The 56,508-nt window shown below is 60.6% G+C and carries 55 protein-coding genes, 1 tRNA gene and 1 pseudogene (2 of these 57 only partly in view); 28 read left to right on the top strand and 29 right to left on the bottom strand.

Going from position 1 to position 56,508, the window contains the following annotated elements; genetic code table 11:
• From EA462_RS12350 to polC, 5 genes are all read left to right on the top strand, one after another.
• A protein-coding gene (locus EA462_RS12350) for an adenosylhomocysteinase (RefSeq protein WP_124178872.1) crosses the window boundary here: on the top strand, nt 1-763 show its 3' portion. It extends 527 nt beyond the left edge of the window; 763 of the gene's 1,290 nt are visible here — the last part of the coding sequence; its start codon lies off the left edge, out of view; it ends in the stop codon at nt 761-763.
• Between the two features lie 88 nt (nt 764-851).
• Complete coding sequence (locus EA462_RS12345; protein ID WP_124178871.1) at nt 852-1,574, top strand: hypothetical protein; 723 nt, start codon at nt 852-854, stop codon at nt 1,572-1,574.
• A 98-nt stretch (nt 1,575-1,672) separates the two neighbouring features.
• On the top strand, nt 1,673-1,972 hold the full coding sequence (locus EA462_RS12340; RefSeq protein ID WP_124178870.1) for a hypothetical protein: 300 nt from the start codon (nt 1,673-1,675) through the stop codon (nt 1,970-1,972).
• Nucleotides 1,973-2,129: 157 nt separating this feature from the next.
• The gene (locus tag EA462_RS12335) at nt 2,130-2,549 is read left to right on the top strand and encodes a PPC domain-containing DNA-binding protein (protein ID WP_124178869.1); all 420 of its coding nucleotides are present in this window, start codon (nt 2,130-2,132) and stop codon (nt 2,547-2,549) included.
• A 1-nt stretch (nt 2,550) separates the two neighbouring features.
• Nucleotides 2,551-8,316, top strand: coding sequence for a DNA polymerase II large subunit (gene polC, locus EA462_RS12330; protein WP_124178868.1), 5,766 nt, complete (start codon nt 2,551-2,553; stop codon nt 8,314-8,316).
• 108 nt (nt 8,317-8,424) lie between these two features.
• On the opposite strand, the gene EA462_RS12325 is transcribed toward polC, so the two are convergent.
• The 9 genes from EA462_RS12325 to EA462_RS12285 all read right to left on the bottom strand — a co-directional run bounded on the left by EA462_RS12325 (nt 8,425) and on the right by EA462_RS12285 (nt 17,431).
• Nucleotides 8,425-9,606, bottom strand: a complete 1,182-nt coding sequence (locus tag EA462_RS12325) for a tyrosine-type recombinase/integrase (RefSeq protein WP_124178867.1) — start codon at nt 9,604-9,606, stop codon at nt 8,425-8,427.
• Nucleotides 9,607-9,903: 297 nt separating this feature from the next.
• A complete protein-coding gene (locus tag EA462_RS12320) occupies nt 9,904-11,430 on the bottom strand; it encodes a hypothetical protein (protein WP_124178866.1) in 1,527 nt (508 codons plus the stop codon).
• A 7-nt stretch (nt 11,431-11,437) separates the two neighbouring features.
• A complete protein-coding gene (locus EA462_RS17340) occupies nt 11,438-12,418 on the bottom strand; it encodes a hypothetical protein (protein WP_165872058.1) in 981 nt (326 codons plus the stop codon).
• Between the two features lie 21 nt (nt 12,419-12,439).
• The gene (locus EA462_RS12310) at nt 12,440-12,946 is read right to left on the bottom strand and encodes a hypothetical protein (protein WP_124178865.1); all 507 of its coding nucleotides are present in this window, start codon (nt 12,944-12,946) and stop codon (nt 12,440-12,442) included.
• Complete coding sequence (locus EA462_RS12305; RefSeq protein ID WP_124178864.1) at nt 12,943-13,506, bottom strand: hypothetical protein; 564 nt, start codon at nt 13,504-13,506, stop codon at nt 12,943-12,945. The genes EA462_RS12310 and EA462_RS12305 overlap by 4 nt, the downstream gene beginning before the upstream one ends.
• A gap of 328 nt (nt 13,507-13,834) precedes the next feature.
• On the bottom strand, nt 13,835-14,326 hold the full coding sequence (locus EA462_RS12300) for a hypothetical protein (protein WP_124178863.1): 492 nt from the start codon (nt 14,324-14,326) through the stop codon (nt 13,835-13,837).
• 67 nt (nt 14,327-14,393) lie between these two features.
• On the bottom strand, nt 14,394-14,945 hold the full coding sequence (locus EA462_RS12295; protein WP_124178862.1) for a DUF7344 domain-containing protein: 552 nt from the start codon (nt 14,943-14,945) through the stop codon (nt 14,394-14,396).
• 128 nt (nt 14,946-15,073) lie between these two features.
• Nucleotides 15,074-16,213 (bottom strand): S26 family signal peptidase, encoded by a 1,140-nt coding sequence (locus tag EA462_RS12290; protein WP_124178861.1) that lies wholly within the window; start codon nt 16,211-16,213, stop codon nt 15,074-15,076.
• Between the two features lie 81 nt (nt 16,214-16,294).
• Nucleotides 16,295-17,431 (bottom strand): DUF5305 domain-containing protein, encoded by a 1,137-nt coding sequence (locus EA462_RS12285; RefSeq protein ID WP_124178860.1) that lies wholly within the window; start codon nt 17,429-17,431, stop codon nt 16,295-16,297.
• Between the two features lie 336 nt (nt 17,432-17,767).
• On the opposite strand from EA462_RS12285, the gene EA462_RS12280 reads away from it, so the two are divergent.
• Complete coding sequence (locus EA462_RS12280) at nt 17,768-19,774, top strand: DUF7504 family protein (protein WP_124178859.1); 2,007 nt, start codon at nt 17,768-17,770, stop codon at nt 19,772-19,774.
• Between the two features lie 28 nt (nt 19,775-19,802).
• On the opposite strand, the gene EA462_RS12275 is transcribed toward EA462_RS12280, so the two are convergent.
• Nucleotides 19,803-20,339, bottom strand: a complete 537-nt coding sequence (locus tag EA462_RS12275; RefSeq protein WP_124178858.1) for a hypothetical protein — start codon at nt 20,337-20,339, stop codon at nt 19,803-19,805.
• Between the two features lie 239 nt (nt 20,340-20,578).
• Between EA462_RS12275 and EA462_RS12270 the strand changes: the two genes are divergently transcribed.
• Together EA462_RS12270 and EA462_RS12265 are read left to right on the top strand one after the other, a co-directional pair.
• Nucleotides 20,579-20,872, top strand: a complete 294-nt coding sequence (locus EA462_RS12270) for a DUF7130 family rubredoxin-like protein (protein ID WP_394341823.1) — start codon at nt 20,579-20,581, stop codon at nt 20,870-20,872.
• A 47-nt stretch (nt 20,873-20,919) separates the two neighbouring features.
• Complete coding sequence (locus EA462_RS12265) at nt 20,920-21,819, top strand: ketopantoate reductase family protein (protein ID WP_124178856.1); 900 nt, start codon at nt 20,920-20,922, stop codon at nt 21,817-21,819.
• Between the two features lie 105 nt (nt 21,820-21,924).
• Here the strand turns inward: EA462_RS12265 and EA462_RS12260 are convergent, their stop codons facing one another.
• Entirely contained in the window at nt 21,925-22,281 is a 357-nt protein-coding gene (locus tag EA462_RS12260) for a NifU family protein (protein ID WP_124178855.1), read from the bottom strand.
• 69 nt (nt 22,282-22,350) lie between these two features.
• Nucleotides 22,351-22,719, bottom strand: a complete 369-nt coding sequence (locus EA462_RS12255; RefSeq protein ID WP_124178854.1) for a DUF5783 family protein — start codon at nt 22,717-22,719, stop codon at nt 22,351-22,353.
• A gap of 249 nt (nt 22,720-22,968) precedes the next feature.
• Between EA462_RS12255 and EA462_RS12250 the strand changes: the two genes are divergently transcribed.
• Together EA462_RS12250 and EA462_RS12245 are read left to right on the top strand one after the other, a co-directional pair.
• Nucleotides 22,969-23,355, top strand: coding sequence for a hypothetical protein (locus EA462_RS12250; protein ID WP_124178853.1), 387 nt, complete (start codon nt 22,969-22,971; stop codon nt 23,353-23,355).
• A 156-nt stretch (nt 23,356-23,511) separates the two neighbouring features.
• Nucleotides 23,512-23,769, top strand: a complete 258-nt coding sequence (locus EA462_RS12245; RefSeq protein ID WP_124178852.1) for a hypothetical protein — start codon at nt 23,512-23,514, stop codon at nt 23,767-23,769.
• 484 nt (nt 23,770-24,253) lie between these two features.
• On the opposite strand, the gene EA462_RS12240 is transcribed toward EA462_RS12245, so the two are convergent.
• Nucleotides 24,254-26,158, bottom strand: coding sequence for a transposase (locus EA462_RS12240; RefSeq protein WP_243641409.1), 1,905 nt, complete (start codon nt 26,156-26,158; stop codon nt 24,254-24,256).
• A gap of 602 nt (nt 26,159-26,760) precedes the next feature.
• On the opposite strand from EA462_RS12240, the gene EA462_RS12235 reads away from it, so the two are divergent.
• The 4 genes from EA462_RS12235 (at nt 26,761) to EA462_RS17460 (ending at nt 29,731) form a co-directional block, all read left to right on the top strand.
• The gene (locus tag EA462_RS12235; RefSeq protein WP_124178851.1) at nt 26,761-27,744 is read left to right on the top strand and encodes a hypothetical protein; all 984 of its coding nucleotides are present in this window, start codon (nt 26,761-26,763) and stop codon (nt 27,742-27,744) included.
• Nucleotides 27,745-27,924: 180 nt separating this feature from the next.
• A complete protein-coding gene (locus EA462_RS12230; RefSeq protein WP_124178850.1) occupies nt 27,925-28,839 on the top strand; it encodes a hypothetical protein in 915 nt (304 codons plus the stop codon).
• A gap of 261 nt (nt 28,840-29,100) precedes the next feature.
• The gene (locus EA462_RS17335; protein WP_165872057.1) at nt 29,101-29,268 is read left to right on the top strand and encodes a hypothetical protein; all 168 of its coding nucleotides are present in this window, start codon (nt 29,101-29,103) and stop codon (nt 29,266-29,268) included.
• Between the two features lie 205 nt (nt 29,269-29,473).
• Nucleotides 29,474-29,731 carry a hypothetical protein gene (locus EA462_RS17460; RefSeq protein WP_207891656.1) on the top strand — a complete coding sequence of 86 codons (258 nt, stop codon included), beginning with the start codon at nt 29,474-29,476 and terminating at the stop codon, nt 29,729-29,731.
• Between the two features lie 283 nt (nt 29,732-30,014).
• On the opposite strand, the gene EA462_RS12220 is transcribed toward EA462_RS17460, so the two are convergent.
• The 4 genes from EA462_RS12220 to hemC are packed head-to-tail and all read right to left on the bottom strand — an operon-like array spanning nt 30,015 to nt 34,441.
• The gene (locus EA462_RS12220; RefSeq protein ID WP_124178849.1) at nt 30,015-31,532 is read right to left on the bottom strand and encodes a DHH family phosphoesterase; all 1,518 of its coding nucleotides are present in this window, start codon (nt 31,530-31,532) and stop codon (nt 30,015-30,017) included.
• Between the two features lie 56 nt (nt 31,533-31,588).
• On the bottom strand, nt 31,589-32,392 hold the full coding sequence (locus EA462_RS12215) for a uroporphyrinogen-III synthase (RefSeq protein ID WP_124178848.1): 804 nt from the start codon (nt 32,390-32,392) through the stop codon (nt 31,589-31,591).
• Nucleotides 32,389-33,297 carry a uroporphyrinogen-III C-methyltransferase gene (gene cobA, locus EA462_RS12210; RefSeq protein ID WP_124178847.1) on the bottom strand — a complete coding sequence of 303 codons (909 nt, stop codon included), beginning with the start codon at nt 33,295-33,297 and terminating at the stop codon, nt 32,389-32,391. Before cobA ends, EA462_RS12215 begins: the two co-directional genes overlap by 4 nt.
• Nucleotides 33,298-33,313: 16 nt before the next feature.
• Nucleotides 33,314-34,441, bottom strand: a complete 1,128-nt coding sequence (gene hemC / locus EA462_RS12205; protein ID WP_124178846.1) for a hydroxymethylbilane synthase — start codon at nt 34,439-34,441, stop codon at nt 33,314-33,316.
• 138 nt (nt 34,442-34,579) lie between these two features.
• On the opposite strand from hemC, the pseudogene EA462_RS12200 reads away from it, so the two are divergent.
• Nucleotides 34,580-34,879, top strand: a pseudogene (locus EA462_RS12200) (group I truncated hemoglobin); the annotation flags it as partial.
• An 89-nt stretch (nt 34,880-34,968) separates the two neighbouring features.
• Nucleotides 34,969-37,035: a DEAD/DEAH box helicase gene (locus EA462_RS12195; RefSeq protein WP_124178845.1), complete on the top strand. Its 2,067-nt coding sequence runs from the start codon at nt 34,969-34,971 to the stop codon at nt 37,033-37,035.
• A gap of 63 nt (nt 37,036-37,098) precedes the next feature.
• On the opposite strand, the gene EA462_RS12190 is transcribed toward EA462_RS12195, so the two are convergent.
• Complete coding sequence (locus tag EA462_RS12190) at nt 37,099-37,356, bottom strand: pro-sigmaK processing inhibitor BofA family protein (protein ID WP_124178844.1); 258 nt, start codon at nt 37,354-37,356, stop codon at nt 37,099-37,101.
• 82 nt (nt 37,357-37,438) lie between these two features.
• On the opposite strand from EA462_RS12190, the gene EA462_RS12185 reads away from it, so the two are divergent.
• The 5 genes from EA462_RS12185 (at nt 37,439) to EA462_RS12165 (ending at nt 42,761) form a co-directional block, all read left to right on the top strand.
• A tRNA-Pro gene (locus EA462_RS12185) sits at nt 37,439-37,511 on the top strand.
• Between the two features lie 257 nt (nt 37,512-37,768).
• Nucleotides 37,769-38,551, top strand: coding sequence for a PHP domain-containing protein (locus EA462_RS12180; protein ID WP_124178843.1), 783 nt, complete (start codon nt 37,769-37,771; stop codon nt 38,549-38,551).
• A 186-nt stretch (nt 38,552-38,737) separates the two neighbouring features.
• Nucleotides 38,738-39,370 carry a DUF502 domain-containing protein gene (locus EA462_RS12175; protein WP_124178842.1) on the top strand — a complete coding sequence of 211 codons (633 nt, stop codon included), beginning with the start codon at nt 38,738-38,740 and terminating at the stop codon, nt 39,368-39,370.
• Between the two features lie 107 nt (nt 39,371-39,477).
• Nucleotides 39,478-39,696, top strand: coding sequence for a helix-turn-helix domain-containing protein (locus tag EA462_RS12170; RefSeq protein ID WP_124178841.1), 219 nt, complete (start codon nt 39,478-39,480; stop codon nt 39,694-39,696).
• Between the two features lie 416 nt (nt 39,697-40,112).
• Nucleotides 40,113-42,761 carry an ATP-binding protein gene (locus EA462_RS12165; RefSeq protein WP_124178840.1) on the top strand — a complete coding sequence of 883 codons (2,649 nt, stop codon included), beginning with the start codon at nt 40,113-40,115 and terminating at the stop codon, nt 42,759-42,761.
• Between the two features lie 19 nt (nt 42,762-42,780).
• Here EA462_RS12165 and EA462_RS12160 read toward each other — a convergent pair whose 3' ends face one another.
• The 5 genes from EA462_RS12160 to EA462_RS17330 all read right to left on the bottom strand — a co-directional run bounded on the left by EA462_RS12160 (nt 42,781) and on the right by EA462_RS17330 (nt 47,173).
• A complete protein-coding gene (locus EA462_RS12160) occupies nt 42,781-43,689 on the bottom strand; it encodes a transcription initiation factor IIB (RefSeq protein WP_124178839.1) in 909 nt (302 codons plus the stop codon).
• Between the two features lie 168 nt (nt 43,690-43,857).
• Entirely contained in the window at nt 43,858-45,519 is a 1,662-nt protein-coding gene (thsA, locus tag EA462_RS12155) for a thermosome subunit alpha (protein ID WP_124178969.1), read from the bottom strand.
• 285 nt (nt 45,520-45,804) lie between these two features.
• Complete coding sequence (locus EA462_RS12150; protein WP_124178838.1) at nt 45,805-46,362, bottom strand: KH domain-containing protein; 558 nt, start codon at nt 46,360-46,362, stop codon at nt 45,805-45,807.
• Between the two features lie 61 nt (nt 46,363-46,423).
• Entirely contained in the window at nt 46,424-46,930 is a 507-nt protein-coding gene (locus EA462_RS12145; protein WP_124178837.1) for a metallophosphoesterase, read from the bottom strand.
• Nucleotides 46,931-46,999: 69 nt separating this feature from the next.
• On the bottom strand, nt 47,000-47,173 hold the full coding sequence (locus tag EA462_RS17330; protein ID WP_243641408.1) for a DUF5786 family protein: 174 nt from the start codon (nt 47,171-47,173) through the stop codon (nt 47,000-47,002).
• Nucleotides 47,174-47,274: 101 nt separating this feature from the next.
• On the opposite strand from EA462_RS17330, the gene EA462_RS12140 reads away from it, so the two are divergent.
• Complete coding sequence (locus tag EA462_RS12140) at nt 47,275-48,282, top strand: DUF5784 family protein (RefSeq protein WP_124178836.1); 1,008 nt, start codon at nt 47,275-47,277, stop codon at nt 48,280-48,282.
• A gap of 37 nt (nt 48,283-48,319) precedes the next feature.
• Here EA462_RS12140 and EA462_RS12135 read toward each other — a convergent pair whose 3' ends face one another.
• On the bottom strand, nt 48,320-48,607 hold the full coding sequence (locus EA462_RS12135) for a DUF5789 family protein (protein WP_124178835.1): 288 nt from the start codon (nt 48,605-48,607) through the stop codon (nt 48,320-48,322).
• 210 nt (nt 48,608-48,817) lie between these two features.
• Here EA462_RS12135 and EA462_RS12130 point away from each other — a divergent pair, with 210 nt between their 5' ends.
• Entirely contained in the window at nt 48,818-49,597 is a 780-nt protein-coding gene (locus tag EA462_RS12130) for a PHP domain-containing protein (protein WP_124178834.1), read from the top strand.
• Between the two features lie 56 nt (nt 49,598-49,653).
• Nucleotides 49,654-49,818, top strand: coding sequence for a DUF6757 family protein (locus EA462_RS17325; protein WP_165872056.1), 165 nt, complete (start codon nt 49,654-49,656; stop codon nt 49,816-49,818).
• Nucleotides 49,819-49,852: 34 nt separating this feature from the next.
• Here EA462_RS17325 and EA462_RS12125 read toward each other — a convergent pair whose 3' ends face one another.
• Both EA462_RS12125 and EA462_RS12120 read right to left on the bottom strand, forming a co-directional pair.
• Complete coding sequence (locus EA462_RS12125; protein ID WP_124178833.1) at nt 49,853-50,176, bottom strand: 4Fe-4S dicluster domain-containing protein; 324 nt, start codon at nt 50,174-50,176, stop codon at nt 49,853-49,855.
• A 146-nt stretch (nt 50,177-50,322) separates the two neighbouring features.
• A complete protein-coding gene (locus tag EA462_RS12120) occupies nt 50,323-51,495 on the bottom strand; it encodes an MFS transporter (protein WP_124178832.1) in 1,173 nt (390 codons plus the stop codon).
• Nucleotides 51,496-51,741: 246 nt separating this feature from the next.
• On the opposite strand from EA462_RS12120, the gene EA462_RS12115 reads away from it, so the two are divergent.
• The 4 genes from EA462_RS12115 to EA462_RS12100 all read left to right on the top strand — a co-directional run bounded on the left by EA462_RS12115 (nt 51,742) and on the right by EA462_RS12100 (nt 54,468).
• Nucleotides 51,742-52,635: a hypothetical protein gene (locus EA462_RS12115; protein ID WP_124178831.1), complete on the top strand. Its 894-nt coding sequence runs from the start codon at nt 51,742-51,744 to the stop codon at nt 52,633-52,635.
• A gap of 102 nt (nt 52,636-52,737) precedes the next feature.
• Nucleotides 52,738-53,625: a zinc metalloprotease HtpX gene (gene htpX, locus EA462_RS12110; RefSeq protein ID WP_124178830.1), complete on the top strand. Its 888-nt coding sequence runs from the start codon at nt 52,738-52,740 to the stop codon at nt 53,623-53,625.
• A 103-nt stretch (nt 53,626-53,728) separates the two neighbouring features.
• On the top strand, nt 53,729-53,989 hold the full coding sequence (locus tag EA462_RS12105) for a DUF7472 family protein (protein WP_124178829.1): 261 nt from the start codon (nt 53,729-53,731) through the stop codon (nt 53,987-53,989).
• A gap of 53 nt (nt 53,990-54,042) precedes the next feature.
• On the top strand, nt 54,043-54,468 hold the full coding sequence (locus EA462_RS12100; protein ID WP_124178828.1) for a hypothetical protein: 426 nt from the start codon (nt 54,043-54,045) through the stop codon (nt 54,466-54,468).
• 10 nt (nt 54,469-54,478) lie between these two features.
• On the opposite strand, the gene priL is transcribed toward EA462_RS12100, so the two are convergent.
• The 3 genes from priL to EA462_RS12085 all read right to left on the bottom strand — a co-directional run.
• A complete protein-coding gene (gene priL / locus EA462_RS12095; RefSeq protein WP_124178827.1) occupies nt 54,479-55,567 on the bottom strand; it encodes a DNA primase regulatory subunit PriL in 1,089 nt (362 codons plus the stop codon).
• Between the two features lie 186 nt (nt 55,568-55,753).
• Nucleotides 55,754-56,344, bottom strand: a complete 591-nt coding sequence (locus tag EA462_RS12090) for a DUF7411 family protein (protein ID WP_124178826.1) — start codon at nt 56,342-56,344, stop codon at nt 55,754-55,756.
• A protein-coding gene (locus tag EA462_RS12085; protein WP_124178825.1) for a DNA-binding protein crosses the window boundary here: on the bottom strand, nt 56,344-56,508 show its end. It continues 186 nt past the right edge of the window; the window shows 165 of its 351 coding nt (coding positions 187-351); its start codon lies beyond the right edge, outside the window; its stop codon occupies nt 56,344-56,346. The genes EA462_RS12090 and EA462_RS12085 overlap by 1 nt, the downstream gene beginning before the upstream one ends.

Genomic DNA, 56,508 nt, shown 5'->3' with positions numbered 1-56,508 from the left:
CGAGTATCCCGTCTTCGCGGTCAACGACACACCGATGAAACGACTGTTCGACAACGTTCACGGCACCGGCGAATCCTCGCTGGCGTCGATCGCCATGACTACGAACCTCTCGTGGGCCGGCAAGAACGTCGTCGTCGCCGGCTTTGGCTACTGCGGCAAGGGTGTCGCCCGGAAGGCGTCGGGTCAGAACGCGAACGTCGTCGTCACCGAGGTCGAGCCGCGACGAGCGCTCGAGGCACACATGGAGGGCTACGACGTGATGCCGATGGCCGAGGCCGCCGAGATCGGCGACGTCTTCCTCACGACGACGGGCAACCGCGACGTCGTCGTCCGCGAGCACTTCGAGGAGATGCAAGACGGCGTCCTGCTCGCGAACGCGGGCCACTTCGACATCGAGATCGATCTGGAGGCCCTCGACGACCTCGCGGTCGACCGCTACGAGGCCCGCGACGGTGTCGAAGCCTACGAGATGGCCGACGGCCGACGGCTCAACGTCGTTGCCGAGGGTCGACTGGTCAATCTCGCCGCCCCCGTCTCGCTCGGCCATCCCGTCGAGGTGATGGACCAGTCCTTCGGCGTTCAGGCCGTCTGCGTGCGCGAGATGCTCGAGAACAGCGACGCGTACGACGCGGGCGTCCACGACGTCCCGGACGAACTCGACGAGGAGATCGCCGAGATCAAACTCGCAGCCGAGGGCGTCGAGTTCGATTCGTTGACCGAGACCCAGCGCGAGTACATGGGTAGCTGGGATCACGGAACGTAGGACGAAAACGAACGGCCGTCGTCAGTACCGATTGACGGCGAATCGGCCGTTACGCTCAACTCGAGCGGCCGTAATAGTCGGGTATTCAATGTGTTTCTCGCCAGACGACGCGAGTCACGACGGCGACCATCCGATCGCGCCGCTTCTCGAGCGATCCCGGATCGATTCCGACGCCGAACTCGAGATCGCCGTCTCCGTCTCCGGAACCGCCGACATCGAGGAGAACGAACTCGACGTCTTTCTCGGAACGGATCGCGTCGATCCCGGCGGGCGGATCGAACTGGGGGTGTTCGTCTCCGGCACCGGTCGCGTCACCGAGAACGACCTGAGCGTGTTCTACGACGGTGACGAACTGATCGATCTCGAGGACCCGGGCGTCGTTCGCCGAAATTCGGGACCCGGATCGGCCGAGTCAACGGAGGCAACGGCCGACGCGGGCATCGAGGCCGTTCGAGCGGGGCAGACTGGAAGACGGATCGACGGCCGCCGGTCGACCCTGTTTCGACGCGACTCGAGCGACGCCGGCGGGGCACTACGGTGGAAACCCCTCGACGGAAACCGGACCGGTGAACCGGCATACCTCCTCGAGATCAACACGCGGAAGGCGACCCCGCCGGGCGAGTACGTGATTCCGGTGGTGTTCACCTACCGCTCCGACAGCGGGATCAGGCAGGTCGAGCGCGTGCCACGGGTCCGCGTGACAACTCGGCGCGAGCGCCTCGAGCCGTGGCTCGCTCGCGGACTGATGGCTGCCGTCGTTCTCGGTGCGTTCGTTGCGTTCGCCGCGTGGGGACCGCTTCTCTGGTTTTGACGAGCGAGAGCGCGTTCGGAGCCTACCGAGCGCCGTCGTTTCGGCTCGAGAGTGAAGTATATTCGTTTGTAATATGCGCCCACAACCGGCTTGAAATTATGATTCGACGAACGCTCTGTTCCGAGATGGTCGCCGCGTGTCTCGGCCTCGCGGGATGTACACTCCCGACGCGGTCGGAACAGTCGACGGAGGTGAACGGATCGGCTGATGCGTCGGGCGAACTGACCGCAGCGTCGACCGACGACGCACGAATCGTCGACTCGAGGGGACCGACGTTCGCCGCGACGCCGCTCGAGGACCTCCCGTCCTACGACGACCGCGATAGCGAGCAGCCGACGGACTGGTACTTCGAGCACCGAGATCGGCCGTTCGTGATAGCGTACTACCAGCCCTGGTGAACGGCGAAATCGTACCAATCGATCTCGTTCGAGCGCTTTCGACTCCCCTCGCGTTCCTCCCGGGGAGCACCGTCCGCTTCGTGCTCGAACTGTCGACTTCCATTGCGGCGTCCGCTCGACGGTGACTTTTTCTTCTCGCGCACACAGTAGCAACAGTATGAACTATCGAGCCGTCGAAACCACGGGCGAGTACGTCGCTCGTCTCGAGACGGGTGCTGACTGGCGCGCGGAGATCGAGTCGCTTGCCGCGGCGGTCGAGGCCGACGCCGCGTGGTTCAGCGCGCTGGGGGCCGTCCAGGACGCGGAGTGTTGGTTCTACGATCAGGACGACTGCGAGTACGACGCCATCGAGTTCGACGAACCGCTCGAGGTCGCAAGCTGCGTCGGGAACGTCTCCTGGCTCGACGGCGACCGGTTCGCACACACCCACGCCGTGCTCTCCGATCCCGAGGGCAACGCGGTCGCAGGCCACCTGAACGAGGCGACGGTCTGGGCCGGCGAAGTCTACATGCGCGTCTTCGAAGAGGCTCTCGAGCGCGAGTACGACGAGACGACCGAACTCGACCTCTGGCTCTGAGATGCGCGAAGAAGACGAACGGTACTTCGATCGGCTCGAATCCGGACTCGAGGAGGCGTTCGACGTCGCAGAGCGGGCCAAAGAACGCGGCGGCGATCCCGAACCCGACGTCGAGATTCCGGTCGCAAAGGACATGGCCGACCGCGTCGAGAACATTCTCGGCATCGACGGCGTCGCAGAGCGCGTTCGCGAACTCGAGGGTGAGATGTCACGCGAGGAGGCCGCCCTCGAGTTGGCGGAGGATTTCGCGGAGGGTCGCGTCGGGGACTACGAGTCGAAAGCCGGCAAGGTCGAAGGGGCCGTCCGAACCGCGGTCGCGCTGCTGACCGAGGGGGTCGTCGCCGCGCCGATCGAGGGGATCGATCGGGTCGAAATTCTGACGAACGACGACGGGACGGAGTTCGTCAACGTCTACTACGCGGGTCCGATTCGCTCTGCGGGCGGGACCGCACAGGCGCTCTCGGTGCTGGTCGCGGATTACACGCGTGCGCTCGTGGGAATCGAGCAATACAGCGTCCGCCAGGAGGAAGTCGAACGCTACGCGGAGGAGATCGCCCTGTACGACAACGAGACCGGTCTCCAGTATACGCCCAAGGCGAAAGAGGCGAAGTTCATCGCCAAACACCTCCCGATCATGCTCGACGGGGAGGCGACCGGTGACGAGGAAGTTTCGGGCTTTCGGGACCTAGATCGGGTGGATACGAACAGCGCCCGCGGCGGCATGTGTCTCGTCCTCGGTGAGGGTATCGCGCTGAAAGCGCCCAAAATTCAGCGCTACACCCGAAATCTCGACGAGATCGACTGGCCCTGGCTACAGGATCTCATCGACGGCAACTACGCCGACGGTGCCGACGCGGAGGACGCGGCCGACGAGGGCGAAACCGAAGTCGGCGAGGAAGACGCAGCCGGCGAGGAGACCGTAGACGAGGACGAATCGTCCGCACCGGTCGACGTCGACTCCGAACCGGTCGACGACTCCGCTGGCCCGCCACGAGCCGAGTCCTCGACGAAGTTCCTTCGAGACCTGATCGCCGGCCGTCCGGTTTTCTCACATCCCAGCGCGAAGGGCGGCTTTCGTCTCCGCTACGGCCGCGCTCGAAACCACGGCTTTGCGACCGGTGGCGTCCATCCCGCCACGATGCATCTGGTCGATGACTTCCTCGCGACCGGGACCCAGATCAAGACCGAGCGGCCGGGAAAGGCCCACGGAATCGTCCCCGTCGACAGCATCGACGGTCCCACGGTCAAGCTGGCGAACGGCGACGTTCGTCGGATCGACGACCCGGAGGAGGCACTCGAGATCAGAAACGGCGTCGAGAAGATCCTCGACGCGGGGGAGTACCTGGTCAACTACGGCGAGTTCGTCGAGAACAACCGTCCGCTCTCGCCGGCGTCGTACGTCTACGAGTGGTGGATCCAGGACGTCGCGGCCGCCGGAGCGGACGTCCAGGCCCTCGAGGACGACCCTCGCATCGACCTCGAGTTCCCCGACGTCGAGGACGCTCTCGAGTGGGCGACGAGCTACGACGCGCCGCTTCATCCCCAGTACACCTACCTCTGGCACGACCTTTCGGTCGAGGCGTTCTGTGACCTCGCGGATGCGACCGCTGCCGGCCGGATCGAAGACGACGACGAGACGCTCGTCCTCGAGTACGAAGAACGGACGCGCGACTCTCTCGAGGCGATCGCGATCGAACACCGCCAGCGACCGGACGAAAACCGGATCGAGATCGACGACTGGCAGGCGTTCGTTCGAGCGCTCGGCTGTGAGCCACGGGAGGCGGTGACCGACGGCGCAGCCGCCGGCTCCGACGATCGAACTCGAGGATCGATCATCGAACTCGAACGAACCTGGTGTCGTGACGATCTCTCCGAGCGCGCGCGAAACTGGGGCCACGAAACGGCCGGCGACAACGCCACCGAGGCGGTCAACGAGATCGCTCCCTTCGCGGTCCGCGAGCGAGCCCCAACTCGCGTTGGAAATCGGATGGGGCGCCCGGAGAAATCCGAGCGACGGGACCTGAGCCCGCCGGTTCACACCCTGTTTCCGATCGGTGAAGCCGGCGGCCAACAGCGAAACGTTGCCGATGCGGCTACGCACGCCGAGACGATGTCCGATACGCCCGGCGTCGTCGAGGTCCAGATCGGCCGAAAGCGCTGTGAGAGCTGTGGAACGGAGACGTTCAAGAACCGCTGTCCAGATTGCGACGAACGGACGACGCCCGACTACCGCTGTCCCGACTGCGACCAGCGCATCGAGCCGGACGAGGCCGGACGCGTCGAGTGTGGCCACTGCGAACGCGAGGCCACCTGCGTCGAGAACCGCGAAATCGACATCCACGAGGAGTACCGCGACGCACTCGAGTCCGTCGGGGAACGCGAGAACGCCTTCGAGATCCTCAAAGGCGTCAAGGGACTGACCTCGGAAACGAAGATCCCCGAGCCGATCGAAAAGGGGATCCTGCGTGCGAAACACGACGTCTCCTCGTTCAAGGACGGCACCGTTCGCTACGACATGACCGATCTCCCGGTGACGTCCGTCCGGGCGAGCGAACTCGACGTCGACGTCGGCCAGCTTCAGGCTCTCGGCTACGAGGCGGATATCCACGACGATCCGCTGACCCACGACGACCAGCTGGTCGAACTCAAGGTTCAGGATATCGTCCTCTCCGACGGCGCAGCCGAGCACATGATGCAGACGGCCGACTTCATCGACGACCTCCTCGAGCAGTACTACGGTCTCGATCCCTTCTATGAAATCGACGACCGGCAGGAACTCGTTGGCGAGTTAGTGTTCGGGATGGCTCCGCACACGAGCGCGGCAACTGTCGGAAGGGTGATTGGTTTCACGAGCGCCGCAGTCGGATACGCTCATCCGTACTTTCACGCCGCGAAACGGCGGAATTGTTTCCACCCGGAGACGACAATCCGCTACAACGATGAATCGGGTAACCGTCGCGAGGAGCCGATCGAGGAATTCGTCGAATCTCGGCTCACGAATCCACGTGAAGACGACTTCGGGACGCTGATTCAGGATCTCGAAGGGACGATCACTGTTCCGTCGATCGAGGACTCCGGACGAGCGATCGAACGGCCGGTCGAGTCGATTTCGAAGCATCCTGCGCCCAACCACCTCGTTCGGATCGAGACTTGCAATGGTCGATCGCTGACCGTAACGCCGGACCACACGATGGTCGCCTGGGACGACGGCCTCGAACGGATCGCCGCGAGTGAACTCGAAACTGGGGATCGGATACCGTTACCGACCGACACCGCTCGAGACGGATCGATCGACGCTGTATCCGGAGTTGTCGATGGTGGCAGTCCGGAGGTTGATATAGTAGAACGAGTCCAGTTCGTCCCGTCAGATGTCGACTACACGTACTGTCTCACGGTTGCGGAGACACACACGCTCATTGCGAACGGCCTGCATACGGCCCAGTGTGACGGAGACGAGGATTGCGTGATGTTGCTCATGGACGGACTGTTGAACTTCTCGCGGTCGTATCTCCCGGACAAGCGCGGCGGCAGCGTCGCGGAGGACTCGCGACTGATCGCCTTCGATCCTCAGGGTAACCTCCGGTTCATGACCTTCGACGAGTTCTGGGACGAACTCGAGGTGCCGATCGAGATCGACGGCAAGTTCCAAAAGAAGACCGCTGCGCTCGAGGGCTGGACGACCTACGCGTTCGACGAGAACCACGAAGCCGAGCCGAAACCCATCGAGAAGGCGATTCGGTACGAGGCCGACGACAGCGAGGAACTGCTGCGAGTCTCGACCCAGTTCGGACGCGAACTTGAGATCACGACCGATCACAGTCTCTTCCGGTACGACGACGGTATCGAGGAGATCGCCGGTTCTGATCTGGAAGAGGGCGACCTGATCGTCGCACCGCAAACGCTCGAGGTCGAACCGATCGAGACGACGATCGACGTGCTCGAGTGCGTCGAAGATCCCTACGTGCTGCTCGACGACGAACACGAAGCGTGGCTGACCGACGTCTGGGACGAGTCGAAACGAGGAAGCGAGACGCGAGTCGCGTTCGACGGTGGGATCTCTTACCGGCTCTCGAAGAAGAAAGTCTGCCGATCGACGCTCGAGGATATCGAGACAGAGCACGGTGAACAACCGCTCCCCGACGACTGTTCGGTCGGGTGGACGGGTTCGTCCGATTGTATCCACCGACATCTCGACGTTGACGAAGACTTCGCGTGGCTCCTTGGGATGTTCGTCGCCGAAGGATCGCTCTCCGGTACTCGACCCGTGATTCACAACGGGGACGAAAAACTCGTCGACCGAGTCGTCGAAACGGGTGAAGCTTCGTTCGGGTGTGAACCGAGCGTTCGCTGGTCGAACAAGGCCTACGAGGTCGCGTTCCCGGCCGTATTCTTCGACGTGCTGTACGAACTCGGGTTCGAAGACTGCGACTCGTACAACTCGAGCGAAAAGATCGTTCCCGACTGCATCCTTCGTGCGGAGAACGACGTCGTACTCGCGTTTCTCCGCGGGTTCATCGCGGGGGACGGTTCAGAGCCGAGCGACGACAACTACACCGGAATCAACTTCCACACGACGAGCGAGGACGTCAAAGACGGGATCGTTTACCTCTGTCATCGCCTCGGACTCGTCGCGAACGTCTCGCGGCGCGAACGCGGCGCTTCACGACAGCCGATCTATACGGTTTCCGTTTCCGGCGGCGCAACTCGGAATCCGCTCGAACAAATCCTTCAGGACAAAGAGCCGTACCAACCCAAGAGTCTCGTGGTTTCTATCCCCGACGAACTGATGGAGATTCGTGAGATGGACATCACGGGGATCACCCGACTCGTTCCAAAATATCTGAAACGACGCGACAACATCTCGCTCGAGAAACTCGAGGAAATAGTCACGGAATTCGACGAGCGAGACCTTCCAGAAGAAGCCGAAGAGAAACTCGAGGCAATCCGTCCGCTGGTCGACGGTGATCTCTCGTACCTCCGGATCACGTCCATCGAACGCGTCGAGTACGACGGTTACCTATACGATCTGCAGGTCGGCGGCGAGCCGATCTTCACCGCTAACTGGCTCTACGCCCATAACTCGATGGACGCGCCGCTGGTCATGTCCTCTCGCATCGATCCGTCCGAAATCGACGACGAGGCGCACAACATGGATATCGTCTCGCAGTACTCCCGGGAGTTCTACGAAGCGACCCTGGAACAGGCCGACCCCGAATCGATCGACATTCAGACCGGGGAGGACACCCTCGGGACCGACGGCGAGTACACCGGCTTTCGGCACACCCACGACACCACCGACATCGCGATGGGACCCGACCTCTCGGCGTACAAGACGCTCGGATCCATGATGGACAAGATGGACGCTCAACTCGAGCTCTCGCGGAAACTCGCGGCGGTCGACGAGACCGACGTCGCCGAGCGGGTTATCGAGTACCACTTCCTGCCGGACCTGATCGGCAATCTGCGGGCCTTCTCGCGCCAGGAAACCCGGTGTCTCGACTGCGGCGAGAAGTTCAGGCGGATGCCCCTGACCGGCGACTGTCGAGAGTGTGGCGGTCGGGTCAATCTCACGGTCCACAAGGGCTCGGTGAACAAGTACATGCAGACGGCGATTCAGGTCGCAGACGAGTACGACTGTCGCGACTACACGAAACAGCGTCTAGAGGTCCTGGAACAGGCCCTCGAGAGTATATTCGAAAACGACAAGAATAAACCCACAAGTCTTGCGGATTTCATGGGTGGTAGCCCCGATAGCAACGACAAATGATGAATATAGATTAGTATTAGTGGATATTATTTATTTCTACTATGGGTTTGAGAGAGTCTGTCGCTTGCTAAGGGACACAATACGATATAGGTCCACAGTCTAAGATTACTATTCATACATATCTTCCTGTATTTGCTCTTGAGTAGCTTGTGCATCGGGTGTATAGACTGTTCCACAATTGGAGCAAGCCTTAGCATTCGGCTCGAGTGGTTGATTACAAACGTGACACACTTCAGGTGTGAATGCTGATTCTTCCTCTGGTTCTCTGATTCCAAAAGCTTCCTCCGCACGTTGAACGTGGTCGTCACCCGATAGATGTGCATAGGTTGATTCCATCACTGTTGAATCAGCCGAGTGTCCGATTAGATATTTGATCGTATCGTCAGGGATATTATAATCACGCTTGGCAATTGTAACGTGATTATGACGCATGGCGTGGGGATGCATCGGTTTTGTAATATTTGTTTTTTCCTTGACCTTTAGCATGACTTGTCTGATAGTCTCCCCGCTAACTGGTTTTGTAGGGTCCGGTCGAGAATATCCCGGTCTAGCTGTAATCAGGTAGTTTTCAGGATTGGAAGGGTCCGGGTGATAATTATTGATCCAATCTTGGACTGTTGCTTTTGCTCCAAGCAGTGGACGATTCCCATTTCGTTCCGTTGCGCCCTTCAGACCGTCTACTTCAGGATTAAGCCGATATGTTCCCTCTTGAGGTTTCACATCCTTGATTCGGATTGTACGCAAAGCTTCGCGCCTTTGGCCGGTGTATAGAAGTAGATCATAAACCAGTAAGTCTCGAGGATTATCAATCACTTCCCGTGCTTCATGAATCTCGTCTTTTGTGAGCATATCGTTTGGCTCAACCGACGTTTCTTCCTTGTCGAATAGCGGGATATCGTTTGGATCAACCCCAAAATCATAAAAACCATAGAATTTCCGAACAGCCGCTTGATATGCTCTTAATGTCCCTTTCTTCAGTCCTTTATCTTGGACATGGGGATGATCCCCTGAATGCATCTTTTGCACATCACGGTTGATATCGTCTGCTTCAGATTCAGTGAGATTCCGATACTGGGCAAAAACCATCAATCGATACAACCACGCCATTAAGGTCTGTGGTGTTCGATGACTCTCACCCTTTGGCTTAGTTACCATCACCTTGTTTTCGTCGTATGCATCAAGCAATTCTCGGATTGCATTACCCGTATCAGGATCGATTTCACCTTTCTCAATATGCCCTTCTAATTTTTCTCGCCTTACTTTTAATTTCGCCCTTGGACTGTTCGCCATAATTGACCTTCATTCTCTCTATTTATATCTCTGTCGGGAATTTAGCAAAGGTCATAATTCGTTCGACAAGAATAAACAATCGGGAATCGAGGACTTCATGTGACTTCTCTCGAGGGTACGCGTGAGGTATCCGAGACGTCACTCGGTACTTCGAAAATCGAAGTATAGGCAGAAACACTTTTTAACGCCAGTATACGGCGTCTTCGGGTTTCCTCACACGGACAACATAGCTTCAACCGGTGCGTTCGAGTTCCGTCGACGTATTCCGATCCGTTCTCTCGCCCCTGCCGGCGACGACTAGTCCTCGTACGTGATCGTTCCCTGAATGGATCCCCGATCTTTGTTCAACGAACCGCCGATCACCACGTCGGCTTCGATCTCCGGGTAGCCCTGCCCGTGACCCATGTTGAGGTCTCCAGCGACCGTCACCGTATCGCCCGACGCGGTCATTTCACCGGTATCGATATCGAGCGATTCGCCCACCGTCACGTCACCGACGGTAACCGCCCATCCGTCGGTCATCCCGAACGCTCCACTCACGTCGATCAGTCCCGTCTCACCGACCGCGAGCGTTCCGCCGTTTGCGGCTACGTCGTCTTCGACGACGATGTCCCCGCTCGTCGACTCGAGTCGGTTTCCGTTCATCTCGAGTGCGCCGTCGACGAGGACGTCACCGTCGATCTCGGTTCGTCCGTTCGACACCTCGAGGTCGTCGCCGACAGAAAGGTCTCCCGCCGTCGTCTCGAGTCGGTTGCCGTTCATGGCGACCGATTCGTCGACGAGAATGTCACCGTCGATCTCGAGCTTTGCGCCCTCGGAGACGGAGAGATCGCCGCCGACGGAGAGATCGCCTCCCGTCGTCGTCAGTTGATTTGCGTTCCAGTGGACCGATCCGTTGACGACGATGTCGCCTTCTGCATCGATCCGGTAGCCGCCCGATACGTCGAGATCGTCGCCGACGGTGAGGGTATCGATTCCGAGATTCGAACCGCCGCCACCACTGAACGACGCATCACCACAGACCTCGATCGCTGCGGCTCCGTCGCCCACTTGCGCGCCACCGGACATCTCGAGTGAGCCGCCGACGACGACGTCCCCGTCGACCGTGGCGCTCCCCTCCAGCGTCACGGAGCCACCGGCGATCAGATCGCCGGCGATCTGAGAATTGCCATCGAGGTCCACGTCCCCGGTGACGTCGACGTTGCCGGCGACGCTTGTACTCCCCGACATCGTGACGTCAAGTTCACCCGAAAGCTCGTCTTCGGAGTCGTTCCCCCGCAGCGAGACCGCCGTTTCGCCGCCGGTGGGACCCAGATCGCAGGCCGGAATCGGATCCGACTCGGCTCGCTGGCACGTCACATCGATGGAACGCGTCGCCGCGACCCGTTCGGTTTCGCCTTCGACCACGATCTCGAGATCGACCGACTCCGTTCGCTCTTCGCCACACGAGATCGTCGCGTACACCGGAATCCGCTGGTTCGGTTCGAACGCGCCCGAGACGAGCGGATCGTCGATATCGAGCGTGATCCCGCCCGTCGAAAGGGTCGATACCGAGACCGTCGTCAAGGTCTCCGAAAAGCCGTTGTATAGCTGGAGTATCCGAACTTCCGATCCGCTCGATGCGGTCGGATCGTAGAGATCGATACCGAGGAGCGCCTCGTCGTCGCTTCGAACCGGCAGGCCGAACGGACGGTTGACGCTCGCAGCATCGAACGCACCGGAGGCACCGACGCCGATCAGCCCGCCGCCGCCGATCAGCGCGAGCGCAGAGCGACGGCTCAGTCCGCTCGATCCCGTTCGATTTCGTCGGTTCTTTCTGGCCATCGTGCTCTTATTCCGCCGCCGGGAAGTCGACGTACGCAACTCGCTCGAGTGCGTCCGTTCCCTGGCGTGAATCGATCTCGATGACTGTCTCGACGACGTGGGCCACCGGGAGATCGACCGTCGCTTCGCGCAGATCGGTTCCCCGTGCGGTGACGCCACCGCCGGGAGTGACGACGCGGTATGGGAACCTGATCTGTCCGGCCGGATCGACCGCAGATCCGTCCTCGTCGTACAGCTCGAGCTCGAGTTCGACGGGGAAGCCGCCGTTGCCCGGCGTGTCCGGATTCCCAACGTTCGAGACGAGAAAGGCGATTCGATCCGTCGGATAGCCGTTCTCGTCGACGAACCCGACGCGCGATACCGCCCCCTTGTTCGCGTTCGCGACCGAAAACCGCTCGAGGAATCCGTCCTCGTTCCCCACGACGGAATCGGATTCGGTCATTCGACCGCTCCAGTCGATCTGACCGACGAGATTGTTCTCGTTGCTCGGGTCGGTAACGACCTGAATCCGGGTTTCGACCGGATCCGGATCGTCGCTCGGTCCGCCGCCCGATCCGCCGCCGCTCGATCCGTCGTCGTCTTCGTCGTCCTCTTCCTCTAGCGCTTCCTCTTCCTTTGTTTCTTCCTCGAGTTCTTCTTCCTCGAGTTCTTCTTCCTCGAGTTCTTCTTCGAGTTCTTCTTCCTCTTCGTCGTCCGACCCACCGTCTTCGTCCGTTTCGTCGTCATCGGATCCCCCGCTTCCTACCGAGTCGTCGTCGTCTTCTTCGTCTTCCTCGTCGTCTTCGCCGTCCGACTCGCTCGTATCACCGCCGTCGATTTCGGTTTCCTCTGCCTCGACCGGGTTGTCGATGCTGGCGACGCGAACCCAGTCGCTCCCGGTACTCTCCTGAGAGCCGAGTTCGAACGCACCACTGGCGATGAAGCCGCTGGCTCCGAATACGATCGTTCCCATCCCGATGAGCGTACTCCGACGCCGTATTGGTGCCATATCGTGTTACCTCCTCTGGTGTTACTCCTCCGAGAGCGTCGACGCGTGAATCCGTATTTCTCCCATGACATCCGGACTTCCCGCGTGACCGTTCTCCTCGCGCGTATCGATCGTGAGTCCGAGGCCGACGACCGTTTCCCCGACGCCGATCGATGGAATCCCAGATAGATCGTCGTGGACGACGACTGCGGCGTTTTCGCTCCGGTCGTCGATCGTCGCCGTAATCGTCTCGATCGGTCGACTTCCGTTGTTGGTAAACGCGATCAGGTTGCTCACGGCCGTGCGTGCGTTCTGGTTCAGCCGTTCGATCGTCATTCCGACGACGCCGTCGTCGTCGGCCTCGACCGTAACGAACTCCCGATCGGCGTCTGCCGAGCTCATCCCAAGGACGGCGTCCCCGTCGCCGCTGAACTCGACGGAGACGTCACGGTCCGCCTCGACGCTGTCGAACGCGCCGGAGCCGCCGATGAGTCCCGCTCCCGCCGCGAGTGCACCCAGCCCGAGAACCACCTGTCGCCGTTGGATCATTCCGTCGATTCAGCGGTAATGGTCATCTGGTAGGGGTCTTCGTCCTCCGATTCGGTGTACCCACCGTCGGTCGTGTCGATCGAAATATCGACGCTGACCGTCTCTCCGGGCTCGAGCTCGACCGTGTCACCTTCCAGATCGACGTCTTCGCCGACGACGCTCCCGTTGTCAGCTCGCTCCTCTACGACGACGAACGAGACGCCGTTCGCCTCGCCGGTGTCCACACTGACCTCGACGGTCTGCGAGCCGTTGTTCGTCATATCGAACACCGAGTAGAAATCCGTGACGGCGTTCTCGTTGAGCGCCCGGTCGGATCCGTCGTCGGCGTCCTCCAGGTCAAACGCGATGACGTCGTTCTCGCCTGCACCGGCGCTTTCGGTCGTCGCGATGATCGAGTCGGTGACCGCGAGGCCAAGCAGTCCGCCCGCGTCCCCTTCGACGCTGACGTCGAAGCTCCGGTTTGCCTCGACGCTGTCGAACGCGCCGGAGCCGCCGATGAGTCCCGCTCCGCCAGCCAGTACTCCAAGTCCAATAATCGTGTTTCGACGTGTAATTCCCATATATCACCATTCGTGTCTGTCCCCTTTGTATTGTGCTGCCAGAAGGGTTCAAGGCGAACCCGATAATTCGGGATCCGACCCCCAGAACCGGTTCAGGCTGAGCCAGACGATCGTTTATACCGTTCAATCGCCCCGGAGGACTACTGTTGTCGTTCAGGCTGTGCCAGATCCCTCTATCTATCGTTTTCGTCCACATTCGATCTCCGAGGAGTCGAGCCTCACCGTAACCCACCGAGTTACACCCACTCGTACGGTCTGTTGTGATTCGGTATCAGTGACCTCTCGAGCGGAGCAGCGGATCACCAGTAAAACAGTACGACGACCCGTATCAGTTGTTCGTTCGCGTCTCCTCGATCCGCTCTAGGTACTCCTCGTCACTCATCCGGTCAGTTGCGACCCGGACGGCCCAGTCCCGTTCGATCGTGAACGTTTCCTGGTGCAAACCTCGATCCTCGGTCCGAACGGTGAGATCGCGCTCTATCTGTTGTGCCTCCGTTGCGTAGGCACCCCCCGCGATCCTGATGTCCTCATCGAGGTTCCCGCTCGTCTGTATCGTCATCACGATTCGGTCGGAGCCGTCGACCTCGCTCTCGAGGACGTCGAGCCCTCGCGAGTCGAACCCCGCTTCCAGCGCCTGCGCCGATTCGCGTCCGTCGTCCGCTGGTGACCCCTCGTCGGAACTCGACGCGGCGTCGTCGTCCGTCTGAGCGGAATCCGGATCCGACGTGGAGCCCCCGTCGGCTCCTCCGCCGAGACATCCCCCCGCGATCACGGATCCGATACCGACTGCAACCGTGCGACCGAACACGCGTCGGTTCATCGGTTCTCCGAGCGCGAATCGACCCGTGGATCGATCCCGTCGGTTACGCTTTCGTCTTCTCCGTGTCTCATCGGCTGACCTCCGGCGGAACGTCCGCCGCGCTGAACGTCATCTGTCGGGATTCGATGCTGTGGATCGCCGCCGAGACGGCGAGGACCGACGCGAACAGTGCGGCGACCACGGATACGGAGACTGCGTCCGGAAGCCAGCCGACGTGGGCGATCCCGACCGAGAACGCACCGATGGCGGCGAGCCCCAGGTAGTACGTCGCCCACGGAATGTTCTTTTCCGGCACGATCTCGAGGTAGACGTCGAGATTTTCGGCCTTATCCGTGATGCGGATGTTTCCGTTCGCGACTTCCAGCAATCCCGCGTCCTCGAGTTTCGAGAGGTGGTGTTGCTGAATCGACGTGTAGACGCGCTTTCGTTCGGTCGACGTGATCTCGTCGATGGGCTTTCCGTACTCCCAGGCGGCGACCTGTTCGGCCACGTCCGATAGCTTCGTTCGCCCGTTCGCCTGATTGCAGGCGTACAGCACGTACCTGCGTCGATGATTCCCCAGTGCGGTAAAAAGCGCGTTTTTCTCCTCTCTAGATTCAGATCTGACGATTGTACTCATGCTGTCTCCCCCCGGAGTTCCGGTCGTCTGTTACGGAATATTAACCCTCGAGACTTAACACTTTCTCGATGTCTCTTCGGACAGGAACGAGGGGACGCAGTGTCCACTCGAGTGACTCCCACGATCGACTACCGGCGTCGAAGTTGTTCCCAGATCGTCAACTCGCGTCCCTTCGAGCGCGTTCGAATCCGGTTCGTGCCGATCGTCGCGACCGACACGGTAACGACGACGGCCGCGACCGTGACGTTGATCGCGGCGAGTGCGACGACCGGATGTATCGCGTGCAGGGTCGCGATCAACGACGGCGGTAACACCACCAGGTACCGATACTCGCGGACGAATCGGAAGTGAACTCCGGTTTCCTCGGGTGCATGCATCGTCACTGACACGTTCTCTGCCGAGACCCTCGGTACGTACGTGTAGCCCTCGGGCACGTCGACGCCGTCGCTGGCCGGTTCTAAAATCGTGACGACGGGCAGGTGACCGCTGTTTTGCATGAAGTACGTGACCTCGCTCGACTCTCCGACGCCGATCACCTGCTCGTCCGACGTCGGATCCGTCGAGCTAACGATTTCGTACTGGTAGGTTCCAGAGGGGAGCAACATCGAGAAGTTGACCGGGATGATCACCACCAGCGTCAAGATGACGATGATGAGTACCGCGTTCTGGAGCAGACTCCCCTCGGAGCGATCGCGTGCGCGCTTGTCGCCGGTTGCTCGGATCGTACTGACGATGTACAGGACGAGGCCCAGCACGAGGACGCCGGTCGAAAACGTGCCGATGTCGGGCGGATCGATCCCGAACGGCGAGAAAACCCGGTCCTGTACCGACTCGACCGTGGTCGTTATCGATGTAACCGAGGCACCCAGACCCGGAATCACGACCATGTTTCCGTTCATCTGAACGGCGACCGATCGGACCTGTCCCTCCGCCACCGGTGGCTCGTCGCCGTCCTGATCGATGAACGGATTGGCGTCTCCTTTCGTCAGATACCCTTCGTCCGTCACCTCCTCGACCCGGTGCGTGGTCAGCTCCCCGCCGCCGAGTTCCTGTGCGTCGAACAGAACCACGTCGCCTTCTTCGATCTCGCCCGCGAACAACGCCGGAATAGCGATGAAGCCGTCGTTCGGCTCGAGCGTCGGCTCCATGCTTCCCGTCTCGACGAACACGATAAACGGCTGTCCCAGCAGCTGTCCGAACAACAAGAGGACGATCATCAGGACGATCAGCAACGCGAGTGTGTACTGGCCGAGATCGCTCACTTTCATGGCTGGACAGGTGTCGCGGGTGGGACGGTTCGCCACGCTTTCCCGACGTGAACGCGTGGTTCAGAACGCAGTGGTCGCGTTTCAGAACGCATTGGCTTCGAACTCTTCGAGGGTCGTGTCGGCGTAGTTCACCAGCCAGTCCCGGGCCGGCGAGTTCGGATGGACGTAGAGGTAGATGTACTCGTCGTCCAACACGGTGCTGACGCCGAGCTGGGTGTCCTCGATGACCCGCTTGTTCGTATCGATCGCGACGTCCGTCAGACCCTCGAGATCGTCGACGAGGACCGTCTGTTCGTACTCGCGCTCCGATGGGAACTTCCCGGTCGTGATCCAGTCGTCGTACTGCGCCCGGTCGCGCTCGAGGCGTAACAGCTCCTGTTCGTTCTCCGAGAGATCGGTGTATCCGCCGATCCGCGCGAACGACAGCGCGACGAGCAAGACGAACGCTGCGGTAAACAGGAGGATCGAACCGTACACCTCGTGTGGCGACGGCTCTGCGATGAGTTGAACCGTCTCGAACGAGGGGTGATCTTCGGTGATCGTATCCGTCTCGATCACCCTGAACGTCGCGGGATCGACCACCATGATCATCTCGCTCTCGTACGTGTCAGCGTGTGACTCGCCCTCGACGGTTCCGTCCACATCTGTGACCGAGACGACGCGGACATCGACCAGCCCTTCCGTCGCACCGACTTGCCGTTCGACCGTCTCGATCGTCTCGAGTACGTCGGTTACGTTGACGCTGAACTCGACCGCGTGTTCGTCGCTCGGCCCGACCGAGTCGGCACTGGTCGATTCGAGGGGCTCCGCGACCTCCCAGTACGTTTCGACGACGCGCTGATCCTCGAGTTCGCCCGCACGGATCAGCAAGAGCGTCTCGGTCGTGACGGAGACGTCCCCGTCCTCGGCGCTATACCCGTAGGTGTACGTCCCGTTGAGCCCGCTCGAGAGGTTCGTGTAGTAGATCGGTCGGTTCGACACGACTTCACCCTCCTCGAACGGAACCGAATCCTGTTCGATACTGGCGCTGTGGTCGTAGGCGGTGGATTCGTCCCACTGTTCGACCAGCCGCTCTTCTTCCGCGACGTCTGGGACGACGTTGACCTGATACGCCCACCATCCGCCAACCAGCGTCGCGAGCAAGAGCACGACGACGCCGACGGCGAACCACGTCTGTACGAACGCTCGTATCCGCACTCCCCGATCGATCGCCGCCATCAGTCACTCGGCTCCCGGAGTGACCGACTCACGTGTGCCGACCACGACGGGTTCGTTCCCCCTTTTCCGTTCCCCCTCGACTCGTCGGAATCGGACTCTCCGAGCCGACCGTCGGGCCGTCGACGGATCCGATCACCGGTCGAGTATCGATACAGTTCCCCAACTCGCTCATTAGGAGAATGCAGTGACGCGGGAACCTTAACTCTGAGCGAAAAGACTTAATAACTGCTAGAAACCTATACAACTCATTGATTGAATTCGTGAGCGGGGAACGGGAGAGCACCGCTCGAGTTGATCGATACAGGTCCGCGACGTTCGAACAGTGACTGGGGGAACATGGCAGACTACGAAAATATCGACCTGACGATACTCTCTCTCGACGACGCTGCTTCCCTCGACCGTCACGCGTACGTCCTCGAGACCGTTCACGGGTTTGACGTTCTTACGGCGAGCGATCTCGAGACCGGAAAGGAACTGATAGAGACCTCTCGGATCGACTGTGTTCTGGGCGAGTGCACGCTGCTCGCACGGCGCGACTTCGAACTCGTCCGCTGGATTCGCGAGGAGCAGCCCGAGCTCCCGGTCGTTCTTTTCGCGAACCCCGATTCCGACCCACCCGTCGACGCGGCCGTCGAAGCCGGCGTAACTCGATGCGTGACCACTGCCGCGTTCGAAAACGCCTACTGGCCGCTGGCTCGCCACGTCGAGCAGCTCGTCTCCCAGTCCCGGACCGAGGACATCACCGATCCAGACGAAGGCATCGTAATCGAACCGATCGGGAGTGACGCGTCGTCTCGAGGAACGAACGAACTCGTGGTCCGGGATCGAGCCGAGACGAACGGGATACTTCGTTCGGTCGCGACGAAGCTGTCCCCGACCGTTTCCGGACGGCTAACTCGGCTGCTCGATCGGATCCTCGGCCCAGTCTATCACAGTCGGCTCCGAACGGGGTCGTCGTCCGCCGACGGATCGTCCACCCCCTCGGAACCCAGCGACGAACGGTCCGGAGGGTCCACGGAGACGAACGATGGCCCCCCGACGTCGGACGACGATACCGCTGAATCGGACGCGGCGTTCCAGCTCGCACGGTCTGCGATCGAAGCCGCAGAGTCCGGGGAAATCGACGTCGAGAAATCAGCGCCGACCGACGCTGGCGAACCCGAACCGATCGAGTCCGAGGGGACCGGATCGACTGCGGACACGGAGTCCGGCGGCGAACTCGAGGGTCGTCCCGACGACTCTCTGCCGCTTTCCTCCGCCGTCCCCACCCACACCGAGTCGACAGAAGGGGACACGGCTGACTCTACCCGGACAGCCGCGGACTCGATCGGTTCTACCGTTGCGCTCTCGAGTGCGGACCGCGGCGAAATCGAACAGCTACTCGCTCACGAACGCGACGAGACGGATCGAGATAACGACGACCCGGACCGTCTGGAACAGCTGTCGAAGGACGAGTTACTCGTCCTGCTCAGAGATCATCTCGAGGAGGATGCCGCCGACGAGTCCGAAGACCAAGCCACGGACGATCCCGAGAGCGATACCGACGAACTCGAGAGCGATATCGACGATCTTCGCGACGATATCGGTGGTTTCGAGGATGTGACTGCGGACGAGACAGCTTCGAGGGAACCGGATCCGGATCCGGATGCCGCGGATTCGGCTGACGCTGTCGGACAGTCGGCCGACTCGTCCGACCCTGCGACATCGCCGGACGAGCCGAACGCTGACTCTGCGGACGCGCTGTTCGGCACTCCGGATGCATACCACAGACCCGATAGCCTCGATCTCGAGCACGGGACGAGCGTCCTGGTCCAGTGTGGCTCTCACGACGACCGCAAGACCGCCTGTTGTACGGACCTCCTCGGACTGGACGACGTGACGGACAGCCACGTCTTGCTCATCAGATACACCCAGATAGACGGGAAACGACTCGAGCGGATCGCCTCGGACGCAGCTCGCGTCAAGATCATCTCGATCGGCTACAGTCAGCCGATCCCCGACCCGATTCAGGGGACCGTCGAAAACGTCAGGATCAACAATCCAAACGACGTCACCCGGCTGGGGATCGTCGTTACGGGGACGGTCGACGAGTGGGCTACTTCCGGCGTGGCTGACATCGTCGTCTGTTACGATCCGCTCGACGTCTTGTTGCAGTACAAAAGCGTCCAGGGAACGTTCCGATTTTTGCACCTCTTTCTCAGCAAGCTCCAGACCGTCGACGCGGTCTCACACTTCCACGTCGATCCCTCCGCCGGCGATCCACACGAGATCAACACGCTCAAGCCGCTGTTCGACCGCGTCATCACGATCGACTCGGTCGGGACCTCCCTCGAGAGCGAGTGATCGGTCCGAGACCGTGTCGGTGGTTCTCTCACTTCCCTCGCATCCACCGCCACCACCGAACGAAAAACGGCGCGTCCCTCGCGGTGCGCTCCTCTCGAACGACCATCGAGAGCTCGCTCACCTTGTCTTCGATCTGGGACCGTCGCGCGAGTTGCGTCTCGAGCTGGGTTATCCGCTCTTCTCGACTCTCGAGTCGCTCCCGGAGCGACGAGACGTCCTCTTCCAGTCCCTCGATGTACTCGCGCTTGTCGACGAGTTCGTCGTTCGCCTCGCTCAGCGCCGTCGAGAGTTCGTCGGTTCGCTCGCGTAGCTGAGCGATCTCCCCTCGAAGCTCCTGTTCCGTCGTCGAATACTGTGCGAGTTCGGCCTCGAGTTCCTCGATACGGTTCTCTCGTCGCTCGAGTTGCTTTCGAAGCTCCGATTCGGACTCGTTCGCCTCGCGCACCGCATGTCTGTTGGTCAGGATCTCGTGGACGTACGCCTCCGTCGATACGTTTCGATCGTTCGCCTCGGCTTCCAGTTGCTCCAGCAGCCCCGTGGTTTCTTCGGTCGGTGCGGTGTTCATGAGACGGTACGTGCAACTGTTGGGACGGAGCGTGTATAAAACATTACTGATCAGAACAGCTGGCTGTCACCTCGAGTCATTCACGACGCAGTTGCGCGACCGATCGGACGGCGACCATCGATTCCACCGAGACCCGGCGATAAGTCTCGAGCACAGACTGTCTCCACGCCGTCTCTGTTCTCATTTCTGATAGCCGTATTTGGTTTATGTCCGTTGGCCGCATACGATCCCGTATGGCAATGAAAGAGAACCGTCCACGGCTCGGGTCCGGAACGACGGTGTACACTGAAACCGGGAGGCCGATCGGTCGCATTCGCGGATTCGACGAGGACGGCTTCTACGTGACGCTTCGTGACGGCCTCGAGGGACTGAGCATCGAGCACGTCCGGTCCGGTCACGAGTTCGGTGAGGCACACCTGATGTGGCGCTGTCTCGAGTGCGGCGAGATGGGGACGCTCGAGAACGATTTTCCGTCGTCCTGTCCGTCCTGTAACACCGAACGTGAAAACCTCTACTACTGGACCGAGGACTGATCGCTCGAGGAAAACCGTTTTGGTCTCGCTGACCACAGGACGTGCGTATGGAGATCGTCGTCTTCGGTGCCGGGAGCCTCGGCAGCCTCGTTGGCGGGCGTCTCGCGCGCGACCACGAGGTGACGCTCGTCGCTCGAGCGGAACACACGGAGGCGATTCGCGATTCCGGATTGCACATCGAGGGCGAACTCGAAGCAACCGTCTTCCCGGCGGCGACGACCGACGGCCGGGGACTCGCGGCCGATCTGGCGATCGTCACCGTAAAATCCGGTGATACAGCCACCGCTGCGGACGCGCTCGCGACGGGATCGTTCGACGTCGTTCTCTCGCTCCAGAACGGGATGGGAAACGAAGCAGTGCTCGCAGACGTCCTCGAGGGCTCGATCCTCGCCGGAACGGCGAGTTACGGTGCGGTCCGCCGCGAACCCGGCACTGTCGAGTGCACCGGCCGCGGAGAAATCGTTCTCGGCGCTCGAGAGGGCGGCTCCTCGGTCCTGGCCGAACGCGTCGGACGAGCTTTTTCCGTGGTCGGTCTCGAGACGACCGTCGCGGACGACATGCCGCGTCGGCTGTGGGGAAAACTCGCTGTCAACGCCGGGATCAACCCGGTCACCGCGCTGGCTGACGTCGAGAACGGGGCCGTCCTCGATCCGCCGGCGAACGACACCGCGCGTGCGGCAACCCGCGAGACGGCGCGCGTCGCTCGAGCCTGCGGTGTTCATCTACCCAACCGGGTCGCGCTCGAATCGATGGCGCGCGTCGCGGACGACACCGCCGCAAACGCCTCGTCGATGCGCCAGGATGTCCGTACCGGTCGGCGGACCGAAATCGACGCGATCAACGGCTACGTCCTGGATCGTGCGAGCGAACGGGGACTCGAGGTACCGACGAACCGAACCCTCGCGACGCTCGTTCGGACGTGGGAACGGGCTCGAGGACTGCGATAGCGGCCGAGAACGACACCGCCGAACGCAAAACGGTGGCCTCTCTCCCGTCGTCGAATCCGAAGCAAACGTCCTCTCGAAAATCCGATCAGTGGCGGCCGACGGGATCTAGAACGGTGCTTCCGGTCCTTCGTCGACCTCGCCGTCGTCGACGGTTTCGCCGGGGAACGACGGGCTCGTGTCGCCCATGTCGCCACCGCCGTCCATTCCCGTGTGGGCGTTGACCTTCTCGATCTCGGGAATCTCTTTGACCATTCGACTCTTGATCGCCTGAATCGTCATCGGTGAGATGCCACAGCCGCTGCAGGCACCGCCGAGTGCGATCGTGACCTCGCCGGTTTCGCGATCGATCTCCTGAATCGCCGCGCTCCCGCCGTGCATCTGGATCTGCGGGAAGTTTCGACGGAGGAAGTTCGTAACGCGCTCTTCGAGGTCGTCCCCGTCGTTCTGGGTTTCGGTGCTCATGGGCAACCGTTGGGTGTCCGAGCCCCTAAACCTTCCGTCCCTCGTGTTCGGTCGGTCTCGACGGCTGTCTCAGACGAACCCGAAGACGCGACGGAGTTCAGCTTTGATCTCGTCGACGTAGATCTCGAGGACCTCTTCGAAGCGGTTCTTCTCGACGACGACGCCCGATATCCGGTCGTAGGGATCCTCCGGAAGATCGATTCGGAACTCCCCCTCGTCGTCGCCCGGTTCGGTTCCGTTACCCTCTCCAGTGCTCCGTTCGGCGTGCCCCTCGTAGAAGGGCTCACTCTCGTTGAGCACCTGCTGATCGATCGCGTGTATGAGTTTCGAGTCGTACCGGTCGTTCATCCGATTGAAGGCGTTTTTGTACGCTTGCTGGAGTTCGGGAAAGTAGTTGGCGTACTTGTCATCGAACTTCTCGGGGTCGAAATCGGCCATACCCGGGCAAACGGTGAGCGAGGACAAAAGTCGGGCGATCGGATCTGGTACGGTCTGCTGTCAGTCGGTACCGGTGCAACTGCAGACGGATCGGGGTCCCACCGATAACCCGACACAGCGATCCGTTCGGCTCGACGTTTCGGACGGACGCACCGGTCGGTCTGTCCGTCGATCGGTAGGGAGTGCTTACATACGGAGGGTGCGTACGCAAGGGGAACGAACATTTCGATCACCGGCGACGTATGCTTCATGTCCCCCGACCACCCCCCAATCCCTCGCGAAGCGCTCCCTCCGGGGTGGGGGCTCGCGGAACACCGTGACGACCGGTTCTCCTACCGATGTAGTCGTCTCCCGATCGAACTCGTTGCCGACGCGACGATCCCACGACCTCCGCCCGGACTCGGCCTCTGTCGGTGCTGGGAACTGCGATACAGCTACTCGCTCGGCGAACAGCCGATTTCCGAAGCAATCGGTCGGGTTTCCACTCGCCATGCGGCGACCGAAGGATTGCTCGAATGCATGAATCGCGTCCACGAGACTGTTGAGGACGCCGAGGACGTACTGTACGTCCGAACGGTTCTCGAACGCGTCTCGCTCTCGAGTCTCGTTCCAGAGCGGGTATCCGAGTCGGCCTGACGACGCGGTCCGATCCCACCATCGCCATTTTGTATACTCGCATATGGTATATGACGGTCGCTGTTCTTGACCGTCCGCCCACCACTGGTAATCGGGCGATCCCTCTCACATAGAATCAACAAACACTTATCGTGGAACCAATACCTTCCGAGTACAATGTCAGTGCTCTCCACCGAGGACGAAGGGAAGTTTCTCATGGACGTCCGAGGCGAACAGATCGGCATCGTCACCGAAATCGATCCGATCGAACAGGTCGCGTACGTCGACCCCGAGCCAACGCTTACGAACGCCTGGATCCAGAGTCTCGGTCGTGGCGGTGCCGGCGAAGATGACATAGAGATTCCGAGCGAAAACATCGAGACGATCACCGATTCGGAAGTTCGCGTCGACGCGGACCTCAGCAGCGAAGCCTAATACTGCGCGTCGATCGTGACGTCCCGTCGAGCTCGAGTCGAATCGAACGTGATCCGGTCGCTTGTCTCGAGTCGACGGACGGGTTTAGTTGCTATTTTCGTCTCGAGTGATCGCTCGACGATCTGCCACACCGTCTTCTCGAGCGCGGGAACCCGGTTTGACTGATTAATGCTAACTGAAGTGCATCTCCTGTGAGAGTCGTGGTTTCCGTGGTATCCGCTGGTACCGAACTGTTGTGACTCTCGTCTGTGGGTATATACTATATTTCGATATATACAACACCAGACCAGCTAATCGAGAAACAGGATTCTCTAAGCACTTCTAACACTGAACAAAAGTAAGAACACACCTCTTTTCGAGTGAAAGCAGGCTCTATCAGAAAACTAGAGTCGGCTATCTAGCGGATTCTGACAGGAAAACGCAGAAAACCGAAGTTCAGAACAGTGTCGCCACTCGCGATCGTCGAACCGGAAACGGGGCCAGCTTAGTCTACCGGCCGCATGAAGTTTGCCACGGCGGCGACGAACACCTCGAACTTGATGATCGGTTCGCCGGCGAATTCCATGCCGAGACGCTTCTTCGCAACTCGATCGATCAGCATCCAGACGTTGAACAGCAGGACGGCGAACAAGAAGTAGAACAGCCGTGGTTTCTCGCTCGAGCTGCGCGTCTCAGCTAAGAACTTCTTCACCTCTTTGAAACCGTTCTCGATTACCCAGCGGTCACGGTAGCCGTTGATAAATCGCATCAACTCGACTGGGTCTTCGCCCTGGTGGTTCGTCGCGAAGACCACTCGGTCGGTTACTTTGTCCGCAACGGTGTCGACGGACCATTTCTTCACTGCCACGAGCGTCGTGTGTGCGTTCCCGGTCCCGCTGTGTTGATCGCCGAAACCGTAGTTGCGTTTGATGCTCAGTGCCGTCTTTCCGTCCTCGAATCGATGCTCGATCTTGTACCGTTCCTCGAGCACCTCACGCCTGCCGCGACTCCTTTCGGGAACCTTTGTGACGTACTCGACGTCAAACCGATCGCCGGTTCGGAATCCGTGACCGTAGTGAAACAGATTGTGTACCTCGGAACACCGGCCATAGGCGGCGTCCATGTACACGGTATCGACTACGACGAGGTCCTGAGCGCGCTCGACGAACTGCCGGACGTGGCCAGCGAGTTCGTCACCGGTCCGGTTGTTGATCGGCTTGACGCCGTAGATCATCGGACACGTGTGCTCCGCGAAGGCAGCAGCAGCGAACTGGAAGCCGTATGCGATCTCCTCGTCCTGGTCTTTCGTGCCGTTGACCCACCGAACACAATCTTTCACGCGACGGGCGGCCGCCCGCTTCTCCAGGTTATCGAAATTCGCGTGCTTGATGTCCGCCGGGTCTTCGCCGACGATCGGTTCGAGTTCCCATTCCTCGATCGCCGCCTTCGCCTCGGAGCGTTCCCGCTTGCTCCACTCGTCACTATCCGGGTCGGCCAGCGTCTGGAAGCTGAACGACTTCCCGATACCGGTGTACTTGACGGTCGTCACGTCGATCGCGAGGTCAACCGGCCGGTCGTAGAGACCGATATCCTTCGCCCCGCCGACCATGCTCTCGACGGCGGCGTCGAACATCTCGAGCATCTCCTCAAGAGCAATTCCCTCCATATGGTCGAAGAACGTCCGGCCGTGCGGGAGTTCCTCTTCTTCCGGGCAGAGGTAGATATCGAAGACGTCACCGCCGCCGTAGACACTCGAGTTCGTCAGCCCGCAGTGAGCGATGACTTCAAGAAAGAGGTTCTTCCGGATCTGCTTGCTCACACCACGCTGGAAGCTAATATTCGGACAGACGTGACGCATCAACTCGTTCACGAGCCGCCGGATTTGCTCTTTCGTGAGTCCGTCCGGGTCGAGTTTTTCCTCGGACTCGCCTGGATTGGTGTCGTCGGTCTCACTCCACAGCTCGTGCATCTCGACGAGGTGGGTGTGCCGGCGGCAGTAGGCTTCGACTCGGTCGGCGACGTCGGTGATAAATCGCTCTGCCTGTGCGAGAAACCGTTTGTTCGCACAGCGAGTGATTGTCGTCTGGTGTGGTGTCTTTGGCGTCTGGAAGACGTTCAACGCTGGGTATTCGTTTTCCGGCCCGAAGTCGGGCTTGAACCCCAGCGTGAACGCGATCGTGGGATTTCGCTCGAGGAAGTCCGCGAGGTCCTGGTGGTAACGGATCCCTCTGAGTTCACCGTAGATGAACGACCGAAGCATCACCTCGAATTCGTAAATTTCGGGATGATCGCCCCAGTACGGGTCCTCGAGCGATTCGAACGGAATCATCGCGTCGGTGATGGCCTTGGCGAGGTCAACTTTGTCGTTGAGGCCCTCGATGATCTCTCCTGCTGTGATTTGGGCCGCCATTGTGATGTCGTCCTCAAACGCATCTGGGCCGGTCAGTTCAACGCCAAATTCCTTTCGGAGTGAAGCAACTTTCACCAGGTCGAGATAGTATTCCGACGCAGTAGGATCGTCTGCCGATTTTGTGTCTTTTACCTCAGATAGTTCAGAAAGATTTGAAGAAAGAGAGGAGTCATCCCCGAGTGAGGGTGCGATCGTCGGGAATCTGTTTGTCATTGCCGTATATTTTTGCAGAAGCGAATAAAAGGGGTCCGGTACCGGAGTGAAAGTAAACCTGAATAACTCAATGGTCACTCATCATCCAGCACCCCAGGTTTCAGGCGACCACATCGGGTTAGAGTAGGTGTCTGCTTGGAGAAGGTGCTGCAGTGAACAGACCGCTACGTTTCGTTTCAACTTCTCCTGAGAAGACACGCCGGATACAGAGAATTGATACAGCATATTACCTCTTTCACCCATCTAAGCTCATTCTGAGCAGGCCATCGACTTGCATGAGCACTTCTCGCCACCATCTGTTCGCTTCTCAAACTCTCATATAGGCGGTGCCCATAATTAACAGTTCAGGAGAAAGATTTATATTCATGGATATATACTATTGTTATTGTATGAAGCGTAGAAATCTCATGCGAAGCATGGGTGTAATTGGACTCGGAACCGTCACTCCCAGCACGGTTGCTGGAGCTGATGAGGATAACGAAGGACTTAATATGATAAATGCCTCCGAAGTAGACTCTCATCATTATGACTCCCTCCGGAGAAAGCTGAAAGATGATGAAGAGGTGTCGATGCTTATTGAAAAAGCGGAGAACATGGGCTGGTCACCCAACTGGAATGAAGCGACGGCTAAGACCAAAGAAGTTGAAACGGAATCAAAGCAGGGTAGTTTTGACACTTTAGTGCTGCCATTTGATCACTCCGGTAATAAAGAAGAGGACGAATACTTCCGTCTGATCTGGAACGGAAACGATACTTTTGGAATAGATGATGCTGAACCGAAACACTTTGATCATGTTTCAAAAGGTGCTAATATTGTCCACATTTCGGATAACAGTCAGATGCTTGCTGAATCTGGGAGTAAAATAATCGAAGCAGCAAGTTACGATATCCGTGGAAACGAAGTAATATCTGAAACCACAACGATCGAAGAAGACGATGATGATGATGTTGGAACAGTAGCAGTTTTGCCTGCCTCAAACGACTACTGTACGATTCAAGTTAGAGCCGTAGATTTTGACGATGGAATAACATGCCTGTCCGCTGACTGTATAGTATCGGCTCTTGGGATAGACATGGCAGCGATTTTAGGTTGTCTGACCGGGTTTTCCAACCCGTTGAGTGCCCTTCTCTGTGCTTACGGCGCTGGTATTGCTCTCTGGGAAGCTGGGAGCTGCATCTCATGTCCCTCTAACAGTGTGGAAGTGAATATAAGCGAATCTTGGCTGGAAGAAAATGTCCATGAGCCTGACCCTCCGTTGTATCCACACCCATGTGCGATGTTCAATCCAAATGCTGGTCAGGAGTTGCCACTGCCAAAATGTGATTTAGAAGACATTCCTACAGAGGAGGATTATAATTATCCCGATTGCTGACCTCATTGAGGAATTCAAACGCACGAGTTGCAGGACTCGCCACCTGTCTTCTTTCTCTGGACGCTTTTAAGGGGGGGGGGGTATCGCCATCGTCTACCCTTATTTTGTACATCATTCTGTAAGTTAGTAACAATAGTCGTAAAGGTAATCTTATATTGATTGGATTGGATGTGATTAACGATGGTAGTGAAAATAATCGAACAACTTGAGCAGCCAGAATACACCGGGGAAAATCGATGTGTTCCGTGCACAGTACTGAATCTAGCCATTGCGTTCATTGCAGGCATCACGATCGCTCGAAAGTCCAAGGCTCTCAGTGCAGTTGTGTTCGGAGTTTCAATCGGTTTGATCTACCTGCGCGGATATCTGGTACCTGGAACACCGACGCTGACAAAACAGTATCTTCCACCGGAGGTACTTCGCTGGTTTGGAAAAAAGCCTGAGAAACCACCAGTAATGACCGGGCTCGGGGATGTAGAGGATGCACAAAATACGACAACGGCAGTCACTTCTGGTGATCCAAGACCTGCAGGCGAGAGCGAAGTTACCTCTATTGATTACAACCAAGAGAAAACTGATATCGAAATCTATTACGAACAATTGAATGTGCTCAAAGAATGTGAAAATCAAGACGACCTCTGTCTTACTGAAGCATTTGGTAATGAATGGACAGAGCGTATTGAATCACTGGAATCAGATGAGATTTCTTCCAATCAGGCTGTTAGTATGTTTGGACTTGAGGAAACCAATGAGGAATATATTATTGAAAAACATAACGACGCACGAGTACTACTAAAGGACGATAATATCATCGGTCAGTGGCCTTCTGAGGCTGCACTCATAGCTGATGTTAGTGCTGCTTCTATTCTCAGCGAGTGGGATGGAAACTGGGAACAACGACGCCCACAACAAAAGGGAGAGTTACTCAGCGCGCTTCGGCTGTTCCTTGAAGAGTGTCCTAGCGACCGCGGCGATGTCGAACTGATTGAGGATGTTGTCGAATCATGTTGTTATTCCCGCAAAGTGTTAGCCGTAGTTTGCTCGGAATCCGGCGAACGCTTGGCTGAACACCCACTGAATCAAATCCCAGAATAACTGGTTTTGTTTTATAAATCCGGGACACTGTATTTTTGGGATGACGCTGCAAGGATGTTTGTGACAGGTATATGCTTTAGTACATCGGCTGGTGAGGACATTTGAAAGGCACACTTAAGCCGTCATCGTCGGTCACTTTCATTCTCACGCCGCAGAATAATCACTGATCAACGACTCGATGAATCACACAACAAATTTCCGAACAGGCCCCAGGCCAAACATCACCATAAGTTATATTGCTTTATGACCAGATATGAAAGTATGGAAAATACCATTACCGTAATTCGATTGTTAATGTCCGGTGTTGTTATCTTCGGACTCATCACTATTGCTTCTTTATTAGGTGCAACCTTAGCTCTCCGCTGGTATCATGAAGATGAGCAACCAAGCATGTCTGCAGCAGTTAATATTCTTCGCGGACTTATTTGAAATGCACAATAGTCAGATACTTACGGAGCTCACGGTATCGCTTACGCGCACGAGAGTGGTGGTACGAGTTCACAGACGACTGGTGGCAGCTCGCTGCAGGCGGGTCTCGAGCAATCAGGTACAGACACGAACCCTCCGACCGACGTTGACATAGCCGACCTCGCCAAGCCAGTCGACGTCGATCGCTGCAATCTCGAGTGGGACGGTGACGTTTGTGCTGGCCGATCCCTCGCTGCTTGACCACGAGACGAACGATATATTTCGTCGAAACCTTCGCGTCGTCACTGATCGGTTGACCGAAGGTAACACCCACTACCCATACGATCATCTCGAGGATATCGGTCAGCGGGCCGAGTGGGTCGAACGCCGCCTCGAGTCTGGGGAAATCGTCGATCCAAGGTCGGTTGGTGGCGGCGGCCGGAAAGGCGTCACGGACGATCAACGAAGCCTTGATTCTTTCTAGAATTTGGTAGCTTCCAGTGTCAGATAACGTATTGTAAGGTCTAAGGACCCGGTTTGGTTGCTCTATCGGTGGAATAAAGCCGTGCTTGCCATAGAGGTATCTCCATTAGCTGCCAGACCCCTGGTGTGCGAAGATAGGGAATAATGCATAGGTCCGACAGCGACCACTCTCCAGACTGAGTGGTCTCGCGTACCCTGCTCACAAGTGAACTATTCACACACTCACCGCAGAGTCCGGGCTCTCGATCACGTCGTTCGCTCCGAACCGCGCTCTCCTCGTGCGATCAGGAGAGTTGATTACCAACGATCTCGTCGGCGCGTTCGATGAACTCGCGTTCGGCTCCGTTCGGAACCGTTGCGCCCGCGGCGACGTCGTGGCCGCCGCCGTCGCCGCCGACCGCCCGGGATGCCTCGCCCATCACGACCGAAAGGTCGAGTCCCCGTCGAACGAGGCTGTGCGTGCCTCGAGACGACACTTTCAGATCGGGCTCGTCGTCGCCGTCGACCCCTTTTTCTGCGAACGCGAGGATCGGCCTGGACCTCGAGATTCCCGCGTTCCCCATCGCCATTCCGGCGACGATACCGACGATCGTTTCCCGGATTCGATCGCCGGCGTGGAACCACTGGACGTGGTCTTCGACGGTGACGCCTTCCCGGGTAACGAGATCGATTCCCGCCGAGAGGTTCCGTCGGTGATTACGAAGCAGTTTCCGGGCGCGCTCGAGGGCCTCGTCCCGGTTTCCGAGACAAACGCCGAGGCCGACGTCGGCTCGATCGTAGCGGGCGGTGGCGTTGAGCAGCGTCGAGAACTCGCTGGCGTCGCGGAGTTCGGTTCCGACGGGCTCTTCGGCCAGCACGTAGGCGGTCCCGACGAGCTGGTCGATCTTCGTGGCGGGGACGCCTTTCGTCACCGCGCGCTTTACGAGTGCGCTGGCGACGGTCTGTTTCTCGTCGTTGGTGAGCCCCGACCAGCGACGCCACTCGCCGTCCCGTTTCAACTCGAGGTCGAGTCCGTCCAGAAAGCGTAACGCGCCGCGTTCGTCGTTCGAGATGCCGGGAATGTGCACGTCGGTAGCGTACTCGAGGAGCTTCGGCAGTGGTCGGGTCTGTTTCCCGTAGAGTGCGAGGTCGGTCCCCGTCTCGAGAACGCCGGCGTCGACGCCTTCCTCGACGATCTTCGCGTTCGCACCGTGAAGTTCGCCGCTCGATGCCTGCATATCCCCGACGGCACCGACGACGGCGAGAGCCGCCAGATCGGTGTTGTCCGGGCGGGCGTCCGTGGCGTCGTCCGGAGCCGCGGTATTCGCGCCGACGCCGCCGTCGGTCGCGACTCCCTGGCTCGTGTCCGAACCGTCGTCGGAAACGGCCGCCAGTGCGCGTGCGAGCACGTAACTCGTCCCTGCTCCGGACAGCTCGGATGCGCCGTTGATCCCGAACAGCAACGGGTTGAGATGGTACTTCGTTTCCCGATCGGCCGGCTGGTGGTGATCCGCGATAACGGGCGTGAACTCGCCGGCGTCCTCGTGCTGACCGATCACGTCGAGCTGGCCGCTCCCGAAGTCGGTAAAGAGCACGGTGTCGTACTCGGTCGCCGCGAGTGCGGCGATCGCGTCCTCGTCGAGCTGTTTCTCGAAGACGGTTTCGAAGGGGATCCCCGCGCGCTCGATCGCCTGGGCGGCGATCGCCGCGCTCGTCAGCCCGTCGGCGTCGATGTGGGACGCGAGCAGAACGCGATCGGCCGAGTACAGCCGTCGCGCACACAGCGTCGCGCGCTCTTCGAGATCGGGAATCGGGCCAGCCATCGACGTATCGTTGGGTCGGCTTCCCGAATAAAGGTGCGGATCGGGGCTCGCCGGTGCTAGAGCGCCTCGAGCGTCTCCCGCGCCAGCGCGTCGAACGTCGCCTCCTCGGCTACGACGTCGACATCGATGCCCTGGGACTCGGCGGTCTCTCGCGTCGGGTCACCGATCACGCCGACCGTCGCGTTCGCGAGTCCGGACAGCGCTTCGTCTCGGATTCCACGGTCCGCTGCGGACTCGAGGAAGTGATCGACGGTCAACGACGAGGTGAAACACGCCGCGTCGAGGCCGCCACCGGCGGCGCGTTCGGCCGACTCGCCGCTTCCTTCGGGACGGACGAGGCGATAGAGGACCGTTTCGTGGACGTACGCGCCCGCGGCCTCGAGTCCCTCGAGTAGGACGTCGCTGCCGTGGTCGCTGCGGGCGACCTCGACGCGTGCGCCCTCGACGGTTTCTCGCGGTGTGTTCGCCGATCGTCTCTCCGCGTCGCTCTCGCGTTCGTCTCGCTCGATTCGGGGATTCACGCTCCCGTCGAGTGCGGCGACGAGACCGCTCGAGGTGAACTCCTCGGGGACGAGATCGACCGCGTACCCGACGCGCTCGAGCGCGCTGGCCGTCGGAGTCCCGATCGCACACACCGTCGTCTCGCCGCGTTCCCAGCCGGCGTCCGCGACGAGTTCCGCGCCGGTCTTGCTCGTGAAGATCGTGTACTCGGCGTCGGTACGGGGCGTCTCGTCGGTCGGCTCGACGGCGAGCATCGGATCAACGATGGGGTCCGCACCGAGCGACTCAAGCAGGGCGCTCGCCTCCGCGAGACGCTCGTCGTCGGGCCGAAAGACGGCGACAGTGGGCTGGTCGCTCATCTCGGGCCCCGCTCGCCGTTTTCGGACCTCGCCTCGCCGCCTTTGCCCGATTCCTCGCCACCTTTGTCCGGCGGCTCCCCGTCTCCGGTCGGCGTCCCGTCGGTTGCGACCGCCGTTCCGTCCTCGTTTCGAAGGAACTCGAGGACCGACTCGCGGGTCGCAGCGACGCCGCCGATGACCGTCACGGCCGGCGGCGAGATCCCCGCCTCGTCCCTGACGTCGACGATCGTCTCGAGGGTGCCCGTGGCGACTTGCTGGCCGGGCCAGGTCCCCCGTTCGATCAGCGCGACCGGCGTCTCGGGGCCCATGCCGGCCTCGAGCAGCGCGGCCGTGTAGTCGGGGAGCCGACCGACCCCCATCAGGACGACGATCGTGCCGCCGGTGGCGGCCAGTGCGCTCCAGTCGACTGCCGACTCAGCTTTCGTCGGGTCTTCGTGACCCGTTACGAACGAAACCGAGGAGGCGTGATCGCGGTGGGTCACGGGGATCCCCGCGACGGCGGGCGCGGCGATGGCCGAGGTAACTGCGGGAACGACCTCGAACGGGACGCCGTGGGCGGCGAGGTATTCGGCTTCCTCGCCGCCGCGTCCGAAGACGAACGAGTCGCCGCCTTTCAACCTGACTACGGCGTTGCCCTCGCGGGCGAGGTCGACCAGGCGCTCGTTGATCTCCGACTGTGACGTCCGCTCGCCGCCGGCGCGCTTGCCGACGTCCTCGCGGCGATCTTCGGGGAGCATCTCGATGATTTCGGGACCCGGCAACTTGTCGTGAAGGACGACGTCGGCGTTCTCGAGTAGCCGCGTCGCTTTGACGGTCAACAGGTCGGGATCGCCGGGACCGCTGCCGACCAGATAGACCGTTCCCGGTTCGTCACTGTCGTCGGATTCCGCGTCGGTATCGGACATGCTGATCTCTGAATTGCTATTTGCCGTCGGGTCTGTCTTCCTCGGCGGGTGTTTCGCTGTCCTCCCGTGCGCGTTCGATAAGTGCCGCCGCGCCGCGCTCGGAGAGATCGTCCGCGAACTCGCGTGCCGCCTCGGCGTACGTTTCGACCGGCAGGTCCCGGGTCGCAGCCACCGATTCCTCGCCGTCGCGATCGAAGACGCTCACCCGCGTGTGGGCGTACTCACCCTGAACCACCGCGTAGACGCCGATCGGCGCGATACAGCCGCCCCCGAGTTCCGCTAGCAGGGTTCGCTCGACGGTCGTCTCGACGCGGCTTCGCGGATGGTCGATGGCCGACTGGATCTCGCGAGCCGTCTCACTGTCGACCGCTGTTACGGCGAGTGCACCCTGACCCGGCGCGGGGACGAACGAGTTCGTCGGAAGGCGCTGGTAGTCGACCGCGTGCGTGACCCCGCTCCGCTCGAGGCCGGCCTCCGCGAGAACGATCGCGTCGTACTCCGTCTCGACCTCGCGGCCGAGGGCCTGCTTTTCGAGTTCTGGGAGATCGTCGAACCACTCGTCGACGGTCCGATCGAACTCGGGTTCGAACTCCTCGTCGCCCGTGCTCGCCTTTCGCTCGCTGTCGGCTTCGCTTCGACGCTGATGTTCCGCCTGGAGTGCGGGCGCGAGCAACTTCTCGAGGCGCGTATCGACGTTCCCCCGAAGCGGCTCGATCGTGAGATCGGGACGTTCGGAGAGCAACTGCGCGCGCCGGCGCAGGCTCGAGGTTCCCACGACCGATCCTTCGGGGAGTTCCTCGAGCGTCGTCCCGTCGGGTGTCACGAGGGCGTCCCCCGGCGTGCCCCGTTCGGGTACCGCGGCCGTCACGAGTTTCGTCGGCTGTTCGGTCGGCATGTCCTTCATCGAGTGGACCGCGGCATCGAGATCCCCCTCGAGGACGTGTTCGTCGAGCTCGCGGACGAACGCGCCCGTTTTTCCCAGCCGATGGATCAGCTCGTCTCTGATCTGGTCGCCCGTCGTCTCGACGGTTACGAGTTCGACCTCGTACCGACGGTCCTCGAGGGCCGATTTCACCAGTGAGGCCTGTCGTCGGGCGAGATCTGACCCCCGCGTCGCCAGTCGCAACGTCCCACGCGTTCTCATAGTCGTCAGTCGTCGCCTGAACTATGAAAAGCGCACGCTTGTCGGTCGATCTCGGTCCGGCCGAGAGACGCGTCGATATCTTCCCACAAATATGTTCGTGGAACTATTCATACGCTCTCGAGGGAAACGACGAATCGGATGCCTACAACGCTGTGCGATCGACTCGGCGGTACCGAAGCGATTGCTGCTGTCGTCGACATGCAAAAGCAACGAGCCCACCAGACGCAGTTCCTCAGTGCGGTGGCTGGTGGCCCCGTCGAGTACACCGGCGACGAGATGGCGACCGCCCACGACCACCTCGAGATCACACTCGAGGAGTTCGAGGCCGTCGCAACCCACCTCGAGGAGACGCTCGCGTCGTTCGACGTGAACGAATCCGACCGGGAGGACGTCATCTTCGCGGTCGCAAACTACGAGGACGAGACCGTCACCGCGACTTCCGCCCGCGCTGAGATTCCTGGCACCCCACGATTCCCGTCCGAGCCGAGTCCGAATCGCTCAAGTACGCCAGCCCGCTATCTGGGACCGTGTCGAAGCAGGCCCAGGAGGTCGAGACGATCTTTTGTCACGGACTGGGCGACGACTATCTCGTCGTCGTCGAACGGGATGGTGAGCGGCTGTTTCGGGCGAAGCTCGGCCTCTCGGAGACCGACGCGGGACCACGTCCCGCCAAGTTTCGACTCAAACAAGGTTCGAGCGAGGAGCCACGTCCGCCGAACGAGTTCGTCGAGCTTGCCCGCCGAACGCGACGGATCCGCATCTCCGAGCAGACCTCGTCTGCGGATCGACGGAGACTACTGGAGATGCTCTCGGGATACCAACTCGAGGACAAAGCGAAGGCCGTCCGCACCTGTCGTTACTGTGCGTCGGCGGGACGGTACTCGCCGGTTACGACCGACACCGCGATCAAAGACGACCAGGACTGGATCTGTCGGGATTGCGCTCGCCAGGAACTCGAGCGCCAGCTGTCGTACACCGGTGGCGGGACGGTCACCGGCGCGGCCAAAGAGCGTCTCGAGGACCTCATGCTCGAGGTCCAGGATTTAGAACGGATCGTCAACCTGCTCAAGGGCCGACTCGATCCGGATCTGACGAAGTTCGATACGATCTCGGCCACCGTCGAGGACGTCGATCCGGTCACCGTGGACTCGCTGTCCCTCCACCCCGGCATTCAGGGGTTACTCGAAGACCGCTTCGAGACCCTGTTACCCGTCCAGAGCCTCTCCGTCGAGAACGGACTGCTCGACGGCGAGGATCAGCTCGTGGTGTCGGCGACGGCGACCGGGAAAACCCTGGTCGGAGAGATGACCGGAATCGACCGCGTCCTGAACGGCGCGGGAAAGATGCTCTTTCTCGTCCCGCTCGTTGCCCTCGCAAACCAGAAGTACGAGGACTTCGAGGACGAGTACGGCCACCTCGTCGACGTCACCATTCGGGTCGGTGCGAGCCGGATCAACGACGACGGAAATCAGTTCGATCCCGGCGCCGACGTCATCGTCGGGACCTACGAAGGGATCGACCACGCGCTGCGGACGGGCAAGGAGATGGGCGACATCGGAACGGTCGTCATCGACGAAGTCCACATGCTCAAAGAGGACGAGCGGGGCCACCGTCTCGACGGGCTGATCTCGAGGCTCAAACACACCTGCGAGCAGCGGGCGGCCCGCCGCGACGACTACGACGGCGCTCAGTGGGTGTATCTCTCTGCGACCGTTGGCAACCCCGAACAGCTCGCCACGGCGCTCGAGGCGACCCTGATCGAGTTCGAAGAGCGTCCCGTCCCGATCGAGCGCCACGTCACGTTCGCGGACGGCAGGGAGAAGGTGCGCGTCGCGAACAAACTCGTCAAACGGGAGTTCGATACCGAATCCTCGAAGGGATATCGCGGCCAGACGATCATCTTCACCAACTCGCGACGGCGGTGTCACGAGATCTCGCGGAAACTCGAGTACGCCGCCGCGCCCTACCACGCCGGGCTCGATTACGGTCGTCGAAAGACGGTCGAGCGACAGTTCGGAAATCAGGATCTCGCGGCGGTCGTGACGACTGCGGCGCTCGCGGCGGGCGTCGATTTCCCCGCCTCGCAGGTCGTCTTCGACTCGCTGGCGATGGGGATCGAGTGGCTTTCAGTCCAGGAGTTCCACCAGATGCTCGGGCGGGCGGGCCGACCGGACTATCACGACGAGGGGACGGTCTACGTTCTCGTCGAGCCCGACTGTGCGTATCACAACTCCATGGAGATGACCGAGGACGAGGTCGCTTTTACCTTACTCAAAGGGGAGATGGAGTCGGTGATGACTCACTACGACGAATCGGCCGCCGTCGAGGAGACGCTCGCGAACGTCACGGTCGGTGCCAGAGCCGCCAAATCGCTCAACGACCGGATGCTCGGGGACGTTCCGACGAAACACGCGGTCGGAAAGCTCCTCCAGTACGGGTTCATCGACGGCTTCGAACCGACGCCGCTCGGACGCGTCGTCACCGAACACTTCCTCGAGCCCGACGAGGCGTTTGCGCTCCTCGACGGGATTCGTAAGGGGGCTCACCCCTACGATCTCATCGCGGATATCGAGCTTCGCGAGGACGACCTCTAGTCGCGATCGCTCACAGATCGTCTCTCGATCGGCTTCTCGATCGGTTTCCCGGCCAGACTCGAGCTACGGAACGAACGCGATACCGAACGCCGAGAGCAGGATCACCAGCAGTGAGCCGGGTACGCCACCGATCGCCACGATCGCGATCGCAACGGGGGTAACCGCGACCGAAAAGCCGAACACCGACTGGGCGACGAACAACACGAGCAGCCCGACGACCGCGTTGACGATGAACGGCCGTACCGTCTCGACGAGCGTCGACGCGCCCAACACGGCGGCGAGTACGATGACTAACAGCAGGATTTCGAACCCCGTGACCATACTCGAGGCTACCTACCCGAGACGCAAAACCGTTCGGGCGAAACGAAACCCTTTATGGGTTGCACTCGAAACGATTGAGTACGGGATCGTGGGTTAGCTTGGTATACTTCGGGCCTTGGGTGCCCGTGACCCCGGTTCAAATCCGGGCGATCCCATATTGCTGTCGCGAACTAATTCGTGAGCGGTAGCGATCGAACTGGCACGGATTTGAATCAGACGAGGCGCGCACAACGAAGTGAGCACGTTTCGGCGTGGAACATCTCCGGACGATTCCATCCGTTTTCTCGCGACCGACTCCGTGAACCGACGAATCCGATTTTCGGATCTGCCCCGTCGCCGCTCGAGCACCTATGCACGGGCAGATTATACCGAGACGCGAGTCTTGATTAGGGTACTTACTCGAGGCCGAGCCATGGTGATCGAGCACGACCTCCACACGCACACGACCTATTCCGACGGATACGACATGCGCGAGATGGCCGATGCAGCGGCGGAAGCCGGTTTATCAGGGATCGGTTTCACCGATCACTGCCTTCCGTACGAAGATCCGTTCGGTCGACGACGGATGTACGACCTCGAGGAAACCTACGCGGAAAGAAGGAGCGATATCGACGAGGTTCGTGCCACCACGGACGTCGAGATCTACGACGCCGTGGAGTTGAACTACGACCCGAATCGCGAATCCGAGATTCGGTCCTTTCTGGACGAAGCCGCTTTCGACTACGCTATCGGGAGCGTTCACTACGCGGATGAGTATTACGTGATGGAAAACGAGGACTTCGTCGATCGGTCCGAGACGGCCAAACGGACCGCGATCGAAACGTACGTCGACTGGCAGGTCCGACTGATCGAGTCGGACCTGTTCGACAGTATCGCTCACGTCGACGTCACTCAGCGTCGCCCCTCGCTCCGGGGGGTGATGAACGACGGAGATTACCGTCGCATCGCCGAGGCACTCGTCGATTCGGACACCGTACTCGAGATCAACGCGGGTCGCCTCGACAGGCCGTACGCGACCGTTCATCCGCATCCGGATTTCCTGTCTATTTTCGGTGACTACGACGTTCCACTCGTGGCTGGAACCGACGCACACGCCCCGGACCAGGTGCGAAGGCGGACTCAACTCCTGTCCTCTTTCGCTGAGAAGATGGATCTGCAATTCGTCGGCACCGAGTCCGTTCTGAGTTGCGAGTAGGTGCGGACGGAAGAATTCAGCGGTTCCCGAGGCTACTCCGCTGTTTGAGATCTATCGTTCGAGGACGCCGACGCCGTGGTTAGTCCTGGCACGCGAGACGAGCGTGACGCCGTGAAAACTCGAGCCGGGATCACTCTGTCGGCCGGAGCGATTTTCAGTTCGGACTCGACAGCGTACGTATCGCACATGGGAACGGTTCGAAAACGGCTGAAACGGTGGTTCGTCAACGGTGTCGCGATCACGATTCCGCTCGTCGTCACGGTTCTCGTGCTTCTCGTAGTGATCGATTTCGTCCTCGGTGTTCTTTCCCCGGTCATCGAGGGGCTGATCTATGCGTGGCCGAACGAGCCGCCGCGGATCGTCGTGCAACTGGCGTCACTGCTGTCGATCGTGGCCTTTTTCGTTTTGGTCGGACTGGTCGCAGAGTACACGCCCGGACGCTACCTTTCAAAGCGCGTCCACCGGACGATGGAGACGATCCCCGGCGTGCGCACCATTTACGAGAGCGTTCGTCGTGCTGCGAACCTGTTGGTGGACGACGACACTGATCAGTTTCAGGAGGTAAAACTCGTCGAGTTTCCACACGAGAACGCGTACATGCTCGGCTTTTTGACGGCCGATACGCCCCCGAAAATCGAAGCGAACACCGGCTGTGGGGACATGGTGACCATCATGGTCCCACTCGGCCCCAACCCGACGACCAACGGGTTCGTGATGCACATCTCGAGCGAGAACGTCTACGACATCGATATCACCGTCGAGGAGGCGGTTCGATCGATCGCGACCCTCGGCGTCGCTGCTGACGATATCGACCCCTGAACGCCGTCCGTTGCCGAACGTTGGCCTCACAATCAGCTTTCTTTGTGCCCTGTACACACCTCTCGTCGATAATTTATATGTCGTCTCGTTGGTGTCCTCTGTGGCCAATGATGCCCACCAACACCCGGTCGGTCACGGTGCCGAACGATCTCCAGTCACCGCGGGCCAAACTCGTCTACCTCGCGCTCGTTTCCGCGGGTGAAGCAACGACGACGGAGCTCCAGAACCGGTTCGGTCTCTCGAAGCTCACGCTCTTGCCGATACTCCGATCGCTCGTCGCGAAAGGTCTCGTCCGGCGGACGGAGCGTGGCTATCACTGCCGATAACGCCACGCTCCGGCCGGCGCTCGAATTACTCTTCCGGAGCCATCGAGCGGACTCGAACGACCCGTGCGAACGGGTTCGCGTTCCGATGGTGGCACTCGCACTGTCCGAGGAACCACGATACCAAGAACCGTCCGCCGAACCGCACGGCAGCGGTCCGAACCTCCGTGGCGTCGTTCCGTTTTCGGACGCTCGTCCCGGCGGTGAGGGTTGCGTTACACCGTCGACGACTGGCTCTCGAAACTCACTGCGAGGAGCCGTCCTCGAGCGCTCTCGATCTGAGACCGAATCGACTCCTCGAGGACAGCCCGTAGCGACCGTCCGTCCACGCACCGCGCGATCGGCTCTCGAGATAGGGACGAACAGTTTCGCAGCGCTTTGCCATCATTTATACCTGATGAGAGCCGTACACCATTCCAATGGCGCAAGCGGGAAATTCTGAGCTTGTCGACGCGTTCGAGCAGTTCTTCCGCAACTACTACGACAGCGATATCAAACAGCTTGCGCAGCGATATCCGAACGAACAGCGATCGCTCGCGATCGACTGGCAGGACCTCTATCGGTTCGATCCGGATCTGGCTGATGATTACCTGAACCAGCCCGAACAGCTCCAGCGCTACGCCGAGGAAGCGCTCCGGTTGTACGACCTCCCGATCGACGTCAGCCTCGGGCAGGCCCACGTCCGGATTCGAAACCTCCCCGAGACCGAGTCCCCCGAGATCAGGGAGATTCGAGCGCGGGAGATGAACTCGCTGGTCCAGGTCCGGGGAATCGTTCGGAAGGCGACCGATGTCCGGCCCAAAATCGAGGAGGCTGCGTTCGAATGCCAGCTCTGTGGCACTCTCTCTCGAGTCCCCCAGTCGAGCGGTAACTTCCAGGAGCCCCACGAGTGCCAGGGCTGTGAACGACAGGGGCCGTTTCGCGTGAACTTCGACCAGTCCGAGTTCGTCGATTCCCAGAAGCTTCGAATTCAGGAGAGTCCCGAAGGCCTACGTGGTGGGGAGACGCCGCAGTCGCTCGACATTCATATCGAAGACGACATCACCGGCGAGGTCACTCCCGGAGATAACGTCGCCGCGACCGGCGTGCTTCGACTCGAGCAACAGGAAAGCCAAGGCGAGAAGTCACCCGTCTTCGACTTTTACATGGAGGGGGTATCGGTCCAGGTCGAAGAAGAGCAGTTCGAGGACATGGACATCACCGACGAGGACAAAAAACAGATCTACGAGATTTCCAACCAGGAGAGCGTCTACGAGCGGATGGTCGGATCGATCGCCCCCTCGATCTACGGCTACGAACAGGAGAAGCTCGCGATGATCCTTCAGCTCTTTTCGGGCGTCACCAAGCAGCTTCCCGACGGCTCGAGGATTCGCGGCGATCTGCACATGTTGCTCATCGGTGATCCGGGTACGGGTAAGTGTGTCCGCGGGGACACCCTGGTGTCTCTCGCGGACGGACGAACCGTCCCGATTCGAGAGATCGTCGAGTCGAATCTCGTGGATCCGAATCCGATCGACGACGGCTGGTGGGACGAGATCGATCTCGAGGTACCGTCGCTGCAAGAGGACGGGACGATCGCGCCACAGCGGGCGACGAAAGTCTGGAAACGACGGGCGCCGGAGCGGATGTACCGAATTCGGACCGCGAGCGGTCGATCGCTCGAAGTGACGCCGTCGCATCCGCTGTTCGTGTCGGCTCCGGATGCGTTTCGCCCCGTTCGCGCCGATGCGCTCTCGCCCGGCGATCACGTCGCCGCGGTGGAAACCGCGACGGATCCCCTCGCGCGGTCGATCGGGAACGCGGACGGCGCTCGTGCCGACGGCGGTGTTTCGGGTGGACGGTTCCCTGCCGAAACCGATCGGATCGTCTCGATCGAACCGTTCGAACCCGACGACGACTGGGTGTACGACCTCGAGATCGAACGAACCCACAACTACGTCTCGAACGGGATCGTGTCCCACAACTCCCAGATGCTCAGTTACATCCGGAACATTGCGCCCCGTTCCGTCTACACGTCGGGGAAAGGGAGCTCCAGCGCAGGGCTGACTGCTGCTGCCGTTCGCGACGATTTCGGTGACGGACAGCAGTGGACCCTCGAGGCTGGCGCGCTCGTGCTCGCTGATCAGGGGATCGCGGCGGTTGACGAACTGGATAAAATGCGCTCGGAGGACCGATCCGCGATGCACGAGGCGCTCGAGCAACAGCAGATTTCGGTCAGCAAGGCCGGTATTAATGCAACGCTCAAATCCCGATGTTCTCTCCTCGGTGCGGCAAACCCCAAGTACGGGCGTTTCGACCATTACGAGCCGATGAGCGAGCAGATCGATCTCGAGCCGGCGCTCATCTCCCGGTTCGACCTGATCTTTACGGTCACCGACCAGCCCGACGAGGAAAAGGACAGGAACCTCGCTGAGCACATCCTTACGACCAACTACGCGGGCGAGTTGACCACGCAGCGCGATCAGATGACCTCGCTCGACGTGAGCCAGGACGAAATCGACGAAATGACCGAGACGGTCGATCCGGACATCGACGCCGAACTCCTCCGCAAGTATATCGCGTTCGCAAAACAGAACTGTCACCCGCGGATGACCGAAGCGGCTCGGGAGACGATCCGCGATTTCTACGTCGACCTCCGTTCGAAGGGGACGGACGAGGACGCACCGATCCCCGTCACCGCCCGAAAACTCGAGGCGCTGGTTCGGCTCTCGGAAGCAAGCGCTCGCATTCGACTCTCCGATACCGTCGAGCAGGAGGACGCAGAACGAGTCATCGAGATCGTCCGGTCGTGTCTCCAGGATATCGGCGTCGATCCGGAAACGGGCGAGTTCGATGCGGACATCGTCGAGGCGGGGACCTCCAAATCCCAGCGCGATCGGATCAAGAACCTCAAAGGACTGATCAGCGAGATCGAATCCGAGTACGACGAAGGTGCACCGGTCGATATCGTCCTCGAGCGTGCACAGGAGGTCGGCATGGACCAGTCGAAAGCGGAGCACGAAATCGAGAAACTCAAACAGAAAGGCGAGGTGTACGAGCCGAGCACCGATTCCCTTCGAACGACGTGATCGAATCCGGACCGGGCTCTCATCTCTCCGGCGATCGAAAGTCGCGGACGTCGGTGACCGTCGACCGAATGGTTACCGGAGAAACGTTTGCCACGTCAGCGACCTCCGCTTGCGTCACCGACGTCCACTCGTTGCGTTCTCGAGCGGCCGCGTAGAGACACGCGGCAGCGACGCCGCTCGGGTTTCGACCGCCGATCAGTCCACGGCCGTCTAACGTGGCCACGTGGTCGCGAGCCCGGCGCTCGACGGCTCGCTCGAGATCGAGTTTCGATGCGTAGCGAGCGAGATACTGTGCGGGGTCGATCGGTCCCGTCGGAAGCCCGAGTTCGCGATTCAGTGCATCGTAGGCGACTTTGAGTTCGCCTTCGTCGGCACGGGCTACGTCTTCGATTTCGTCGATCGTACGGGCGATCGAGCGCGTTCGACAGGTCGCATAGACCGATGCCGCTGCGAATCCCTCGAGAGATCGCCCCTGAAATAGCCCCTCCGACTGTGCGGATTTGAACAGCGCACACGATTGCTCTCGAACGACGTCGGGAAGCGAGAGCAACGCGTACATTCGTCTGATTTCAGCGAATCCGTAGATCTGATTTCGCTCGGCTTTCGAGGAGATGCGCGCGCGGTTGTGTTCGCGTCGGAGGCGTGCGATCTGTCGTCGTTTTCGGCCGGTCAGCCGTGACCGATACGAATCCGATCCGGAGCGGTAGCCGATCTCCGTCGACAGGCCTCGGTCGTGCCTCGACCGAGTGAGTGGTGCTCCAGTTCGCCGTCGATCGGTCTCGCTGTCCTCGAACGAGCGCCATTCCGGCCCGCGATCGAGGGCGTCTTCCCCGGAAACGAGACCGCAGTCTTCGCAGACGGTTTCGGTCCCCGTTTCTCGTAGCCGACCGCCACACTCCGAACAGATCGTGAGTGTACTGCTCTTCACTACTGGTTATTACCTTCTACAATCACTAATTTCGTTATTATATTTAAACCATTCTGGTAAAGTATTAAATAGAGTGTCGACTGGTAGTGTGAGTCGGTAGAATAAAAACGGTCGGACTATCGCGTCGGTGTTCGATGGTCGCGACCGACGGAAGGGGAGGAATCCGGCTTACATCATGCCGCCCATACCGCCGCCCATGCCGCCCATACCGCCGCCCATGCCACCGCCGCCTGGCGGCATATCCTCGCCATCGTCGTCGTCGGCAACCGCGAGGTCACCGGCAGCGATGACGTCGTCGATACGAAGCAGCATGACGGCCGCCTCGGTCGCGGATTCGATCGCCTGGGTCTTCACGCGGAGAGGTTCGTAGACGCCCTCCTCGGCCATATCGATCGTGTCGCCCGTAAACGCGTCGAGGCCGGCGGCTTCGTTGCCACCGTCGTGGTCCGCGCGAAGTTCGACGAGCGAGTCGATGGGGTCGAGTCCTGCGTTCTCAGCGAGCGTTCGCGGAATAACTTCGAGCGCGTCCGCGAAGGCTTCGACGGCGAGTTGTTCTCGGCCGCCGACGGAGTCGGCGTAGTCACGAAGGGCGAGCGAGAGCTCGACTTCGGGTGCGCCGCCGCCTGCAAGGACCTTTCCGTCTTCGACTGTCGTTCGAACGACGCCCAGGGAGTCCTCGATGGCGCGATCGACTTCGTCGATGACGTGTTCGGTGCCGCCGCGGAGGATGAGCGTAACGGCTTTCGCGTCGTCGACGTCCTCGACGAAGATGCGCTGGTCGCCCGCGATGTCCTTCTGTGCGACGCTACCGGCGAAGCCGAGGTGACCCTCGGTGAGATCGTCGACCGTCGAGACCGGTCGAGCACCGGTCGCACGGGCGAGTTGAGATTGGTCGCTGGATTTGACGCGTCGGACGGCGATGATACCTTCCTGGGCGAGATAGTGCTGGGCCATGTCGTCGATACCGCCATCGACGAAGACGACGTCAGCACCGACGTCGGCGATCGCTTCGGCCATCTCGCGGAGCTGGGCCTCTTCTTGCTCTAAGAACTGTTCGAGCTGGTCTGGATCGGTAACGTTGACTTCGGCGTCGATCTCGGTTTCTTTGATCTCGAGATCGCCGTCGATGATCGCGACGGTTGCGTCCTCAGCGAAGTACGGCATGTTCTCCGAGACGCGCTCTTTGTCGACGATGACGCCTTCGACGAGCTCGGAGTTCTCGATGGAGCCGCCGACGACCTTCTCGACTTTGATGTTGTCCGTGTCGATGCTGTCTTCGTCGGCAACCGACTGGACGGCGGTGACGACGAGATCTGCGAGCAGATCGCGAGCGCTCTCTGCGCCTTTGCCGGTCATCGCCGTCGCGGCGATCTGGTGGAGGACCTCTTCGTCGTCATCGTCGACCTCGATAGCGATGTCTTCGAGGACTTCGGTGGCCTCCTCGGCCGCCTGACGGTATCCCTGTGCGAGTGTGGTCGCGTGGATATCTTGCTCAAGGAGGTCCTCGGCCTGGCTCAACAGTTCGCCGGCGACCACGACGGCGCTCGTGGTCCCGTCACCGACTTCGTCCTCCTGGGTTTCTGCGACTTCGACGATCATGTCGGCGGCCGGGTGATCGATTTCCATCTCCGAGAGGAGCGTCACGCCGTCGTTCGTGACGATGACGTTCCCCGTCGAGTCGACGAGCATCTTGTCCATCCCCTTCGGTCCGAGCGTCGTTCGAACCGATTCAGCGACGGCCTTTCCGGCCTGTACGTTCATCGACTGTGCGTCTTTTCCCGATGTCCGCTGGCTGTCGTCCGAAAGAACGATGAGGGGCTGATTGCCCATCTGCTGTTGTGCCATAGTCAGGGAAAGATTGATTGCTATTCTATATAAGTGTTCCGGTGTCAACCATCCAAAACCGCAAGACGTGGGTGGGGGTCGATACTCAACTCGAGGCACGAACCCCTGATCGGTGGCTACTGAGACCGAATAGATGGCCGCTCGAGGAGGATGCCAAGAACGTTGAACGCAGGATATGGACGACTCCCAACAGTAGTTGTGGACGACCGCACGCTTCGCTGTCCATCCGGCTGATGTGGCACGGGATAACCGTGTTTGGTGGCCCGCTTTTCAGGACTTCCCGCCGGGGAACCGGTGGTACTCCATTCCCTTGTGTTTCATTTCGTTGTGTCGGTCCTCGAGGAACGAGTAGACGGCACCGTGAGGGGCACCATCGAGGAGCATCTCGGATGCGGTGCGAGCGGCGTCGACTTGCTCGGGCGAGCCGATGATACCGAGCGTCGAGCCGTAGATGACGACCGAGGCACCCGAGAGCTCCTCCATTAGCTCGCGGGTTCGTCCGTTCTCACCGATGAGTCGTCCTTTCTGGCGCTTCATATCGTTTTTGTTCCGGGAGGCAGCGTCGATATCGACGACGTCGAACAGCATCATCTCGCCTTCGAGCAGCCGAAGCGCGTCCTCGGGTGGGAACCCGCGTCCGATCGCCCGAACGACCTCCGGACCTTTGAGGCCGAGAACGGGATCTCCGACGGTTTCGACGGCGACGGAGCCGTTCTCGGAGTCGATGTCCAGTCGAACCTCGGCTTCCGCCTCGATCTCGCGCATCGTCTCACCACCCTCTCCGATGAGAACACCGATTCGGTCCTGCGGAATCTTCACGTGCTGCATACGCCACGCTACTCGCTCGGTGACGTTAATACCTTTGTCCGGCGGTCTCCGTGGGTCGTGCTCACTCCTCGAGAACGGAGCGAAACCGAACCGTCTCCGAGCGCGTATCCAGGATCGCAACCGTTCGATCGGCGTCGGCAACCGTCGGGAAGTGTGCCCCGGGGTTGAGAACCGTCGTTCGACCGACCTCGGTTAGCTCCCGTTCGTGGTGGTGACCGTAACAGACGAAATCGTACATTCCAGCGGTGGCGACGGCTTCGACTTCCGCTTTCGACTCGCCGTGAAGGACCGCAAACGAGAGCCCGTCGAACTCGAGGCTCGCGAATCGGCCGTGGAGTTCGCTTTCGCCGGAAAGGGCGTCGAAAGCGGATCCCAGGTTGGCCACGTCTCCGTCGTTGTTCCCGAGTACGCCGTGGAGTTCGACTCCCTCGAAGTACGGTGGGATCAGCGGGGCGACGAAGTCCCCACAGTGAAGGACGATCTCGACGCCCTCCGCCGCGAATATCTCGGTCACTCGTTCGGTCGCCGTCACGTTGTCGTGCGTATCGGAGACGATACCGATGTTCATACGCCACATCGTGCGGGCGAGCACTAATTCGTTCGGGCGTTCGTCGTTCCTGCTCTGACGTTCGCTGCTCTAATTCGACTTGATCTCCTCGAACTTACTCAAAAGCGCTTCTGCAGAGTCGCCGGAGTCGTACTCGACCTGTCCGTGATATATCGTCCGCTCGTCGTCGAAATCCGCATCGACTCTCGAGGCCTGCTGTTCGCGGCGCTCGTGTTCGTCTTCGTCATAGGCACCCATTGACATGGTAACTATACACAGTGTATGGCGGTAGCGTATATCAATGTAACGGTTCCTCACATCCGCTGTCTCGTAAGACGTATGTCGGGCTGGAACGTACTGATACCGTGGCACGGCCGCTTCGCTTTCGTTACTCGCCTGCGACCTGGAGCGAGCAACGAGTCCGACAGGAAATCCTTCAGCCGCTTCGGTCGAACATCGGAGCCCGCACGATCGCGCCGTGGTTCGACATCGGCACAGACTGGGAAACGCACCGCTTCGAGATGAAAAACGGCGATATCGCCCTCTTCGCTCGCAACGACGAGGAGGCCTACTGGATGGGGAATACCGAAACCCCTTCCTCGCTGTGGAAGACGAACAAATTCGCCTGGACCGACGTTCCGTACCACGTCTCTCGATGGGCACAGCGCGAACTGCTGGCGACGCTCCACGAGGAAGATCGCTGGCTCGAAGATTATCCGCACATTTCGTGGTATTTCCTGCCGGTGTTCATGTCGAAAGACGGTCGCGAGTCGACGCGTGCGTTCTTCCGCGAGCACGCGGCGGGCTTTCCCGACGCCGGCCGTCGCGAGGCGACGCGCTTTTTCGAGGAGTTTTTCGCGACGGGCGTACTCGACGAGTACCGGCACGTCATGTCGGGCAAACTCGGCACCAGTAACCACGTCGATCGGGTCCGCATGAGCGCCGCGATGGGCGAGTTCATCGCCGCGAAGATCCTAACCGACGCTGACTACGAGATCACACCCGAAATCGAGGTGACGACCGGTCACTCGCTGGATTACCGAGCCGAAGACTCGGCGACGAACATCCTCGTCGAGGTAACGCGACCGCAGCCGCCGAAAAACCGCGCCGCGGCGGGACCCGTTGCAGCCGTTCGCGACACCGCCGAAACCAAAGTTAACGGCCAACTCGCTGAGCACGGCGGCGGAGCCGTTCTCTTCGTCGACTGCTCGAGTTTCCGTGACGATGTCTGGAACGCCGTTCGCGGCGAGCAACCGGACGTTCGTCACCGTCCTGCGGTCGTCTATCGCGCCCGTCCGGACGGCCACGTCGAGGGGTATCGGAAGGGATCGGTACCGATCGAACTCGAGGACGCGATCGGTTTTCTGAACTGAGCGAACACGTGAAAACCCGCTTCGATCCCGACGCGAGCTAGAACGAGACCGCGTCCGGCGCGTACGGGCTTCCGACCGGTGTGGGATCGCGGTCGCTGTAGCCGACACGGCCGATCGCTTTCCGGCTCACCGCCGAGTAGATAGCAAGACGCGCCTCGTGGGAGTCTTCGAACGTCTCGCTCTCGAGGCGGGCGAGTACGTCGTTGACCGATTCGCTACCGTTCGGGAGCTCGAGAACGTGATCGCCGTACTCCTCGATCAGTTCGTCGGTCGTCGCGGGATACTCGTGGTCGTCGATGGCCTCGCCGGTGCGGTTTCGCAGCATTACGCCACCATATGCGTGATCAATAATTATAAATATTGTCCATAAACGTTCTCTAGTCTATCCCTACACCTTTGTGACCTAGTATGTCATAGAATGGATCGTCAACGAAGGGCACATTAAACAGATCCGGACGACCGTCGGCATCGGTGTCGACGGCGTCCCGTCCGCACCGGCGAACGGCTTTTACCATCCCGGCCGCTCGAGTACGCTGTGCCCTACGCGGATCTTCACGTCCACACGACCCGTTCGGACGGATGTCTCGAGCTGGCGGCGGTTCCGGACGTCGCTCGTCGCGCCGGAGTCTCAGTCGTCGCGATAACCGATCACGATCGAGTCCAGCCGTTCGACAAACCGAGAATCGTCCGCGACGGTATCACGATCGTCCACGGGATCGAACTCCGCGTCGAATGCGACACCGGTCTGCGAGTCGATCTGCTCGGATACGGCATCGACCCCACCGACGAACTCGTCGCCATGACCGATCGCATCCAGACGAACCGTATCGAACGCGGCCAGGAAATCGTCGACTGCGTCGAGGACGAAACCGGCGTCGATCTCGGCGTGACCGTTACCGGCGGGTTCGGTCGGCCACACATCGCCCGCGCGGTCGACGATCATCCCGAACTCGTGGAAAATTATCGGGAGGCGTTCGACGATCTCATCGGTGCCGACTGCCCCTGTTTCGTTCCGCGAGCGGTCCCATCGTTCGAGCGGGGGCGGGCGGTACTCACAGCAGCAGCCGATATCGTCTCGCTCGCCCACCCGTTACGCTATCGCGATCCGGAGCGGGCGCTCGGGCTCGCGTCCGAACTGGACGCCGTCGAGCGATGGTATCCGTACGACCGAGACGTCGACCGAAGACTCGTCGAACGGACGATCGACCGGTACGACCTCCTCGCGACGGGCGGGACGGACGCGCACGGCGATAGACTCGGAGTCGCCGGCCTGTCGAAATCGCAGTACGATCGCCTGGAGCTAACGGACCACTAGAAACGCACTCGACCGAGAGCGGAGGGTTCAATGCATCGCGGTTCCTACCCGCGTCCATGAACTGCCACTACTGCGACCGCGAGGCTGCATTCGCCGCGGAATCCGACGGGTTACAGGTCGGCCTCTGCGAGGAGCACTTCCGGGAGCGGTTGCAGGAACTCGCTGAAACCGACGGTCTCGAGACGCTCAAAGAGAAAGTCGACGTCGACCGAGCCGAGTGAGTCTTCTGAGCTGCTCTTTTCGTTTCGCTCTCCACTACGCCGTTCGCCCGGCGTCGACATCGATCGCGTCGACGGGACAGACGTCCACACAGAGCATGCAATCGATACACTGGGCCTCTTTGGTCGGATCGGCCTTCTCCTCGCTTTCTGGATGGCCGGGGGTGTCGACCCACTCGAAGACGTCTACCGGACAGTCCTCGAGACAGGCACCGTCGGCAATGCAGAGATCGAAATCGACGGCGACGTGCGTACCGTGAATGCCCAGCTCTTCGGGTTCGTCGACGGGGCCCCAGACCGCGTGGCCGTTGTGTTCGTCGACTTGCTCTCGGTTCTCGTGAAACTGCGGATCTATGGCCATTGCTAACAGATTAGACGCGAGACGCTCACTTAAAAGTACGGACAGACACGTTCCTCGAGTGCGCCGGGTTCCGCACCGGCAAAGCAAGTGCGGGTTCCGAACGGGCGCGTGTATTTTGTACGCAGCTATGCTCACGGCAATCCACATTAGTAGTCCAGCGAGAGAACCACGTTGACAGCGATGGCACAACAGACGAGCGCGAGCAGTCCCGCCAGGACGGTAAACGCGACGTCCCACCCGAACAGGTCCGCAAGCGTTCCGGTGACGACCGAGCCGAGCGCACCGATAAACCCGTAGACGGAACGAACGAGGCCGAAGCCAGCCCCGCGTTCTGCGTCACCGAGCACGTCCATGAACCGCGGGAGCAACGCGGCACCCCAGCCGAGCCCCGTCCCGACGAGCAGTATCGCGACGGCGATGGCGAGGAATCCGGGAACGGCGACCAGCAAGACGAATCCAGCGGCAGCGAGCGCCATACATCCAGCAGTCGAGACGTACCGGCCGTATCGGTCGGAGGCTGCCCCGACACCGACCTGCGTGACCGCTTGGACGACGAAGTATCCCGCAAAGACCACGCCGGCGAATTCGGTCGACTGATTCCGATGCTCGACGAGAAACGCGGGTAAAAACGATGCGGTCGCCTGCCAGGCGAACGCACCGACGACGGAGATACAGATCGGAAAGACGATTTCGGGTCGACTAATGAGTTCGACGATCGCCTCGAGTTCGAAGCGCTCGCGCATGGGCTGTGAGGGCCGCCGTGGTTCGACGGGGCGAATCCGCCACGCAAAGAGCACGAAAACCGGGAGCGCAATGACTCCTGCGGCGGCGACTGCGGGCCGCCAGCCGTATCGAACGCCGATCCAGGCCGCGATCGGCGGAGCAACGAGCCCGGCAGCTGGAGCGCCGACGTTGTGGACCCCGATCGCAGCGCCGATCTCGTCGTAAGTTCGGGTCAACAGCGTGGTCGCGACGCTGTAGTGCAACCCCGCGACGGCTCCGAGCGCGATCGTTCCCATCACGAAGAGCGTGAAAAACGGCGTCAACGCGAGGAACACGCTCGCGAGGGCGGTTCCGCCGATCGCGACGAGGACGATGGGCCGTTCACCGAACCGATCTGCGAGAATGCCACTCGGAAACTGCGAGGCGAAGTAGGCCATCCACATTCCCGTCAGCGCGATCCCGACCACCGAGTTCGAGACCGCAAAGTCGTCGGTTATCAGGGTTACGACCGGGCTGATCGCCAACCGGCCGACCATCGTCGCGAAGAACGCGAGCGTACACAAAAGTAGTACCGTCTCACTGTACCGCCAGCGCATCAGTCACTCACACCTGTGACGCTATCGTTCGACACGGATCTCTGTGGTACTCGTTTCAACGATCGATACGGTACATATGACTGACCCCTCCCAATGAGGGTACTGATCCCGGATGGCTCCCCACGCGTTCGAATTCGCTCCCGAGAGTGAATTCCCCCGGTCCAGATATCCGATCGATGGCGGTAATTCTCACACAGCGGACAGTCACGAGAAGTTATTGCTCCGTTCGTGGACCCTGCCAATCGGATGACTCACTCGAGACTCTCGCGTCGCGGCGTCGTTGCGCTCGCGGCGGTCGGCCTCGCTGGCTGTACGAGCAGCGAAGACCGAAACGACGACGGCGGAACGAACGGCGGCAATACGGACGATACGAACGGGTCTGAATCCGACGCGAACGGCGCGGACGAACGGGACAGCACCGACCGCGACATCGAAGCGAACTGGGACGAAGCCGCGCCGTTTCGGACGTGGTTGCTCGATACGGACGCGAACCGCCGGTTCGACTACACCGAAGAATTTCCCGCGGACGCCGATCCAGCGAGCGGGTTTCCGGACGTTTTCGGAGTCTCAGACGGGGCTATCGACGCCCATCTGATCCAGACCGGGACTCACGTTTTCTTCGGTTCGTTCGACAGCGAGTCGATCGTCGACGGGGTCGAAGCCGCCGACGAGTACGATTCGGCCGGCCAGTACGAAGGATACGCGCTCCTCACCCAGACGCTCCCGGACGGTCAACCGCAGGACATCGCGATCGGCTCCGACGTGATCGTCGTCGGAAACGACTACGAACGGCGGATCGACGCCCACCGTGGGGAACGAGATCGGCTGGAAGAGACCGATCCCGAGTTCACACACCTGTTCCGGGAGCTTCCACACGAAACGACCGTTTCCGGTCAGTACGGGAGTCCCACCGGGGCGAACGTCGATATCGACGAACTTCACCTCTGGGGCGTCTCGAGCGAGTTTCCGACGGCGGAGACAATGACGTGGGTGTTCGTCTTCGAGCGCGAGGAAGATCTGACCGGGACAGCGCTCGAGGAACTCGAGGGGATCTCGAGCGGCGTCGAGGACTCGAGTATCGACGGCCGAACGGCGACGGTCGTCGGCGCACCGCCGGATATCCCCGAGGAAGTTCCCTGAGACGGATCGCGGTTGAACCGGTACTGACGTGTGACAGACCGGATGAAAGCGGCCGAGCCGAATGGGAACGATACTTATCACCTGGAACACGTTATTTCATGTATGAACTGGCAGGCGGACTGGGGACTTCGGTTCCGGATGTTTCTGACGATGTTTCTGTTGTTCGTGTTGTACATCGTCTTTGCGGGTGCGATCACCCTCTATACGGGGAGCGGTCCGCTCCTCTTCGCGCTCCTGTTCGGCGGCTTCTCGCTCGTCCAGTACTACTACAGCGATACGCTGACGCTCCGGAGTATGGGTGCACGCACGGTCTCGGCCGACGAGTATCCGCAACTGCACGCGTCGATCGAACGCCTCTCCCAGCAGGCGGATCTGCCCAAGCCGACGGTGGCCGTCGTCGACTCGCAGGTTCCCAACGCGTTCGCGACCGGACGAAATCAGCGCAACGCGGCCGTTGCCGTCACGACGGGACTACTGCGAACGCTCGAGCGAGACGAACTCGACGGCGTCCTCGCACACGAACTCGCCCACGTCAAAAACCGCGACATGATGGTGATGACGATCGCCTCGTTCCTCTCGACGATCGCGTTCATGATGGTTCGGTGGGGCGCGTTCTTCGGCGGTGGCCGCGGTCGCGGTGGCGGTCGCGGTGGTGGCGGAATCGTCGTCGCCATCCTCGTCTCGCTCGTCGTCTGGATCATCAGCTATCTCCTTATTCGAGCGCTCTCGCGGTATCGCGAGTACTCCGCCGACCGCGGTGCGGCCGCGATCACCGGCAACCCCGCAGCGCTGGCGTCCGCCCTGATGAAAATCTCGGGGGAGATGGATCGAGTCCCCAAAGACGACATGCGAGAAGAAGCCGAGATGAACGCCTTCTTTATCATCCCGATCAGATCAGGCGTCGTCGGCAGACTGTTCAGTACGCATCCACCGACGGAACGGCGGATCGAACAGCTCCGCGAACTCGAGCAGGGAATGACCGGAACGTAGCTTCCTCCGTCACCGCGAGAACCCACTATCGTCGCTGAATCGACGCCGTCTCACTCGAGCGCTTCGAAGCGTTTTTGATGCGGCCGGAGAAACCGTCTCAGTAATGCTTGATCGCGAGCGGGTCATCGAAATTATCGTGGCCGTCTCTGCCGTACTGGTGATGCTGGGTGTCATGTTCTACATCGGCGTAACCTACGGCGGGGAGAACAGCGTCCTCTCACCCGATGGCGCGGAGATGCTCGTCGGTGCGATCGTCGGCTTTATCCTCCTGCTGACGGCCGTCGGCATCGGGCTGGCATTCGTGCTGAACGAACCCGGAGACGGCCTCGAAGACGAGGATACCGAAGCGAAGAACGCAGCCTGATCGATCAGTGCCGTTACCGGTACCGTTTTCCTTGCTCGCAACCGACATATCCCGTGAGCAGTGCCGGCTCGAGTTCGAACGCTGAGCAGTCGTCATCCCGTCGCCAGCTGGCCCTCTTTCTCGCGCTCGTCCTGCTGGGCTCGTCCCTCTTCGTCCGGACGCCGGCGTTCCTCCCCGGACGGACGGCGATGGGCGTGATGGGGATTTTTGCGGTCATCGCGGTCGTCCTCCTGTGGCGACGGTCCGCGGCGGCGTCCGAAGCCGGCTCGACCGACCGATCAGATGGCGACCGAGAGCGTCAATCGGACGCCGAACGGGCGGCCGACGGTGACTCGAGCGTCTGGAACGCGATTCCGTCCTGGCAGTACGAGGGGCGCCACGTCGAATCGGGCGGACTCGCTCGGTCCGAACAGGAGCGAGCGCTCGAGGACGTCCGCCAGCAGGCTGCGGAACTCTCCGAGGAGCCGCCGGAAAAATGATCCGTCGGAGTTAGTCGTCCGCAGGTTCGCCTTCCTCCTCCCCCTCGCTTTCGCGCCAGTCCTCGAGTTCGTCGTCTTCGGCATCGTCGATCCGCTCTTCGTAGTAGGCCATCGGATGAGGGATGCGCTCACAGAGGTCGTCTTTGTTCACGCAGTCGCCGTAAGATTGCATCGTCGCACACGAGGGCGAGGAGTACTCAGTCGGTGACGTATCGCCCCGGATGTGGTCGGTCTGGTAGCGAGTCATCTCCTCACCGAACGAGGAGTTTACCCGATAGAGGTCGACGATCTCGTCGGTCGACATGCCGATGTTCGCCAGAAACGCGGTGATCGCGAACCGGGAGTGATGCGGGAGGTGTTCCCCCTTCTGGATATCGTCGAGCAGTGCCTTCATACACGGCGGGAACAGGTCGGGGACGACCGTGTCTATTTCGCGGGTCAGATCGAGTTCGGCCAGCGCTCGTCTGATCTCCTCGGCGTCGTCCTCGAGCGCGCTCGCGATCGATTCGGGGACCTCGAACGGCAATCCGTCCTCGATGCGGTTCCGGATCGCCTCCCGGAGGAGCACCAGCAGTTCGTCCTCGCTGACCGGGACCTCCCCATCGGCTACCGGCTGATTGACGAGCAACCACTCGTCGCCCCACAGGTTCGCCGCAAGCGGAAGATACGTACCGACGTCGATCCGGTAGCTCTCCGTCGACGAGCTTCGAACGGCTTCGTCCATCTCGAACTCGGCACGGAGGTCCGCGAGATCGAGTGCCGTCGTTTCGACGCTTTTCAGTTCGGTCGTGTCGTCGCGGTCGTTTTTGAACCGGTCGTAGGCGGTTTCGGCCTCTCCGCGAGCGTACCGTCGAACGAGGATGCGTTCCCCGACCATCGAGACGAGAACGCGCGCAACGGGATAGGAGAGCAACTCGATCCGGGTCGTTCGGTGTGGCTCACCGATACCCTCCCCCTCGAGTGCGGTAATAACTCGTTGACGGGCGCGGTCGACGACCGCGCGATCGTCCTCGACGACGGTCGCCAGATCGACCGCCTCGGTCGCCACGGTCTCGCGTGCCGCCTCGAGAAACGGGTATCGGGCGTGCAGTCGCTGCATCGGTAATCCGATGTTACTCCGACGGGATAAACGCGCTGGTTGTCCCCTCCGAGCTATATATCAGCTCTCGGTGGAGAAATACACGCGGAGGCATTTCGCAGCGACGAGATCGGGAGATCAACAGTCGTTACCGGTGCGACCACGACCGCCCGCGGTCGCACCGGTAACCCGGTACAGCAATCCGTATCAGCGAACGTCGGTTACGTAGGTCTGTTCGTGGTCCGGAAAGTAGTCCCCGACGGCGTCGAGGCCGTCCTCGTCGACGATGAGCGCCCGGAGCTCCGCCTCGTAGTCGGCTCGCCTGATCTCCTCGCTTGGCCCGACCGTTACCTCGAGATGGGCGTCGACGAGCTGGTCGACGGCACCGCGGCCGAACCCCGACAGCGGCGAGATGTAATCGACGCTGTGTCGGTCCTCGAGACTCTGTGCTTGGGCCCTCGAAACCGTGGGCACGCGATCGTCCCGTCGCGTTCCGTCCGCGACGACGTCGAACCCGTCGGCTGCGGCTCGTTCGAGTGCGTGCTGGTGGACGTGTTGGATACCGTTTCGAGGGAAGCCGTCGTCCCGGATCATCGCGACGGCCTCGTGTGCCACCTCCGCATCGAGTTCGAGCCGTTCGAACGCGAAGCCGGTCGCGTCGGCGGTCGCGCGGGCGTGTTTCCAGTCGTCGCTAATTCCGAACTGGGCCGTCACGAGCGTTACGTCGTAGAAATCCTCGAGGAGGAGCGCCGCGAGCGTCGAATCCTTGCCGCCGCTGTAAAGCAGTCCGACCTCCATCAGCGTCGCTTGATGTCGAAACTCTTCGAGTCGGGCTTTAGCTCCTTCAAGAGCTGTTTCATCTTGTCGTCGTCGATTTTGCCCTGCATCCGTCCGCTTCGGGCCAGCGCGATGACCTGCTGTTCGACCTGCTGGCCGAACTGTGGTTTGCTCATCTTGACCGT

Source organism: Natrarchaeobius halalkaliphilus (assembly GCF_003841485.1).
Lineage (GTDB): Archaea > Halobacteriota > Halobacteria > Halobacteriales > Natrialbaceae > Natrarchaeobius > Natrarchaeobius halalkaliphilus.
This window is presented reverse-complemented; position numbering and strand designations above follow the sequence as displayed.

What these genes read in the sequence shown, in the direction of transcription:
- EA462_RS12345 (WP_124178871.1), top strand. Translation starts at nt 852, where the DNA reads ATGTGTTTCTCGCCAGACGACGCGAGTCACGACGGCGACCATCCGATC.
- EA462_RS12340 (WP_124178870.1), top strand. Translation starts at nt 1,673, where the DNA reads ATGATTCGACGAACGCTCTGTTCCGAGATGGTCGCCGCGTGTCTCGGC.
- EA462_RS12335 (WP_124178869.1), top strand. Translation starts at nt 2,130, where the DNA reads ATGAACTATCGAGCCGTCGAAACCACGGGCGAGTACGTCGCTCGTCTC.
- polC (WP_124178868.1), top strand. Translation starts at nt 2,551, where the DNA reads ATGCGCGAAGAAGACGAACGGTACTTCGATCGGCTCGAATCCGGACTC.
- EA462_RS12325 (WP_124178867.1), bottom strand. Translation starts at nt 9,606, where the DNA reads ATGGCGAACAGTCCAAGGGCGAAATTAAAAGTAAGGCGAGAAAAATTA.
- EA462_RS12320 (WP_124178866.1), bottom strand. Translation starts at nt 11,430, where the DNA reads ATGGCCAGAAAGAACCGACGAAATCGAACGGGATCGAGCGGACTGAGC.
- EA462_RS17340 (WP_165872058.1), bottom strand. Translation starts at nt 12,418, where the DNA reads ATGGCACCAATACGGCGTCGGAGTACGCTCATCGGGATGGGAACGATC.
- EA462_RS12310 (WP_124178865.1), bottom strand. Translation starts at nt 12,946, where the DNA reads ATGATCCAACGGCGACAGGTGGTTCTCGGGCTGGGTGCACTCGCGGCG.
- EA462_RS12305 (WP_124178864.1), bottom strand. Translation starts at nt 13,506, where the DNA reads ATGGGAATTACACGTCGAAACACGATTATTGGACTTGGAGTACTGGCT.
- EA462_RS12300 (WP_124178863.1), bottom strand. Translation starts at nt 14,326, where the DNA reads ATGAACCGACGCGTGTTCGGTCGCACGGTTGCAGTCGGTATCGGATCC.
- EA462_RS12295 (WP_124178862.1), bottom strand. Translation starts at nt 14,945, where the DNA reads ATGAGTACAATCGTCAGATCTGAATCTAGAGAGGAGAAAAACGCGCTT.
- EA462_RS12290 (WP_124178861.1), bottom strand. Translation starts at nt 16,213, where the DNA reads ATGAAAGTGAGCGATCTCGGCCAGTACACACTCGCGTTGCTGATCGTC.
- EA462_RS12285 (WP_124178860.1), bottom strand. Translation starts at nt 17,431, where the DNA reads ATGGCGGCGATCGATCGGGGAGTGCGGATACGAGCGTTCGTACAGACG.
- EA462_RS12280 (WP_124178859.1), top strand. Translation starts at nt 17,768, where the DNA reads ATGGCAGACTACGAAAATATCGACCTGACGATACTCTCTCTCGACGAC.
- EA462_RS12275 (WP_124178858.1), bottom strand. Translation starts at nt 20,339, where the DNA reads ATGAACACCGCACCGACCGAAGAAACCACGGGGCTGCTGGAGCAACTG.
- EA462_RS12270 (WP_394341823.1), top strand. Translation starts at nt 20,579, where the DNA reads ATGAAAGAGAACCGTCCACGGCTCGGGTCCGGAACGACGGTGTACACT.
- EA462_RS12265 (WP_124178856.1), top strand. Translation starts at nt 20,920, where the DNA reads ATGGAGATCGTCGTCTTCGGTGCCGGGAGCCTCGGCAGCCTCGTTGGC.
- EA462_RS12260 (WP_124178855.1), bottom strand. Translation starts at nt 22,281, where the DNA reads ATGAGCACCGAAACCCAGAACGACGGGGACGACCTCGAAGAGCGCGTT.
- EA462_RS12255 (WP_124178854.1), bottom strand. Translation starts at nt 22,719, where the DNA reads ATGGCCGATTTCGACCCCGAGAAGTTCGATGACAAGTACGCCAACTAC.
- EA462_RS12250 (WP_124178853.1), top strand. Translation starts at nt 22,969, where the DNA reads ATGTCCCCCGACCACCCCCCAATCCCTCGCGAAGCGCTCCCTCCGGGG.
- EA462_RS12245 (WP_124178852.1), top strand. Translation starts at nt 23,512, where the DNA reads ATGTCAGTGCTCTCCACCGAGGACGAAGGGAAGTTTCTCATGGACGTC.
- EA462_RS12240 (WP_243641409.1), bottom strand. Translation starts at nt 26,158, where the DNA reads ATGGCGGCCCAAATCACAGCAGGAGAGATCATCGAGGGCCTCAACGAC.
- EA462_RS12235 (WP_124178851.1), top strand. Translation starts at nt 26,761, where the DNA reads ATGAAGCGTAGAAATCTCATGCGAAGCATGGGTGTAATTGGACTCGGA.
- EA462_RS12230 (WP_124178850.1), top strand. Translation starts at nt 27,925, where the DNA reads ATGGTAGTGAAAATAATCGAACAACTTGAGCAGCCAGAATACACCGGG.
- EA462_RS17335 (WP_165872057.1), top strand. Translation starts at nt 29,101, where the DNA reads ATGGAAAATACCATTACCGTAATTCGATTGTTAATGTCCGGTGTTGTT.
- EA462_RS12220 (WP_124178849.1), bottom strand. Translation starts at nt 31,532, where the DNA reads ATGGCTGGCCCGATTCCCGATCTCGAAGAGCGCGCGACGCTGTGTGCG.
- EA462_RS12215 (WP_124178848.1), bottom strand. Translation starts at nt 32,392, where the DNA reads ATGAGCGACCAGCCCACTGTCGCCGTCTTTCGGCCCGACGACGAGCGT.
- cobA (WP_124178847.1), bottom strand. Translation starts at nt 33,297, where the DNA reads ATGTCCGATACCGACGCGGAATCCGACGACAGTGACGAACCGGGAACG.
- hemC (WP_124178846.1), bottom strand. Translation starts at nt 34,441, where the DNA reads ATGAGAACGCGTGGGACGTTGCGACTGGCGACGCGGGGGTCAGATCTC.
- EA462_RS12190 (WP_124178844.1), bottom strand. Translation starts at nt 37,356, where the DNA reads ATGGTCACGGGGTTCGAAATCCTGCTGTTAGTCATCGTACTCGCCGCC.
- EA462_RS12180 (WP_124178843.1), top strand. Translation starts at nt 37,769, where the DNA reads ATGGTGATCGAGCACGACCTCCACACGCACACGACCTATTCCGACGGA.
- EA462_RS12175 (WP_124178842.1), top strand. Translation starts at nt 38,738, where the DNA reads ATGGGAACGGTTCGAAAACGGCTGAAACGGTGGTTCGTCAACGGTGTC.
- EA462_RS12170 (WP_124178841.1), top strand. Translation starts at nt 39,478, where the DNA reads ATGATGCCCACCAACACCCGGTCGGTCACGGTGCCGAACGATCTCCAG.
- EA462_RS12165 (WP_124178840.1), top strand. Translation starts at nt 40,113, where the DNA reads ATGGCGCAAGCGGGAAATTCTGAGCTTGTCGACGCGTTCGAGCAGTTC.
- thsA (WP_124178969.1), bottom strand. Translation starts at nt 45,519, where the DNA reads ATGGGCAATCAGCCCCTCATCGTTCTTTCGGACGACAGCCAGCGGACA.
- EA462_RS12150 (WP_124178838.1), bottom strand. Translation starts at nt 46,362, where the DNA reads ATGCAGCACGTGAAGATTCCGCAGGACCGAATCGGTGTTCTCATCGGA.
- EA462_RS12145 (WP_124178837.1), bottom strand. Translation starts at nt 46,930, where the DNA reads ATGAACATCGGTATCGTCTCCGATACGCACGACAACGTGACGGCGACC.
- EA462_RS17330 (WP_243641408.1), bottom strand. Translation starts at nt 47,173, where the DNA reads ATGTCAATGGGTGCCTATGACGAAGACGAACACGAGCGCCGCGAACAG.
- EA462_RS12135 (WP_124178835.1), bottom strand. Translation starts at nt 48,607, where the DNA reads ATGCTGCGAAACCGCACCGGCGAGGCCATCGACGACCACGAGTATCCC.
- EA462_RS17325 (WP_165872056.1), top strand. Translation starts at nt 49,654, where the DNA reads ATGAACTGCCACTACTGCGACCGCGAGGCTGCATTCGCCGCGGAATCC.
- EA462_RS12125 (WP_124178833.1), bottom strand. Translation starts at nt 50,176, where the DNA reads ATGGCCATAGATCCGCAGTTTCACGAGAACCGAGAGCAAGTCGACGAA.
- EA462_RS12120 (WP_124178832.1), bottom strand. Translation starts at nt 51,495, where the DNA reads ATGCGCTGGCGGTACAGTGAGACGGTACTACTTTTGTGTACGCTCGCG.
- EA462_RS12115 (WP_124178831.1), top strand. Translation starts at nt 51,742, where the DNA reads ATGACTCACTCGAGACTCTCGCGTCGCGGCGTCGTTGCGCTCGCGGCG.
- htpX (WP_124178830.1), top strand. Translation starts at nt 52,738, where the DNA reads ATGAACTGGCAGGCGGACTGGGGACTTCGGTTCCGGATGTTTCTGACG.
- EA462_RS12105 (WP_124178829.1), top strand. Translation starts at nt 53,729, where the DNA reads ATGCTTGATCGCGAGCGGGTCATCGAAATTATCGTGGCCGTCTCTGCC.
- priL (WP_124178827.1), bottom strand. Translation starts at nt 55,567, where the DNA reads ATGCAGCGACTGCACGCCCGATACCCGTTTCTCGAGGCGGCACGCGAG.
- EA462_RS12090 (WP_124178826.1), bottom strand. Translation starts at nt 56,344, where the DNA reads ATGGAGGTCGGACTGCTTTACAGCGGCGGCAAGGATTCGACGCTCGCG.